The organism is Kitasatospora sp. NPDC059812 (assembly GCF_042732075.1).
Classification (GTDB): Bacteria; Actinomycetota; Actinomycetes; order Streptomycetales; family Streptomycetaceae; genus Kitasatospora.
This window is the reverse complement of record NZ_JBHWIO010000016.1, coordinates 54,951-107,680: the sequence shown is the minus strand read 5'-3', so window position 1 is coordinate 107,680 and position 52,730 is coordinate 54,951. Positions and strand designations below refer to the sequence as shown.

The following is a 52,730-nucleotide window of genomic DNA, read 5'->3' as shown; positions in this document are numbered from 1 at the left end:
GCCCCGGCGGTGGCCGCCCGCGCGGGTCGCCGGCCCGCGCGACCACACACCCCCCCGCGGGGCGCCCCCCCCGCCCCCCCCCGCCCCCCCCCCCGGACTCCCGGCGGTAGATCTGCGCCTGCGACCCTCCGAGGTGCACGGTGGCGGCCCTGGCCACGTCGGTGTTGCGCCACGGGATCGCCTCGGACACCAAGAAGTCGACCTTGGCCGCCGCGGGCCCGTACCGGAACCTGCCGAGTCGTCGCCGGTAGGCGGCGGGCAATCGGTCGCCCGCCACGGCCGAGAACTCCTTCGGCCCGGTGTCGAACATGACGACGCGCGAACCGCGCACCTGCGCCAGCTCGGTGATGCGCGCACCGGTGTGGATCAGCCCGCCGTGGCGCCGGATGTCCTCGGCCAGGCCGGCCGCGATCTCCGAGCTCCCGCCGCGCGGCACCGGCCACCCCGAACTGTGCGCCAGGTGGCCGAGGAAGACCGACACGGCCCCGCCGACGATGCTGGGGAGCCTGCCGACGGCGTGCGCGGCCACCCCGGCGAGGAGGGCGGCCGCCTCGTCGGTCGCGAACCGGCGCGTGGCGAGCGCCGTCCCGTGGACCAGGGACCGCCACGCGAGCATCGCCGGAGTCCGCAGGGACGCGGGGACGGAGCGGAAGTCGGAGAGGAAGAGCTCCCCGATCTCGGTGCTGCGGCCGATGAGCGGTGCCATCAGCCGCCGCCAGCCGGCGCCGTCACGGCCCAGTGCGTCGCAGGTCCGGTCGAGGTCGTGGTACGCCACGGCGGCTCGCCCGTCAGCCAGCGGATGGGCGTAGGACGCTTCCGCCTGGAGCAGGTCGACGCCGCGGGCCGACAGGTCGAACCGGCGGAAGAACGGCGAGACGGCGGCCATCGGATGGACGGCGGAGCAGATGTCGTGCCGTACGTCGCTGTCGAACAGCGCGTGCGTGCGCAGGCCGCCGCCGATCTCGTCCTGGCTCTCGTAGACGTCCACGTGCAGCCCGGCGCGGGCGAAGGTGACGGCCGCCGCCAGGCCGTTCGGCCCGCTGCCCACGACCGCGACGTCGCTGTTCCATTTCATGCTCGGCCCGCCTCGTTCGTGGTCGGTCCGCCGCGCGGGATTCCACGGGCGGGGCGGCCGCTCACCGGGAGCTGGTGCTACCGGCGGCCCTCCGCATCGAACATTCCTTCCAGCTCCTTCAGGACCGACGGCAGGTAGAAGCCGGTCTCGCCCTCCCATTTTCGCTTCCCGACGCTGTAGGCCGCGACGGTTTGGCTGACCGAGACGTTCGGGCGCTGCAGCAGGAGCTCCATGTTGCGTTCGACGACGGCATTTCCGGCCGGAAAGGCGGTGGCGAGCACGATCGGCTTGTCGGTGATCTGCAACGCCATGGTGGCGGGGGTGTTGCAGTTTCCCGCGGCGAGCCGCATGGCGAAATCGAGCGTCGCGGGAAAGACGGCGAAGGCGTCGACGCGTTCGCCGATCTCCACGTGCGCGGATTCCGGGAGGGAGGGGTCGGCGTAGTCGTCGGTCCACACGTCGCCGCCCACCAGTCGGCGCAGCGCGTCGAGCGTCACGAAACGCTGTGCGGACCTGGTCACCAGGAGGTCGCTCGTGATCCGGGGAAACGACTGGCGCAGCCAGTGCAGCCAGTACGGCGTGAGCGCGGCGTTGATGGATCCGGTCACGATGAACAGGATCCGCTTCTCGCCCAGATCGGGGATCTCCTGATTGCCGGCGCTTCCGGCGCTTCCGGCGTTTCCGGTGTTTCCAGCGCTTCCGCCGGTTCCGGTGCTTTCGGTGTTTTCGGGCATCTCGGTATTCCCCCGGTTCACAGGGCGAGTTCCGGCGAGATCATGATGGGCTTGATCCCGTCGGCACCCTCGGTCGGGACGGACGCCACGATCATGAACTGGTAGTCGCCCGACTCGCTGCTCTTCCTGCACGCGTCCCGCACGGCCCCGGCCATCAGGTTGTACCCGTCGCTGTTCAGCATCCACTCGAACATGGCCCCGTTCGAGGCGAGCGTGCGTACCTGCGACGCCATGTCGAACAGCGCCTTGGGAACCCGGCTCCCCGGGTTCCACAGCACGGCGAGCGGCTTCGCCTCGTTCCGCATGGCCAGGTCGGCCCACGTGGTCCAGCCGTCCGCGGGCGTCGCGCGCGTGCGGTAGAAGACGTACAGGTCCTCGATGCCGGGGTTCGGGGCGAAGAAGCGCCATTGCGGCAGGTCGGGGAAGAACGGCAGGCGCATCTTGATCGGCAGCTTGTCGTCGGGCAGGTTCTCGAAGACCGTCAGCACGACGTGCGTCACCAGGGCGGCCTTGACCAGGGACGCGACGGCCCTGCGCCACGCGCTCATGAGTTCTCCAGGATGATCGCCGCCGTCTGCTGCGCCAGGGCGGGCTTGGCGATGATGGACCGGTGGCTGCTCGCCGGCACGACGTGGAAGTCCGCGGCGACCCGCTCGCTGAGCTTGCGCTGCTGCTCGGTGTTGTTGGCGGCCGAGATGACGACGCGCCGCAGCGGCCCGGCGGCCACGAAGTCCTGCCCGGCGAGGGGCTCGTGCAGGTACTCCTGGCGAGCCGCCAGCAGCACCTGGGGGCTGGAGATCGAGGCCAGGTACGCCCGTTGGATGTCCGGGCGGTATTCGAGTTCCCGCTCGGTGGGGCTCGTCAGCCAGCGGGTGGTGCCCAGGGCCGAGCCGAGCAGCCGTCGCGCGGTGTCCTGGTTGTAGCGCGCCACCCGCCTCTTCGACCCGCGGTCCTCACCGAGGAGGACGGCGTCCGTCCCGTCGACGATGTGCAGGACGGTGGCGCGCTCGCGCACGTACGCGGACTCCGCCGCGACGTTCATGGCGGTGAGGGCGCCGATCGAGTGGCCGCACAGGACGACGTCGCCCTGCGGCGCGAGCTGTTGCAGGAGGAACTCGACCAACTGGGCCGGCCGCAGCCTGCTCTTCGAGCGCCAGTACCCGCTGCGGTGGTAGCGCAGCACCCGGAAGCGCCGGCTGAGCAGCCCGGCCACCCAGTCCCAGGATTCCAGCGGCGCGCCCAGGCCGCTTTCGAGGACCGCGACGGGGGCGGTGGGGCCGAGCTCCCCGCCATCGAGCGCGTACTCGATCGCGAGGCCGTCCGGGCCCTGGATCAGGGAGGTCCCCTTGAGTCCGCCGCGCCGGGTGTACTCCTCCTCCAGGCGGATGTACGAGAGGTAGGCGCTGACCACGGCGGCGGCCCCGAAGGTGGCGACCACCTGGCGTTCGAACCTCATCCCCGGCCCCCGTTCCTGGGGAGGCGGTCCACGGCGTAGAGGACCGCCGCGTGGGCCGAGCTGAATCCCCAGAAGAACCGCGGCAGGCCCATCGTCACGGCGATGCCCAGGTGGAAGAGCTTGACGCCGGCCAGGGCCCTGCGGGCGTCCGCCGGTGCCAGCAGGTAGACGATCGGGAACCCCGTCTCCCAGACGATGGTGAACCACGTCATCGAACTGCACAGCAGCGGGCTCTTCTTCAGCCACTTGGCGACCGCGCTGTCCCCGTACTGCTGGGTCTGCAGGACCTGTTCCAGCGCCTCGCCCGACCGCCAGGTACTGGAGATCGCCTTCGCCGCGCCGGCGGTCACGTAGGCGATGAAGGTCTGGGCGTTGACCGCGCGCAGGAAGAGGTCGTCGGACTTCTCGGCCTCGGGGACCAAGGCGGTGAGCACGCGGTAGCCGCAGATCAGGGCGGCCATGTGGTCCGCCCCGTCCCTGCCGAACGAGGTGCGGTACTTGCTCAGGCCGCTGGAGGCCAGCATCAGGCCGGCTCCGGTGATCTGCTGCGCCCGGCTCCTGCGGCCGGTCAGGGTCAGCGCTCCGCCGACGACGCCCATGGCCTTGATGGCGACGGCGCCGCCGCGGCTGTCGATCGCCTTGCGGAGAGCCTGCGGGACGACGCTGCGATCGCGTGTCGAACTCAGGCCCTGCAAAAGGCCGTTGGGTCCGTAGGCGGCTGTCCGGGTCAAGGCTTCGAGGCCGCTGATGATCTCGCCCACCGCGGCCGGGGCCAGCGTCCAGTAATGCGCGTCCTCGCGCGATATGGGGTGGGAAGGCTCGTTGACGATCTTAGTGAATGGCATTCACGCGTCCTCGTGCTCCGGTCGAGCGGGGCCGGAAAGGGGAACCGCTCGTACCCCTTTCCGGCCCGTCTGCTCACATGGGTGGTGTCACCGGTGGGTCAGTTGGTTCAGCAGCCGAGGCAGATCGTGCTGCCCGTCACGACGACCTCGCACACGGCGATGATGGTGGGGGTGGTCATCGCGGGAGCGTTGTGTGCGTTCACGAAACCCTCCTGCGCCTCCGCGAACGAAGCGTTGACGGCATCGGTCACGAACTCGACACGCGATTCGGTGGCGTTCACTCTTTCTCCTTTTGATGGTGGAGACAGCGGCCAACCCACAGAGGACCGACGTCCGCTGCCGGCCGCTGCCGTTCGACCATATGTCGTTTCGGTAACCACGGGAAGACCCTTGATGTGTTCATGGTGTGCACAATGCGAATCGGCGGCGGATAATTTCGAAGAAATTGACCAATTCCATTGTAGGTGGACATTCCTCGAATTCTGTGCAATGCCCCTTTTGTTGCGGAGTCCCCGGGTGTTCCTGTATTCGATCATTGATATCGCAGGTCAGGCCTTGATCGAGAATCCGGGCGGGTGGCGGATTCCGCCGAACAGTCCGTATGGCCTCGAATCACCCCATTTGACTTGACGGCCTCGGGTTCGGGTTCCGGTTCGGCCGGAGGGCGCATGTCGGGCCGCCCGGAGGGTGTATTTGGGTCGGCTTTGCAGGATTGGGACGCCTTGCTATGATCGGCCCAATGTTCAGAAAAGTGTGAAAATGAACGTTTCGATCATCCGAGAGAAGACGGCTCGTCGATTGAAAAACAAAACCGGCAAGGCGGCGGGCGCACCGCTGCTGCAACTCGTCGACGTCACACACGCGTACGGTGACAGCACCGTGCTCGACCGGGTCTCCCTCCGCATCCACCGTGGTGAGTGCGTTTCCCTGGTCGGGGAGAACGGATCCGGCAAGAGCACCCTGCTCCGCGTGGCGGCCGGACGGGAGAGACCGTCCGGAGGATCGGTCGTCTTCGACGGGGAAGAGATCCACGAGGATTCCCTGGACGTGCGCAAGCGGGTCGCGTCGGTGATGGATCCCGGTGCGTTCTACCCGGACCTCACCGTGCGGGAGCACCTGCGGCTCGTGGCGCTGTCGCACGGCATGGGCGCCGGAGCCGATGCCGCGGTCGACGGGGCGCTGGAGTCGCACCGCCTCACGGCGCAGTCCGAACAGTTCCCCTCGGCCCTGTCCTCCGGACAGACCCAGGCGCTGCTCCTCGCCGCCGCCTTCATCCGGCCGCACGACCTCCTCATCCTCGACGAGCCCGAACAGCGGCTCGACTCCCACGCCCGGACCGCCCTCGCCCGCCTGATCGCGGAGCACCGCGACCGCGGAGCGGCCGTCCTCATGGCCACCCACCACCGGGCCCTGAACGAGGTCGCGGACCAGATCGTCGAAGTCGGCTCGCGTTCGGGGCACTCGGGCCCGTCCGGGGCGGTGCAGGGGGAAGGATGAACGGTTTGAGCGACAGCGTGGCACCCGCGACCGGGACGAGGGCGCGGGTGCCCGACAGGTCGGGGGACTGCACCGCGGACACCCTGCTGTTCCTGCGCGAAGCCCGGAGCGGCACGCGCCAGGAGAAGCGCAGGAGCGCGTGGTTCATCGCCTACACGGTCCTCCTGGTGGGCGGCTGCTGGGGCGTCCCCGCCCTGCTCCAGTGGACGAGTTCGACCCGGGCGGCCGACCGGCCGCCCGTGCAGATCGGGGAACAGGCGTCCGCGACGCTCCTGGCGCTGATCCCGGCGGTGCTGATCCTCGCCCTGCTGCTCACCGGCCGGGGAGCGATGTGGCGCGGCCCGGTCCTGCTGGACCGGGCCACCACCGGCTTCCTGCTGCCCTCGGCCGTCGACCGGCGAGCCCTGCTCGCGCCGGGGCTGCGGTCCTCGGTGGCGCTGGCCTCCGTGGTGAGCGGCGTCGCCGGCGCGGTCGCGGGCTTCCTGCTGCAGGGCCTGGCCCCGCAGTCGTGGATCCTGCTGACCCTCGCGGGCTCCTGGACGGGCGTCTCGGTGGCGCTCACCACGAGCGCGGTCGGCGTCCTGGTCGAGCGGCACGACCAGTGGATGTCCCGGTACGGCCGCAGGGTCTTCGCCGCGGGGTGGCTCCTCGCCGCGGTCGCCGCCGCCGGCGTGTGGACGGCATGGACGCAGGGGCGGACGGGCTGGCTGCAAGGCCTCCTGCTCTGGTCGGGCCCGTGGGGGTGGGCGTCCCAACCGCTCCTGTGGGCGCTCGGCCTCGTGGGTACGGCGGGCGCCGTCGGCACGGTGCTGTCCGTCGGCACCCCGGTGCTCGCCCTCGCCCTCGCCTGGCGGGAACTGCCCGCGATCCCGCAAGCCGCCCTCAGACTGCGCGCGACGGTCGCCGCCCAGATCAGCACGTCCGTCCTCATGCTCGACCTCCGCCAGGCCCGCTCCGGAGTGCCGCGGCTCAAGGAGCGGAACAGCACCCCCCGGCTCCGCCTCCCCATGCCGCGGCACCGGCTGCTGCTGGTCCCGTGGCGCGACCTCACCTGCCTGCTGCGCAACCCCCGCCGCCTGGGGTGGGCCGTCGCCTGGAGCGGAATCGCCGTCGGACTGACCGCGGCGGCCCCCTCCTTCACCTCGACCGCACAGCAGATCGTCGTCGTGCTGTCCCTGGTCGCCGAATACCTGGCGGCCGCCCAACTCACCGAGCCGGCCCGGCTGGAGAGCGACGACCCGCGGCGCTCCACCAACCTGCCCTGGACGTTCAAGTCGCTCGCCCTCCAGCACTCGGCGGTGCCCGGCGGTCTCCTCCTCGCGCTCACCGGAGCCGGCGCACTGGCGTGCGCGCTCGCCGGCCGGGACACCGCAGGACTCCTCCCGCTCCTCGCCTCCGTACCCGCACTCACCGCAGCCGCGCTGGTCAGCTCCTACCGGGGCGTCGTGCCCATGCACCTGACGATCGGCGTCAACACCCCCATGGGCAACACCGGCCCCGGCCAGGTGGCGCTCTGGTACCTGCGCGGCCCGCTGGCGGTCGGCACCCTCCTGTTCCCGCTCGCCCGCTCCGCAGCCCAGGGCCACCCGTACGCCGCGGCACAACTCGCCTGGACCCTGGCCGTCACCGCAGCCGCCCTCTGGTGGGTCCGGCGCACCGCCCACCGCCTCCACACCCGATAGCCCCGGCCCCACACCAGGGGCCGGCCGCCGTTGCGGACGCATCGTCGGGCGGCCCCTCCGGAGGCGGGCGCCCGTGACGCCTCATACCTGAGAGCCAGGCCGAGAACGGCTCCGCGGCGGGAGGCCGGCCGGCGGGTCCGCTCCGTAGCGTGGTGACCGAATGCACCCCGGCCGAGGAAGGCACCGTGAGCGTCCGAATTGCTGAGAGCCCCTAGGAGGTGGTCGGTGCGCGGAGCGCTGCACACCGTGAGGAAGGATCTGTTCACCCCGGCCCCGCAGCCCATGCCGCCCATGAGCGGGCCGGGACTGCTGAGGTGGCTGCCGCACGGCGCGGTCGTCGCGGTGGCGGTCTTCGCGGCCGTCTCCGCTACCGAGGACATCCCGTTGCGGCCACTCGGGATGCTCCACGCCGCGCTCCTGGTACCGGCGCTGCGCCGGCCGCTGCCGGCCTGGTGGCTGTCGCTGGTGATGCTGCCGGTGTTCTCGTTGTACCCGCCCTTCGCGCCGTACACGGGATGGGCGTGGGCCGTGCAGGCTGGGCTGTCGTTCCTGGTCGCGCTGCGCAACCCGCCGCGGGTGACGGGCGAGACGGTGGCGCTGAGCACCGCGCTGCTGCTGGGACTGCAGCTGGCGGGCGGGCGGATCGGGCCCTGGTACTTCACGGTGATCGTGCTGGTGTTGTTCGCCCTCGTCGTGGCCGCCGCGACCGGGGTGCGCCGGACGAGGGAGGTCCGCGCCCGGCTCGCGGAGCAGGAGCGGGCCCTCGCGCAGGAGCGGGCGCACCGCACGGTCCTGGAGGAACGCGCCCGCATCGCGCGCGAGTTGCACGACGTGGTCGCCCACCACATGTCCGTCATCTCCATCCAGGCCGAGGCCGCCCCGTACCGGGTCGCGGACCCGCCCCGGGAACTGGTCGCGGCGCTGGCCGACATCCGCGCGGGCGCCCTGGAGGGACTGACCGAGCTGCGCCGCCTCCTCGGCGTGCTGCGCTCCGAGGACCGTCCCGGCGGGCGTGCTCCCGAGGCTCCGCAGCCCACCCTGGAAAGGCTCGACGACCTGCTCGCCGGGGTGCGCGCGGCCGGGCTCGACGTGCGGGCGGTGGTCTCCGGGACGCGCCGACCGCTGCCCGAGGGCGTGGAGCTGTCGGCCTACCGCATCGTGCAGGAGGCGCTCAGCAACACGCTGCGCCACGCCCCGGGCGCCGCGGCCCGCGTCGAGCTGACGTACACCGACGCCGCCCTGCGGCTGCGGATCCGCAACGGGCCCGGCACCGCGGCCGCCGAGCCCTCGCCGGGAGCCGGGCACGGCCTCCTGGGCATGCGCGAACGTGCCGTGATGCTCGGGGGGGAGTTCTCCGCCGGCACCACCCCCGACGGTGGCTACGAGGTCACCGCGCTGCTGCCGGTGCCCGCCGCCCCAGCCGTCCGGACAGACAGGGAACAGACCGCATGACGATCCGAGTGATGATCGCCGACGATCAGGCGATGGTTCGCGAGGCCTTCTCGGTGCTCCTCGGCGCCCAGCCCGGCATCGAGGTCATCGCGACCGCCGTGGACGGCCTGGACGCGGTGGCCAAGGCCGAGGAGCTCCGCCCCGACGTGATCGTGATGGACATCCGGATGCCCGGACTGAACGGCATCGAGGCCACCCGCCGGATCACCGGGCAGGCCGGCCTGTCGACCAGGATCCTCGTCCTGACCACCTTCGACCTCGACGAGTATGTGTACGAGGCGCTGCGGGCCGGCGCCGGCGGGTTCCTCCTCAAGGACGCCTCCGGGGTCCAACTGGCCGAGGCGGTACGCGTCGTGGCGGCCGGGGACGCGCTGCTGTCGCCCGGACTCACCAAGCGGCTCATCACGGAGTTCGCCCGGCTGGGCGGCTCGGCGAAACCGCCCGCCCAGGTGCGGATCGACGTCCTCACCAACCGCGAGACCGAGGTGCTCACGCTGGTCGCCCGGGGCCTGTCCAACGCGGAGATCGCCGCCGAACTCGTCGTCGCCGAGCAGACCGTCAAGACGCACATGGGCAGCATCCTGCAGAAGCTGCAGCTGCGGGACCGAACCCAGGCCGCAGTCCTCGCCTACGAGACGGGACTGGTCGTTCCCGGCCGCACCGATCTGTGATCCCGCGGTAGTGCGGCGGCACTGGCCCGGACGTCTCCCTCCGACCCCCTACCTGAGAGCTGCTCCGGAGAATGGCTCCGCGGTGTGAGGCCCGTGCGGGTGCCGGATTCCTAGCGTTCTTGTACGAGCCGGTCCTCGCCGCCCCCGTGTGCGGTTCCGAGGACCTCGCGGCTCCCGACAAGTTCCGCGGGCGGCGGCGACCGCCCCGCGCACCATCGCAGGAGTACAGCCATGACCACACCCCGAAGCCTCGCCGCCTCGCCCGCCCGGCCCGGCCGGCCCGTCCGGATCCTGCGGGCCGCCTCCGCCGTCCTGGCGTCGTTCCTCGCGTTCCTGACCGTCGCCATCGTGCTCGGCGCGTACGTCCCCTCGATACCCAAGGCGGGCGTGATCGGGCCGGTCCTGGGCGGGCAGTACCCGTTCCACACGGCCCTGCTGGCCCTCGTCGCCGCCGGCCTCGCCGCGCTGGCCTGGCGGGCCGGCCTGGTGCGCTGGGGACGCGTGGTCACCGGCGTCTCGACGCTGTGCACCGTGGGCGCCCTGGTCATCGGCGGCATCCAGTTCCAGGCCGCCAGGGAGGCCGGCGTCGACATCTCGCTGGGCCAGGTGTTCACCGAACTCTCCTACCCCGCGGCGAAGCCGGACGCGACCGAGACGTTCGCGAGCCCCGAGGGCGAGCCCCTGCGGGTGGACGCGTACCTGCCCGCGAAGGCCCCGGGCAAGCGGACCCCGGCTGTCGTGCTCGCCCACGCCGGCGGCTTCCACACCTTCGACAAGAACGACCTGCGCGGCACCGGCCGCTGGCTCGCCGACCACGGCGTCGCCGTCTTCGCCGTCGACTACCGCCTGGCCGGTCCCGACCGTCCCACCTGGGACAAGGCCCCGCAAGACCTCGTCTCCGCCATGGGCTGGGTGCAGCGCAACGCCGACGTGTACGGCGTCGACGGCGCGCGGATCTCGCTCGGCGGCATGTCGGCGGGCGGCACCCTGGCGATGAACACCGCCTACCGCCTCCAGAACGGCACCATCAAGGCCGCCGAGGGCGCCACCCCTGCGCCCCCGGCCTCCGTGATCGGCTTCTACCCCGGCACCGACGTCGCGCAGATGTGGGAGGACGACGTGGCCGGGACCCGCGAGGCGGCGCAGATGTACACCGGCGGCACCCCGCAGCAGTACCCGGACCGCTACCGCGAGGTGTCCCCGACGTCCGACGTCCGCCCCGGCCTGCCCCGCACCCTGCTCGTCGTCGGGGACCGCGACCGCAGCGCCCGCCCCGAGACCGTCACCGGCCTCGGCGACGCGCTGAGGAAGCAGGGCGTCGACGTGGAGGTGAAGGAACTGCCCTTCGCCGACCACGCGTTCGACGACGCGTACGGCAGTCTCACCTCCCAGACGAGCCGGCAGATCCTGCTCGACTTCCTCCTCGCGGACGCACGCTGACCCCGGGTCCCGGCCGGCCGTCGAGGCGGACAGGCAGCGCGCCACGGCTGCGGGAGACTCGCTAGTAGTGCGTGCTGTGGTTCCACCAGGCCTGGGTGCTATCGGTACCGCTTTCCCCCGCAGGGGCGGACTCCGCCACGGGGGTGGGCGTCGACACCGGGCCGGCTGGGCCTATCCGCCCTGGTCCAAGGGCAAGTCCGCCGGCCGGTGGGTCACGAGGTTGGTCACGTGACTGCTGCACCGTGACCGGAAAAGCAAAAAACCCCTGATAATCAGGGGTCTTAGCTGGTGTCCGAGGGGGGACTTGAACCCCCACGCCCGATAAAGGGCACTAGCACCTCAAGCTAGCGCGTCTGCCATTCCGCCACCCGGACCGGGTGTTGTCTTTGCGGCTTTCGTTCTCTTGTCGGCCGCGCTGACAGATGTAACTGTAGCAAAGATCGGCTTGGGGTCCCAAAACGGTTCGGGGCGGGGGTGCGGGGGTGGTGGCGGGGGCGTGACCAGGGGGTTTCGGGGGTGCGCAGGGGGTGGATCCGGGTCGGGGGCTGGGGGAGGATGGGCGTACGTGCTCGTACGCCCGGGTGCAGGTCCTGGGGGTGGCGCGCTGGTGCGTCGGTGCGGGCCAAAGACGAGGAGTGACCGTGAGCGAGCGGAGCGAGTCGGCGGGGCCGAGGGCGACGGCTGAGTCGGAGGTCGCCGGGATCTGTCGCGATCTGATCCGGATCGACACCAGCAACTACGGGGACGGCTCCGGCCCGGGGGAGCGCAAGGCGGCGGAGTACGTCGCCGAGCAGCTCGCCGAGTTCGGGGTGGAGCCGCAGATCTTCGAGTCGGCCAAGGGGCGGGCCTCGACGGTGGTGCGGATCGAGGGCGAGGACCGTTCCCGCCCGGGCCTGCTGATCCACGGCCACACCGACGTGGTGCCGGCCAACGCCGCGGACTGGACGTACGACCCGTTCGGGGGCGAGATCGCGGACGGCTGTGTGTGGGGGCGCGGCGCGGTCGACATGAAGGACATGGACGCGATGACCCTCGCCGTGGTCCGCGACCGGCTGCGCACCGGCCGCAAGCCCCCGCGCGACCTGGTGCTGGCGTTCGTCGCGGACGAGGAGGCCGGCGGCACGTACGGGGCGCGGTTCCTGGTGGACAAGCACCCGGAGCTGTTCGAGGGCGTGACCGAGGGCATCGGCGAGGTCGGCGGCTTCTCCTTCACGGTCAACGACCAGGTGCGGCTGTACCTGGTGGAGACGGCCGAGAAGGGCATGCACTGGATGCGCCTGACGGTCGAGGGCCGCGCCGGGCACGGCTCGATGGAGAACGACGACAACGCGATCACCGAGCTGTGCGAGGCGGTCGCCCGGCTCGGCCGGCACAAGTTCCCGCTGCGGATCACCAAGACCGTACGGGCGTTCCTGAACGAGCTGTCGGACGCTCTCGGGGTCGAGCTCGACCCGGAGAACATGGACGAGACCCTGCGGGTGCTCGGCGGCATCGCCAAGATGATCGGCACCACGCTGCGCAACACCGCCCAGCCGACCATGCTCGGCGCCGGGTACAAGGTGAACGTGATCCCCGGCCAGGCCACCGCACACGTGGACGGGCGCTTCCTGCCCGGCTACGAGGAGGAGTTCCTGGCGGAGCTGGACAGCGTGCTGGGCCCGCGCGTGAAGCGGGAGAGCCTGCACTCGGACAAGGCGATCGAGACCACCTTCGACGGCGCGCTGGTGGAGGCGATGCAGACGGCGCTGCGGGCGGAGGACCCGATCGCCCGCGCGGTGCCGTACTGCCTGTCGGGCGGGACGGACGCCAAGTCGTTCCAGGACCTCGGGATCCGCTGCTTCGGTTTCGCGCCGCTGCAGCTGCCGCCGGAGCTGGACTTCGCCGGGATGTTCCACGGCGTGGACGAGCGGGTGCCGGTGGACGGGCTGAAGTTCGGCGTCCGGGTGCTGGACCGGTTCCTCGACGCCTGCTGAGCGTTGCCTGCCGAGCGTTGTCTGTCGAGCGGCTTGGGCTGAGCTCCTTGGGCTGAGCACCTCGGGCGGACGGCCCGTTCCCGGAGTGCCGGGGGCGGGCCGTCCGCATTGTCCGAGCTAATGATTTGGGACAGGGCGAAGGAGATCAACAGAAACGATCCTGCATGGAAATGCGGATCGAGCGTGCGTGCGAGACGTCACCGTTGCGAGTGAATGGCAAATCTGTTCCGTACCCCGTTTGCCACACCCTCGTTCATCCCTGTGCAACCCGCCGAACGGGTTGCGTTGTCCATACAGGAGGAATGATGAAGGTCAAGAAGATCGCCGCTGTTGCCGCCGCCACCGGTGGCCTGGTGATCGCCGCCGCCGGTGTCGCGTCCGCTCACGGCGGTGCCGCCGCCGAGGGTGTGGCCGCCGGCTCCCCGGGTGTCGTCGCCGGCAACCAGGTGCAGATCCCGGTGCACGTCCCGGTCAACCTGTGCGGCAACACCGTCAGCGTGATCGGTGTGCTGAACCCGGCGTTCGGCAACCACTGCGCCAACTTCTGAGTCACGCTCCGAGCTGCTGAGGCTCGTTGAGCCGACTCATTCGACCCCCGGGTGGCGGACGCGCCGCCCGGGGGTCGCTTGCATGCGGGGTGCGAGTGCGGGGTGCGGAGAGGTGAACAAGGGGGCAATCGCTCGATCGGGTGAAGCTGGTTCGTTCGGCTCAACCTGCCCGCCGTTTTCTCGTTAACTCCTGTGCAGTCGAAGACCTTGCCGGATATCCGGATATACGGAAATTCCGACTTTCGGAAGGTATTTACGTCAAGGTCGTCACGTCGTTCTCGATACGTCAGGGGAAAAGATGAGGAATGTAGCCAAGAAGGGGATCCTCACGGTCGTGGCCACCGGCAGTGTCCTGGCCTCGACCGCCGGCTACGCCTACGCGGGTGCCGAGGCCCAGGGAGGTGCCGCCGGCTCGGCGGGCGTCGCCTCCGGGAACTCGGTGCAGGTGCCGGTCGAGGTGCCGATCAACGCCTGCGGCAACACCGTCGACGTGATCGGCGTGCTGAACCCGTCCTACGGCAACCGTTGTGCCAACGCCAGCGGCCACCCCGAGGCCGCGAAGCCGGGCGGCTCCCACGTGGGCTCCGGCTCCCACACCGGCTCCGGTTCCCACGCAGGCTCCGGGGCCAACGGCGGCACCGGCCGGGGCTCCTCCGCCTCGGGTGCGTCCGCCTCCGGCGTCGCCGCCAACTCGCCCGGCGTGGTCTCCGGCAACAGCATCCAGGCCCCCGTGCACGTCCCGGTCAACGCCTGCGGCAACTCCGTCGACGTGGTCGGCGTCGGGAACCCCGCCTTCGGCAACGACTGCGCCAACGTCGCGCAGCCCGCCCCGGCGCCGAAGCCGGCCGACGACTGCCCCGAGAAGCACAGCCCGTCCATCCCGCCGCAGGCCGGCGGCGAGGTCCCGGGCAACCCGCGCAACGGCGGCCCGTCCGCCACCCCCGAGGCCGGCGCACACTCGGCCCCCGCCGCGGCGCCGGTCGCGAGCGGCCAGGTCGCCCCGGTCGCGGCCCGCGCCGCCGCCCCGGCCGTCGCCTCCTCGCCGAGCGGCGCCGTCGGCAGCCAGCTGGCCTCCACCGGCGCCGGTGACGTCGAACTGCTCGGCGCCGCCGGCCTCGCTCTGCTGCTCGGTGGCGGCGTGCTCTACCGCCGCGCCCGCGCCGGCGCCCGCTGAGCCGTCGGTAGGCCACACCCCGCGGCGCCGCACCCCAGCGGCGCTGCCGGAGCACGACGCCGGAGCGTGACGCGCCCGCGGCCGCCTGGAGGTACGGGCGGCCGCGGGCAAGCGGAGGCCCGGGGTGAAAGCCCGTACGAAGGCCTGACGGTGACGTGAAGCCCCGGTCCGAAAGCCCGGCGTGAAATCCCCACCGAGACGGGAGCGTTCCCGGGCCCGGAGCTCCCCGACCCGGCCGCCTCCCGCCCGGGCCTTCCCCGCCCGGGCGCCCCGCCCGTCCACCCCCGCCGCGGCGGGTGGGCTCAGACGTGCTCGCCCGTCACCAGCTCCGGACCTGCCGGATGATCCGCCGCTTCAGCCGGACCGTCCGGCTCCCGTCGGGGAACAGCCGCAGCCGGTCGAGCTCCCAGTGCCCGTACTCGGCGTGCTCGGTGAGCAGTTGGCGTGCCGCGTTGCGCGTGGTGCCGCGCGGCATGCGCAGCGACTGGTACTCGTACTCCGGTTGCCGGACCGGCTTCGGTGGGGTCAAAACGCTCCTCCTGAGAATCACCTGCACGCAAGCCTACGACCTGCCTCGGACAGTCGGCCCGGGTATTTCCGGACGTCCTCCCGGACGTCCTCCCGGACGTCCTCCCGGACGTCCTCCCGGACGTCCTCCCGACCCGGCAGGACGCCCCGGACCGGCCGGGGCGCGCCAGCTCGCCTGACAGTGCATCAGTTCCGTTGTTCCTCCGGACGGGATACCCCGATCCCGGCGCGCGAAGCGGCACCCGATCGGCCCCGCGCGGCCCGGCTGCACGCCCTTCGCGCCGGGCATGCGCGGGGACAGAACCACGCGGATCGGACATCAGGGGGGAAGTTGCGGTGAAATCGCGGGTGTAGGTGACAACCGCTGTGCGTACCGACACCGCGGGGAGATAGCGTCTGCACCATGTCTGATGCCGCGCAGCCAACCATTGCCGAGGTACGCGCCGCCGCCGAGGCGGTCAAGGCCGCCATCGACCGTCATCTGGAAGCGGTGTCAAGCCCCAGCGCAGCGGATGATCCCGCTGTGTCCGCCGCCTACGAGCAGCTCGCGACGGCGGCCATCGCCTACGACCAGATCCTCTACGAGGTCTACGACGAGGTCACCCCCTTCGAGATCCCCGGGGACGAGGGTCCGGGCGGCTACCACGGCCCCGAACAGCCGGAGGCGATCAGCGTGCTGATCCGCCGCGACTACCACGTCGCCGACCCCAAGCGGCTGCGCGCCCAGGCCGAGCGGCTCGACGAGTCGCTGACCCCCGGCGGGGGCGGCACCAGCGGGGTGAACGCCGCGATCGGCGTGCTGTTCGGCGAGTACGAGCCGGACGAGATCGCCGCCCGCAGCGAGGAGTTCGGCCTGGAGGAGGCGGACTCGACGCTCTGGGTCGCGGCGGCGGAGCCGACCGAGCCGGGGGAGTGGCTGCCGGAACCCTTCGAGCACGCCGACCCGCAGATGCTGATCTGCCGGTTCGACGTGAGCGAGGTCTACGACGACGAGGACCCCGACGACTGAACCGTTCGTCGTGCAGACACCCGGAGGGCGGGCCCCACCTGTAGGGGGCCCGCCCTCCGCGCGTTCCGCCAACCGGTGCGCAGGACCTAGTACGCCGAGGCGGCGTTCTCGGCGAGGATCGCCCGCAGCCGGGTGGTGCGCGGCTGCGCCGGGCGCTCGGTGACGGCCTGGGCGAGCGCCGGGCCCGCCGCGTGCACCACGGACAGGTGCCGCTCGCCGCGGCCGAAGGCGGTGTAGACCCACTGCCGGGTGAGCGCCGGGCCGGCGTCCTCCGGGAGTACCACGACCGCGCCTGGCCAGCGGCGGCCGAGTGCCTGGTGGACGGTCAGCGCCCAGCCGTGCCGCAGCCGGCCGGCCTGGGCGGGCGGGACGGTCCGGCGCGAGCCGTCCGCGTACGCCAGGTGCAGGCCGGTGGCGTCGCCGTCCAGCACCCGGGCCGGGCGGGTGACGCCGGGGGCCGGGGAGTCGACCACCCGGTCGCCCGGGTCGAAGCCGCCGAACCGGCCGGGCCCCGGGTTGAGCCGGGCCTTCGCGGCGGCGTTCAGCGCCCGGGTGCCCGCCGGCCCGCCGTGGCCGGGGGTGAGCAGCACCACCTGCTCGGCGGGGATGCCGAGGGCGCGGGGAATGGAGTCGGTGAGCAGCTGGAGGGCGCGGTGGACGGCTTCGCCGCCGTCCTTCGCGGTCAGGATGACCACCTCCTTGTCCGGCGCCTCGACGGGCTGGAGCTCGCCGATGCCGACGCCGGAGACCAGCTCGCCGATCGGGCCGAAGTCCGGGGTGCGGGAGGCGACCGCCGGGCAGACCCTGGCGGCCAGCAGGTCGGCGAAGAACCGGCCGGGGCCGGCCGACCAGAGCTGGCCGGGGTCGCCGCTGAGCACCAGCCGGGTGCCGTCGGCGAGCGACTCCAGGACGGTGGCGGCCAGTTCGACGTCCAGCAGCGGGGCGTCGAGGACGACCAGGACGTCCAGGGCGAGCGTGCCGTCAGCGGCGCGGCCCGGCCCGGCGGCGCCGGAGAGCAGGTCGGCCAGGGTGATCACGGCGGCCGGGGTGTCGGTGAGCGCGGCGAAGGACTCCCGGCCCTGGTCGGTCCAGGTGGCGGCCCAGACCCGCAGCCCGAGGCCGCCGGCAGCGGCCAGCAGCGCGGCGGGTTCGGCGCGGGCGGCCTCGCCGCCGGTGTGCAGCACCAGGGCGCTGTCGGCGACGGCCTGGATCAGGGCGGTCGCGGAGGAGGACGGCGCGGCCTCGCCGGCAGCCGCCCACGCGGTCGGGCCGGGCGCGGCGGGGGCCTGCGGAGCGTCCTCCACCGTGGCCTCTGCTGTGGCCTCCACCGTGTCCTCCGCAGGGGCCGCGCCCGAGCCGGAGCCCGCCTCGGAGCCAGGGGCCGGCGAGGAGTCGGCCGCGGACTCGGCGTCCTCCGCCGTGTCCTCCTCCGCCGGATCCTCCGCCTCCTCCGCCACCGCGTCTTCCTCGCCCGGCTCCGGGTCCTCGCCCGGTACGAAGGTCGACATCAGCCGGACCAGCCCGTCCGCGAGGCTCTCCTCGGCCAGCGCGAGTCGCTCCAGGGCGAGCAGCGTCCGGGTCGGCGGCTCCTCGTCCTCGTCGCCGCCCGCCGCGTGCGCCTCGGGGCCGGTCAGCTCCTCCTGGAACGGCATCGCGCGCCCGTCCAGGACGGCGGCCTGGATCGCCGCGGCCGAGTCCGGCAGCCCGTGGCGGTCGAGCCCGGCCGCGATCTCGGCGACCTCGACGGCGGAGTGGCCGCGCAGCGCCGCCTGCTCCAGCAGCCACGGCACCAGCGCCTGAGCGCGGCGCGGGTCACCGGGGCCGGCGGCGGGGCCGAGCAGGCCGCGGGCGAAGCCGTCCGCGTGCTCGGGGCGGACGCCGGGCAGGGACAGTACGGCCCACGGGTCGGAGCGCAGCTGTTCGGCGGCGCCGTCGCCGAACTCGGCCACCGCGGCGGCCGCGAGATCGGCCGGGGCGCCCCCGGCGGTCAGCACCTCGGCGGTGTCCTTGAGCGCCTGCGCGCGCTGCTGGTCGGGCTGCGCGGAAGCCGGGGCCTTGGCGCCCTGGCCGTCCTTGACGTCCTTGGCGTGCTCGGGAGCCGCGGCGCGGCCCTCGCCCTCCGGCGGTGCGGCCTGCGGGCCGACGCTGCGGATCCGCTGCGCCAGCTCGGCGATCGCCGCCGCCTTCTCCGCCGGGCTCGCCGACTGTGCCGGGCTCGCCGTCTCCGCGGGGCTCGCCTTCTCCGCCGGGCTCACCGAGACTGCCGAGGTCTCCTCCGGAGCGCCGTTCTCCGTGTCACTCATCGTCCGCTCCAAGGGTCACTCCACTGCGTGTTTCAGCTGAACGAGGGGGGCTACAGCTCGCTCCACCCCTGGTCCGGGTAGCGGTGCACCGGTGACGAGATGTCGTCCAGCGCACCACGGATCTCACCCGGTAGCGTAAGCGCCTCCACTGACAGCGCCGCCTGCAGCTGTGCCACCGTACGGGCCCCGACCAGCGCGCTCGCCACTCCGGGCCGGTCCCGGACCCAGGCGAGGGCGACCGCGAGCGGGCTGCTGGCGAGGCCGTCGGCGGCCGTGGCGACGGCGTCGACGATCCGCCGCGAGCGCTCCCCGAGGTACGGCTGGACGAACCCGGACAGGTACGGCGAGGCGCCGCGCGAGTCCTGCGGGACGCCGTGCCGGTACTTGCCGGTGAGCACCCCGCGCCCGAGCGGCGAGGAGGCGAGCAGCCCGACCCCGGCGTCCGCCGCGGCGGGCAGCGCCTCGCGCTCGATGCCGCGCTGGAGCAGCGAGTACTCCAGCTGGGCCCCGGCCAGCGGGGTCCGCCCGTGGTGGGCGCGCTGCCAGGTGGCGGCCTTGGCGAGCTGCCAGCCGCTGAAGTCGCAGACCCCGACGTACCGGGCGCGCCCGGAGGAGACGGCGATGTCGAGGGCGCTGAGCGTCTCCTCGACGGGCGTCATGGGGTCGAAGGAGTGCACCTGCCACAGGTCGACGTAGTCGGTGCCGAGCCGGCGCAGCGAGGCGTCGAGGGCGGCGAGGAGGTGGCCGCGGGAGCCGTCGAAGCGGCGGGCGGACTCCGGCACGCTGCCGGCCTTGGTGGCGATGACGAGTTCGGAGCGGGGGACGAGGCTGTCGGTGAGCCGGGAGATCAGGTATTCGGCGCCGCCGTCGGCGTACACGTCGGCGGTGTCGAGCAGGGTCCCGCCGGCGTCGACGAACTCCTTGAGCTGCTCGGCGGCCTCGTGTTCGTCGGTGTCGCGGCCCCAGGTCATGGTGCCGAGGCCGAGCCGGGAGACCTGGAGACCGGTACGGCCGAGGTGACGCTTTTCCATCGGACGGGTCCTCCACTGGCCGGTGGCACCGGGCGCCCCGGTAGCCCTGAGAACGCGCAGGTGGGGAGAGCGCTCCCCACGTCGGCTGAGCGTAGCGGCCGGTGTCCGGGCAGGGGTGGCGACCCGCAGAACGATCACCGGGCCCGGGCGACGGCGGGTGTGACCCAGACCACCACTACCGGTCAGTAGCATGACCGGCGAGTGCGCGGCTACCCTCGCCACCAACCCTCACCGACTGGAAGGTTCGGCACATGCGACTCGGAATCAACCTCGGCTACTGGGGTCTCGGCATGGACGCCGACAACATCGCCGTGGCCCAGGAGGCGGACCGGCTCGGCTACTCGGTGTGCTGGGCGGCCGAGGCGTACGGCTCGGACGCCGCGACGGTGCTGAGCTTCGTCGCCGCGAAGACCGAGCGGATCGACGTCGGTTCGGCCATCTTCCAGATCCCCGCCCGCACCCCGGCGATGACCGCGATGACCGCGGCGACCCTGGACACCCTGTCCGGCGGCCGCTTCCGGCTCGGCCTCGGCGTCTCCGGCCCGCAGGTCTCCGAGGGCTGGTACGGGGTGAAGTTCGACAAGCCGCTCGCCCGCACCCGCGAGTACGTGGAGATCATCCGCAAGGCGATGTCCCGCGAGCGACTGGTCCACGAGGGCGCGCACTGGACGCTGCCGCTGCCCGGCGGCCCCGGCAAGCCGATCAAGCTCACCGTGCACCCGGTGCGCGAGCACATCCCGCTGTACATCGCCGCGATCGGCCCGAAGAACCTGGAGCAGACCGGCGAGATCGCCGACGGCTGGCTCGGCATCTTCTTCTCGCCCGAGCACGCCGCGCTCTCCCTCGACCCGCTGAAGGCCGGCCGCGCCAAGGCGGGGCAGAGCCTGGACGGCTTCGACCTGTGCCCGACCGTCACCATCGCGGTCGGCGAGGACATCAAGGCGGGCGTCGACTCCCAGCGCTCCTACGCCGCGCTGTACATCGGCGGCATGGGCAGCAAGGAGAAGAACTTCTACAACCAGCTCGCCCGGCGGATGGGCTACGAGCAGGCCGCCGACGAGATCCAGGAGAAGTACCTGGCCAAGGACTACGCGGGCGCCGCGGCCGCCGTCCCGCACGACCTGATCGACGCCACCTCGCTGATCGGCGACACCGCCCGGATCGCCGACCGGATGCAGGCCTACGCGGACGCGGGCGTCACCACGCTCACCCTGGCCCCGTCCGGCTTCACCCTGGACGAGCGGATCCAGGCGCTGCGCACCGGAGTCGAGGCCCTGGAACTGGCCGGGCTGGCGTAGCCGCCCGGGGCCGTCGAGCGGCACTACAGCCAGTCGTGCCGCTTGAACACCCGGTGCAGCACTATGCAGACCGCGACCATCAGCGACAGCACCGCCGGGTACCCCCAGGGCTGGCGCAGTTCGGGCATGTCCTCGAAGTTCATCCCGTAGACGCCCGCGATCATCGTCGGCACGGCGGCCAGCGCCGCCCAGGCCGAGATCTTCCGCATGTCGTTGTTCTGCTGCACGCTGACCTGCGCCAGGTTGGCGTTGAGGATGTCGGACAGCAGCCGGTCCATGCCCTCGACCTGGTCGGTCACCCGGGCCAGGTGGTCGGCGACGTCCCGCAGGTAGGGCAGGGTCTCCGGGCGGATGTACGGCTCGCCGCCGCGGGCCAGGCGCAGCGTCGGTTCCAGCAGCGGGCCGGTGGCGCGGCGGACGGTCATCACCTGGCGCTTGTAGCCGTAGATCCGGCCGGCGGTGTCGCGGCCGACCCGTCCGGGGGCGAAGACGTCCGCCTCCAGTTCGTCCAGGTCGGTCTGGAGCCCGGTGGCCACGTCCATGTAGCCGTCGACGATGGTGTCGCAGACCGAGTGCAGCACCGAGCTGGGCCCGTAGCGCAGCAGTTCGGGCTGCTTCTCCAGCCGGGCCCGCAGGCCGGAGAGCGGGGTGTCGGCGCCGTGTCGGACGGTCATCACGAAGTCCGCGCCGAGGAAGACCATCACCTCGCCGATGGTCACCGCGTGGGCGCCGGGGTGGTAGCCGAGCGTCTTGAGGGCGACGAACAGGGAGCCCTGGTACGGCTCGATCTTGGGGCGCTGGTGGGCGCTGACGGCGTCCTCGACGGCCAGCGGGTGCAGGGCGAACTCCCGTCCGACGTGGTTGAGTTCCTCGGCGGTGGGCTCGAACAGGCCTATCCAGACGAAGCCGCCGGGCCCGGCGGCGCGGGCGGCGGCGAGCGCGCCGGCGAGGTCGTCGGGGGCCTCGATCCGGTGGCCGTCGTGGTAGCTGGCGCAGTGGACGATCATCGGGCCATTGTGGCCCGGGGCGGGGTGCCCGGGGCGGAGCCGGGCCAGGACGGCGTCGCGGGCCGGTGCCGGCGGCGGCCTAGGAGGGCCCGCACCCCACCCGCGCTTTGCGCGCCCGCACCCCACGCGGCCGCGCACCCCGCACCCCGCACCCCGCGCCCGCACCTCGCACCGACACTCCACGCCCGCGCCCGGAGGCCGTAGGCTGAGCCCCATGCCCACCCTGCTGCTCGTCCGCCACGGCCGCTCGACCGCGAACACCGCCGGAATCCTGGCCGGTTGGACGCCCGGCGTGGACCTCGACGACACCGGGCGCGGGCAGGCCGCCGCGCTGGCCGGTCGGCTCGCGGGGATCCCGCTGGTGCAGGCCGTCAGCAGCCCGCTGGAGCGCTGTCGGCAGACGCTGGAGCCGCTGCTGGCGGCTCGGCCCGAGCTGGGCCCGCCCGCCGAGGACGAGCGGCTGGGCGAGTGCCACTACGGCGAGTGGACCGGCCGGCCGCTGGCCGAGCTGGCCAAGGAGCCGCTCTGGCGCACCGTGCAGGACCACGCGGCCGCCGCGGCCTTCCCCGGCGGGGAGTCGTTGCGCGAGCTGAGCCACCGGACGGTCGGCGCGGTCCGGGAGTGGAACGAGAAGATCGCCGCCGAGCACGGCGCGGACGCGGTCTGGCTGGCCTGCTCGCACGGGGACGTGATCAAGGCGGTGGTGGCCGACGCCCTGGGCCTGCACCTGGACCACTTCCAGCGGATCAGCGTCGAGCCCTGCTCGGTCACCGCGATCCGCTACACCCCGCAGCGGCCCTTCGTCCTGAGGATGGGCGACACCGGCGACCTCGCCTCGCTCGCGCCCAGGCCCGGCGCGGCCCCGGCCGCCCCGGTGGGCGACGCGGTGGTCGGCGGCACCACCTGAGGCGGTCGCTCCGCCTGACCCGCCTGACCCGCCTGACCCGCCTGACCCGCCTGGTACGACCCTGGACCGACCGGCGCCACCCGACCTGACCGGAGCCACCCGGCCCGGAGCCGCATGACGTGGGCGGGAGAGCCGTCGCACCCCGCCCCGCAGGGACCGGCGGCACCGGCTGAGCTGGCCGGTGCCACTGCGGCTCGGCTCCCCTGCGGGGGCCCGGAGGTCGTAGGGTGACTAACGAGCCCCGCCGCGTGGCGAGCCCGCGCGCGGGCCGCCGTACGGCAGCCCGAGCCATGACGTCCGAACGATCCCTGTGATCCCCACGACCGACACGATCCGGAGCGAGAGCGTGCCCCGTCAGGTCTTCTTCTACGACCAGCCCGAACGGTTCGTGGCCGGCACCGTCGGCCAGCCCGGCGCCCGGGCGTTCTACCTCCAGGCCAGTGCCCGGGGCCGGATCACCAGCGTCCTGTTGGAGAAGACCCAGGTGGCGGCGCTCGCCGAGCGGATCGAGGAGGTCCTGGACGAGGCGCTGCGGCGCAGCGGCGGCGACGTCTCCATCCCGGCCGCCGCCCCGCAGGACCTGCTCGACACCGCGCCGCTGGACCTGCCGCTGGAGCAGGAGTTCCGGGTCGGCACCATGGCCCTGGCCTGGGACAGCGTGGACGGCTGCCTGGTGGTCGAGGCGCAGGCGCTGATCGAGGCGGAGGAGGACGGCGAGGACGAGGACAGCGCCGCGGCGGTCTTCGAGGACGACGACAACGGTCCGGACATGCTGCGGGTGCGGCTGTCCGGCGCGATGGCCAGGGTGTTCGCCAAGCGGGCGCTGGACCTGGTCTCGGCCGGCCGCAAGCCCTGCCCGTTCTGCAACCTGCCGCTCGACCCGGAGGGCCACCTGTGCCCGCGCGCGAACGGCTACCGGCGCTGAACACCGAGACCCCGCCGCAGGCGGACCCGGCGGCCGCCGCTGCCCTCGCCGCCGACGTGCCCACTGCGCTGGAGCTGCTGCGCGAGGGCGAGTTGACGGTGCACGGGCGCCTCACCGAGGCGTCCAACGCCGCGCTGTACTGCACCGCCACGCACGGTTCGCTGAGCGCGCAGGCCGTCTACAAGCCGGTCGCCGGGGAGCGCCCGCTGTGGGACTTCCCGGACGGCACGCTGGCCGGCCGCGAGGTCGCCGCGTACGAGGTGTCGGCCGCGACCGGCTGGGCGCTGGTGCCGCCGACCGTGCTGCGCGACGGGCCGCACGGGCCCGGGATGGTGCAGCTGTGGGTCGAGCCGGATCCGCAGGCCGAGCCGCTGCTGGCCCTCCAGGACCCGCGCGGCCCGGAGCACGGCTGGCTGCCGATCGTGCGGGCCGAGGTCGGCGGGGGACGCACCGCGCTGCTGGTGCACCACGACGACCAGCGGCTGCGCCGGCTCGCCGTGCTGGACGCGGTGCTCAACAACGCCGACCGCAAGGGCGGCCACCTGATCCCGGCCGCCGACGGCCGGGTCTACGGCATCGACCACGGCGTCACCTTCAACACCGAGGGCAAGCTGCGCACCCTGCTCTGGGGCTGGGCCGGCGAGCCGCTGCCCGCCGAGGCGCTGGAGGTGCTGACCCGGCTCGCCGAGCGGCTGGACGGTGAGCTGGCCGCGCGCCTCGCCCCGCACCTGACCGCCGCCGAACTGGAGGCGACCCGCGCCCGGGTGGCCAGGCTGCGCCGCACCGGCCGGCACCCGCTGCCCTCCGAGGACTGGCCCTCGATCCCCTGGCCCCCGGTCTAGGACGTATCCCGCGGACCGGTTCGGGCCGGCTGATGGTCTGGACCTGTCCGCGAACCGGCAGCACACTGCTCCGATGGACGCGTTACGGACCACCCCCACCCCCCGTACCACGCCGGACCTGCCGCTGCACCGGCTCCAGGTCCCGCTGCCGCACCTGCTCCCGTTCGCCATCGGGAGCTTCGACACGATCGGCCCGCTGTCCCGGGCGGGCTTCCCGCACCGGCACTCGTTCTACGAGATCGTCCACGTCACCGGCGGCCGCGGCGCCCATGTCCTGGACCTGGTCCACCGGCCGCTGGCGCCACCGCAGTTGTGCGTGATCACGCCCGGCCAGGTGCACTACTGGTCGGACGCGGACGAACTCACCGGCCAGGTCGTCCTGTTCAACGAGGACTTCCTGCTCCGGAACCCGCAGGACCTTGCCGCGCTGCGCACCCTGGCCACCCGCCCCGCGCTCGGACTCGGCGAACAGGCCGGGCCGGTCGGCGCGTTGCTCGCCGACATGGAACACGAGTACCGCTCCAGGCAGCCCGGCTACCAGGGCGTGCTGCGGGCCAGTCTGCACATCCTGATCGTCCGGGCGCTGCGCGCCGCCCGGCCGGGGGAGCGGCCGTCGCCGCCCGGCCGGCCGACCGAAGTGGCCTCAGCCTTCACCCGGTTGATCGCCGGTCCGGGCGGGGTGCGGCACTCGGTGGCGTCCAGTGCGCAGGAACTCGGCGTCTCGCCGGGCCACTTGCAGACCCTGGTCAAGCAGGCCACCGGTCGCACCCCGGGCGGACTGATCCGCCGCCAGCAGACCCTGGAGGCCAAGCGGCTGCTGGCGTGCACAGATTTGACGATTCGTCAGGTGGCGAAGGAGGCGGGCTTCGCCGACCCGGCCTACTTCTGCCGCTTCTTCCGGCGGGAGACCGGGATGACGCCGGGGGAGTTCCGGGCCCGGGTCGACGGAAATCACCACGATCCCCGGATCGCGTCCATCGCGGCCGCCCCGGACGGCCCGTAACTTTGCTGGTGGCCACCGGTGGCCGGTCCGGCGCGCGCGGACGGGCGGCCGGTTCGGCCCTTGTCATGCCCCCACCATGGCAAGGGCCGCCCCCCCACATCCACCCCCCACCCGAAGGAGAGGGCGTATGCCCACGCCCGACGGCATGATCAGTCGCAAGACCGTCCTGAAGGCCGCTGCCGCGCTCGGCGCCGCCCCGCTGCTGGTCGGCGGCGGCGTCGCGCTGGCCCGTGAGCAGGCCGGCACCGGCCGGCCCCTCGGCCTCACCCCCGAGTGCCACGACGGCGACGACCCCACCATCGAGCAGACCGAGGGCCCCTACTTCAAGCCCAACTCCCCACTGCGCAGCTCCATGGTCAACGACGGCCCCGGCACCCGGCTGACCGTCAGCGGCTACGTCTTCGGCCGCGCCTGCCGACCGATCTCCGGCGTCCTGCTGGACTTCTGGCAGGCCGACGACAACGGCGCCTACGACAACGCCGGCTTCACCTTCCGCGGCCACCAGTTCACCGACGCGAACGGCGCCTTCAAGCTGGACACGATCGTCCCCGGCCTCTACCCGGGCCGCACCCGGCACCTCCACGTCAAGCTCCAGGCGCCCGGCCGCCCGGTGCTCACCACCCAGCTCTACTTCCCCGGCGAGCCGCGCAACAGCACGGACACCATCTACGACGCCCGGCTGCTGATGAACGTCCGCCAGAACGGCCCGGGCCGTGAGGGCAGTTACGACTTTGTCCTGGACGTGCCGCAGACCCCGGGCACGCCGAGCCCGACCCCCACCGCCACCCCGACCGGAACCCCCACCGGAACGCCCACGCCCCCGAGCGGCAGTTGGAAGCCGGGAGCCTCCTACAACGCGGGCGACCGCGTCACCTACTCCGGCGCCTCCTACCTCTGCCTCCAGGCGCACACCGCCATGGTGGGCTGGGAGCCGCCGAACGTGCCGGCCCTCTGGCAGCGGTCGTAGCGGCTCCGGCCGCGTTCCCCGGGGTGCCGGGCGCCCGGTCGGCGGCAGGGTCGACCGGGCGCTCAACCGTGTCCGAAAGCCTGCCCAACGCCTGCCCAACGCCTGCTCGACGCCTGCCCAACGCCCGCCCGAAGCCTGCCGCATTCCTGCCCGAAACAACGCCGGGCCCGTCAAGGTCCGCTCCTTATCAGTCGGGAAGCGGTCCGGCAACGACAGGAAGCGAATCCAGTCGATCTTGTGTACTGGTTAGGCTTTCAAATGTTCGCAAGGTTAAAGTCGGTTCCATGCATGCCTGGCCCGCCTCCGAGGTTCCCGCCCTGCCTGGTCAGGGGCTCCCCCTCCGTATCTTCGACACCGCAGCGGGCACGGTCCGCGAGGTCGTGCCGCAGGACGGCACTGCCCGGATCTACGTCTGCGGCATCACCCCCTACGACGCGACCCACATGGGCCACGCCGCCACCTACAACGCCTTCGACCTGGTGCAGCGCGTGTGGAAGGACGCCGGCCACGACGTCCTGTACGTCCAGAACGTCACCGACGTGGACGACCCGCTGCTGGCCCGGGCGGTCGAGACCGGTCAGGACTGGGTGGCCCTCGCCGAGCGCGAGACGGCCCTGTTCCGCGAGGACATGACCGCCCTGCGGCTGCTCCCGCCGGCCCACTACATCGGCGCCGTCGAGTCGATCCCGTGGATCGTCCCGCTGGTCCAGAAGCTGCTCGCCAGCGGCGCCGCCTACCAGGTGGACGGCGACATCTACTTCTCGGTCGAGTCCGACCCCCGCTTCGGCCAGGTCTCCGGCCTCGACCAGGAGGCCATGCGCCCGGTCTTCGCCGAGCGCGGCGGAGACCCGGACCGCCCGGGCAAGCGCCACCCACTGGACGCCCTGCTCTGGCTCGCCGCCCGCCCGGGCGAGCCCGCCTGGGAGACCGAACTCGGCCACGGCCGCCCCGGCTGGCACATCGAGTGCGTCGCCATCGCGCTGCAGTACCTCGGCATGTCCTTCGACATCCAGGGCGGCGGCAGCGACCTCTCCTTCCCGCACCACGAGATGGGCGCCTCGCACGCCCAGGTCGCCACCGGCGCCCACCCGTACGCCAAGGCGTACGTGCACGCCGGCATGGTCGGCCTGGACGGCCACAAGATGTCCAAGTCCCGCGGCAACCTGGTCTTCGTCTCGGCGCTGCGCCGCGAGGGCGTCGACCCGGCGGCGATCCGCCTGGCGCTGCTCGCGCACCACTACCGCGAGGACTGGGAGTGGACCAAGGCGACCCTGGACGAGGCCGTCGAGCGCCTCGCCCGCTGGCGGGCCGTGGTCTCCCGGCCGGACGGCCCGGCCGCCGAGCAGCTGCTCGACGAGGTCCGTACGGCGCTCGCGGACGACCTGGACGCGCCCGCCGCACTGGCCGCCGTCGACCGCTGGGCCGAGCGGCAGGAGGCCGGGGGCGGCACCGACATGGGTGCGCCCGGCCTGGTCAGCCGCACCGTGGACGCCCTGCTGGGCGTCGCGCTCTAGAGTCCTCCCTCAACACGCCGAAGGGGCGTCCGGACCAGGTGTCCTGACGCCCCTTCGGCGTTGTCCGGGGCGGGCCCGGGGCGGCGGCTACTCCTCGTCGCCGTCCTGGCTCTCCCGGGCCGCGCCCGGGGCCTCCGGCTCGGCCGGCCGCTCCGCCGTGGCGTGCCCGGCCACCGGCTTCTCGCCGGTCGGCCCGACGTTCTCCCGGCGGCGCAGGTAGCGCTCGAACTCGCGGGCGATCGCGTCGCCGGAGGCCTCCGGCAGCTCCGCGGTGTCCTGCGCCTCCTCCAACTGCTGGACGTACTCGGCCACCTCGCTGTCCTCGGCGGCCAGCTGGTCCACGCCCAGCTGCCAGGCCCGGGCGTCCTCGCCGAGCTCGCCCGGCGGGATGCGCAGGTCGAGCAGGTCCTCCAGCTTGTTGACCAGGGCCAGCGTCGCCTTGGGGTTCGGCGGCTGCGCGACGTAGTGCGGCACGGCCGCCCAGAGCGTCACGGCCGGGACCCCGGCGTGCGTGCAGGCCTCCTGGAGCACCCCGACGATGCCGGTCGGGCCCTCGTAGCGGCTCTCCTCCAGGTCCAGCCGGCGGGCCAGCTCCGGGTCGGAGGTGACGCCGCTGACCGGCACCGGGCGGCTGTGCGGGGTGTCGCCGAGCAGCGCGCCCAGGATCACCACCAGCTCGATGCCGAGCTCGTGCGCGAAGCCGAGCAGCTCGTTGCAGAACGAGCGCCAGCGCATGCTCGGCTCGATGCCGCGCACCAGGACGACGTCCCGGGTGGTCGGCTCGGTCACCCGGATCACCGAGAGCCTGGTGGTCGGCCAGGTGATCCGGCGGATGCCGCCGTCCAGCCAGACCGTGGGCCGGTTGACCTGGAAGTCGTAGTAGTCCTCCGCGTCCAGGGCGGCGATCACCTTGCCGCCCCAGGTGTCGTCCAGATGTGCCAGAGCCGCGGAGGCGGCGTCGCCCGCGTCGTTCCAGCCCTCGAAAGCGCAGACCATCACCGGGTCGATCAACTCGGGAACATCTTCCAGCTCGATCACCCAGCGTCTCCCTCCGGTCGGCGGTCGAACCTGCGCCGCCTCGGCTGGCCTGCCGGGGCGCCGACGGGTCGGCTGCCGACTGTCGAACCTCTCGTCACCCATGGAACGCCTCGCCCCATGGTCCCTACCTGCCCAGCCTACGGGCTTTGATGCGCACCGCGGCCGGGCACCGGGACAGTCTGGGGGAGCGTGCCGCCCCGATCCAGCGGATATCCGGACCGCCTCGGCTGACGGGGCGTCAGGTGGCTCGGAGCGGGCGCGGACGGTGTCCGGACGGCGACGCGGCGCGACGACGAGCCCTTCCCGCGCACACCCTTCCCGTACGCACCCTTTCCGCGCACGCCGGTCCCGCACTCGCCGCCGGAACCCCTCAGGCGTCCACCCACCCGCGCCGGTACGCCGCCCAGTGCTCCGGGGTGGCGGCGAAGTCCACGTACAGCGCGACGCCGAAGTTCCGCCGCCCCGGGTCCTGGCGGCCCAGGCCCAGCCGGACGCCCCGGACGGCGGCCGGCACGGTCTCGGCGTCACCCCGATGGCCGTGCCGGTCGTCCCAGAAGAACGGCAGGCCGATCAGCAGGTCCACCCCGGCCGGGGTGGCCTCCAGCGCCAGTTCGGTCTGCAGGGCGACGTAGCCGCCGTACAGCGGCTCGGTCGGCATGCTGGTGTCGTACGCCATCACGGCGACCTGGTCGACCCGGCGGGCGGTCTCGGTGAAGTACGCCTGGTCCCACCACTTGCCGTGGTCGGTGAGCAGGATCCCGGCGGTGTGCAGGCCGGGCACCGGGTCGAGCTGCGGGACCGCCACCGAGAGCGCCGCGCCGCGCCCGGCCGTGACCGGGCGGACCTGGTCGAGCAGGGCCAGCCAGCCGGCGCTGCCGGGCCGGATCGGCTCCATGTCGAAGTGCACGCCGTCGAAGCCGAGGTCCAGGACCTGCCGGGCGGAGGCGGTGACCCGGTCCCGGGTGGGGGCGTCCTCCAGGTCCAGGGCGTCCTTCTCCGGCTTGACCTCGTCGCCCAGCCAGCTCTGCACCCGGACGTCCGGCAGCGCCCGGTGCACCGCGTCGGTGAACCAGCGGCCCCGGGGGTGGACGGCGGGCGGCAGCGAGCCGTCGTGTTCCAGCGGGCCGGTGTGTACGTACAGGTCGCGGACGCCGGTGCCGGCCAGTTGCCGCACCAGCGCGGCGACGTCGGCCTCGCCCTTGCGGCCGTCCACCCAGGCGTGGCCGAGCCAGAGCGCGTCCCGGCCGCGGGTGCGGGCCTCGGCGGACGGGTCGCCGGTGTAGTGCAAGCGGATCGCGACGAAGGCGGAGCCGAGCGCGGCCGCCGGTACGGCCGCCGCGAGGCCCAGTGCCAGCAGCGCCCGGCGCCACCAGGACCAGCTTCGCCAGCGCTTGCGCAACGCCCGGAACGGGGCCGCCAGGGCCCCCGTGACGCGTCGCGCGACGGTCGGGAATCGGCCCACGCGGTTGCTCCCCCCTTGCGGTCGAACGCTCAGGATACGGAATGCGACCGCAGGCCGGGGCGCGGGCCGGATACCCTGGCCACGTGCGGGCCCGAGTAAGCGGGCCCGCAAAGCCGACAGCCGTCGCACCAGGGAGAAGCCCCATGGCCACTGCAGCCAATCCGTCCATCACTCAGCAGAGCCGCGCGAACGCGTTGCGTGAAGCGCTCGCCACCCGGGTGGTGGTCGCCGACGGTGCGATGGGCACCATGCTCCAGGCACAGGATCCGACGCTGGAGGACTTCCAGAACCTGGAGGGCTGCAACGAGGTCCTCAACGCCACCCGGCCCGACATCGTGCGCTCCGTCCACGAGGCCTACTTCGGGGTCGGCGTGGACTGCGTCGAGACCAACACCTTCGGCGCCAACTTCTCCGCACTCGGCGAGTACGAGATCGCGGAGCGCATCTTCGAGCTGTCCGAGTCGGGCGCCCGGATCGCCCGCGAGGTGGCCGACGCCCACGCCGCCGACGGCCGCACCCGCTGGGTGCTCGGCTCGATCGGCCCCGGCACCAAGCTGCCCACCCTCGGCCACGCCCCGTACGAGACGCTGCGCGACGGCTTCCAGCAGAACGCGGCCGGCCTGATCGCCGGAGGCGCCGACGCGCTGCTGGTCGAGACCAGCCAGGACCTGCTGCAGACCAAGGCCGCCATCCTGGGCTCCAAGCGCGCCCTCGCCGAGGCCGGGCTGGACCTGCCGGTGCTGGTGCAGGTGACCGTGGAGACCACCGGCACCATGCTGCTCGGCTCCGAGATCGGCGCGGCGCTGACGGCCCTGGAGCCGCTCGGCGTCGACTACATCGGCCTCAACTGCGCCACCGGCCCGGCCGAGATGAGCGAGCACCTGCGCTACCTGGCCAAGAACGCGCGGATCGGCCTGTCCTGCATGCCGAACGCGGGCCTGCCGGTGCTCGGCAAGGACGGCGCCCACTACCCGCTCTCCCCGTCCGAACTGGCCGACGCGCACGACGTGTTCACCCGTGAGTACGGCCTCTCGCTGGTCGGCGGCTGCTGCGGCACCACGCCCGAGCACCTGCGCCAGGTGGTCGAGCGGGTGCAGGGCCGGCCGGTCACCCCGCGCACCCCGCAGCCGGAGTCCTCGGCGTCCTCGCTGTACCAGGCGGTGCCGTTCCGCCAGGACACCTCGTACCTGGCGATCGGCGAGCGCACCAACGCCAACGGCTCGAAGAAGTTCCGCGAGGCGATGCTGGCCGGCGACTGGCAGGCCTGCGTGGAGATCGCCCGTGAGCAGATCCGGGACGGCTCGCACCTGCTGGACCTGTGCGTGGACTACGTCGGCCGCGACGGCGTCGCCGACATGAAGGAGATCGCCGGCCGGCTGGCCACCGCCTCCACCCTGCCGATCGTGCTGGACTCCACCGAGCCGCAGGTGCTGCGGGCCGGCCTGGAGGCGCTCGGCGGCCGCGCGGTGCTCAACTCGGTCAACTACGAGGACGGCAACGCCCCGGACTCGCGCTTCGGCCGGATCGCCTCGCTGGCCCGCGAGCACGGCGCCGGCCTGATCGCGCTGACCATCGATGAGGAGGGCCAGGCCCGCACCGCCGACAAGAAGGTCGAGATCGCCGAGCGGCTGATCACCGAGCTGACCGCCGACTACGGCGTCGACGAGGGCTCGATCCTGGTGGACTGCCTCACCTTCACCCTGGCCACCGGCCAGGAGGAGTCCCGCCGGGACGGCATCGAGACCATCGAGGCGATCCGCGAGCTCAAGCGCCGCCGCCCGGCCGTGCAGACCACGCTGGGCCTGTCCAACATCTCCTTCGGCCTCAACCCGGCCGCCCGGGTGGTGCTGAACTCGGTCTTCCTGCACGAGTGCGTGGAGGCCGGCCTGGACTCGGCGATCGTGCACGCCTCCAAGATCCTGCCGATCTCCCGGATCCCCGAGGACCAGCGCGAGGCCGCCCTCGACCTGGTCTACGACCGCCGCCGGGACGGCTACGACCCGCTGCAGCACCTGCTGGAGCTGTTCGACGGCGTCTCCTCGGCCTCGGTCAAGGCGTCCAAGGCGGAGGAGCTGGCCGCGCTGCCGCTGGACGAGCGCCTGCAGCGCCGGATCATCGACGGCGAGCGCAAGGGCCTGGAGGCCGACCTGGACGAGGCGCTGGCCGGGCGGCCCGCGCTGGAGATCATCAACGACACCCTGCTGTCCGGCATGAAGGTGGTCGGCGAGCTGTTCGGCTCCGGCCAGATGCAGCTGCCCTTCGTGCTCCAGTCCGCCGAGGTGATGAAGACCGCGGTGGCCCACCTGGAGCCGTTCATGGAGAAGTCCGACAGCGAGGGCAAGGGCACCATCGTGCTGGCCACCGTCAAGGGCGACGTCCACGACATCGGCAAGAACCTGGTGGACATCATCCTGTCCAACAACGGCTACAACGTGGTCAACCTGGGCATCAAGCAGCCGGTCTCGGCGATCCTGGACGCCGCGCAGGAGCACAAGGCGGACGTCATCGGGATGTCCGGCCTGCTGGTGAAGTCCACCGTGATCATGAAGGAGAACCTGGAGGAGCTCAACCAGCGCAAGCTGGCCGCGAGTTACCCGGTGATCCTGGGCGGCGCCGCGCTCACCCGGGCCTACGTCGAGCAGGACCTGCACGAGATCTACGAGGGCGAGGTCCGCTACGCCCGGGACGCCTTCGAGGGGTTGCGGCTGATGGACGCGCTGATCGCGGTCAAGCGCGGCGTGCCCGGCGCGAGCCTGCCGGAGCTCAAGCAGCGCCGGCACGCCCGGGTCGAGGTGGTGGAGGAGCCGGAGGTCAACCTCGGCCAGATCCGCTCGGACGTCACCGTCGACAACACCGTGCCGACCCCGCCGTTCTGGGGCGACCGGATCGTCAAGGGCATCCCGTTCGCCGACTACGCCTCCTGGCTGGACGAGGACGCGCTGTTCAAGGGCCAGTGGGGCCTGAAGGCGGCCCGCAGCGGCGAGGGGCCCTCGTACGAGGAGCTGGTGGAGACCGAGGGCCGGCCGCGGCTGCGGATGTGGCTGGACCGGCTGCAGACCGAGGGCTGGCTGGAGGCGGCCGTGGTCTACGGCTACTACCCGGCCAACTCCAAGGGCGACGACCTGATCGTCTTCCACGAGGACGGCACCGAGCGCACCCGCTTCACCTTCCCCCGCCAGCGGCGCGGGCGCCGGCTCTGCCTGGCCGACTTCTTCCGCCCGGAGGAGACCGGCGTGCGGGACGTGGTCGGCCTCCAGGTGGTCACCATGGGCAACCGGATCTCGGAGGCGGCGAACGAGCTGTTCGCCGACAACTCCTACCGCGACTACCTGGAGCTGCACGGCCTGTCGGTGCAACTGGCCGAGGCGCTGGCCGAGTTCTGGCACGCCCGGGTCCGCTACGAGCTGGGCTTCTCCGGCGAGGACCCGCAGGACGTCAAGGACATGTTCGCGCTCAAGTACCGGGGCGCCCGCTTCTCGCTCGGCTACGGGGCCTGCCCGGAGCTGGAGGACCGCGCCAAGATCGCCGAGCTGCTGAAGCCCGAGCGGATCGGCGTGGTGCTCTCCGAGGAGTTCCAGCTGCACCCGGAGCAGTCCACCGACGCGATCGTCATCCACCACCCGGAGGCGAAGTACTTCAACGCCCGGTAACCCGGGCGCCTCGTTCCGTTCGCTCTTTTCGGGCGAACCGGGCGTATCCTGGATGATCCTGAACGGGCCGGTCCGCTCACCAGCGGGCCGGCCCGTGCCATCCCCGGGGGGTGCTCGAACGCGCCCGGGGGGTACCGACGGAAGGACTCCCGCCATGACCACCTCCACCGCCGCCCGGATCCTCGACCACGGGGACGGCCGCGGCTTGCAGGCGGTGCTGCTGGACATGGACGGGACGCTGGTGGACACCGAGGACTTCTGGTGGCAGGCCGAGGTCACCCTGTTCGCCGAGCTGGGCCACGCGCTGACCGACGAGGACCGGGCCCAGGTGGTCGGCGGTCCGATGACGCGGGTGATCGACTACCTGGTCGGCACCACCGGGGTGGACCTCGCCCCGGCGGACCTGACGGTGCTGATCAACCAGCGCTTCGTCGACCTGCTGGCGGGCGGCGTGCCGCTCATGCCGGGCGCCGAACGCCTCCTCAACACCCTGGCCGCGCACGGGATTCCGGCCGTCCTGGTGACCGCCTCGCACCGGCACGTGGTGGACATCGTGCTGCGCTCGCTGGGCTCCCACCACTTCGCCTTCACGGTCGCGGGGGACGAGGTGCCGCGCACCAAGCCGCACCCGGACCCGTACCTGGAGGCGGCCCGGCGGCTGGGCGCGGACCCGGCCCGCTGCGTGGTGGTCGAGGACGCGCCGACCGGGGTGCGGGCGGCCGAGGCGGCGGGCTGCCCGGTCGTCGCGGTGCCCTCGGTGGCGCCGATCGAGCCGGCCCCGGGGCGGCTGGTGCGCTCCTCGCTGGAGCAGGTCGATCTTGAACTGCTGCGCTCGCTGGTCGCTTCGCGGGTGTGATTGTCATCTCATTGCGAGGGTGCTCTACTCGCCGGTAAGCGGCCGGATCCAGCCACCGCCGACGGCCGCCCGGGGAGAAAAAGGGCATTGCCTGACAACTCGTCGGGTGTTTCGCGATGCCCTCAACCACCGTGTCCCAAACGTCATCTGCACGGGTATCGGTCGTGCGTGTTCGATATGGCACGCTACTTCAGTTCGTTCCCCTCCCTCGCGCCCTGCCACCGCCGACGACGGGCAACCCCGTCCCGCCCGCGGTCGTACGGGCGCCAGGCCCGCGCACGCCTTCCGCACCGGGAGCGCCCTCGACGCGGGCCGCCGGCCCCGGTCGGACCGCACCCAGAAGGACGCGCCCCGTGAAGACTTCAGCTGAACGCCTGGCAGCACTCGGCTGCGCCGGTCTTGTCGCCGTGACGGCGGCAGGCTGCGGATCGGTCACCGACGCCGTCAAGGGGGACGGCGGCAAGGCGATCGTCATGGGCACCACCCAGCTCACCGGTGTGCTGGACCCGGCCGCCGCCTACGACTCCGGCTCCTGGCTGCTGCTGCGCAACACCTTCCAGTCGCTGCTCACCTTCCCGGCGGCCTCCAGCGCCCCCTCCCCGGACGCCGCGCAGTCCTGCGAGTTCACCGCGGGCGACGCCACCCAGTACCACTGCACCATGCGGACCGGCCTGAAGTTCTCCAACGGCCACCCGCTGACCGCGGCCGACGTGGTGTTCTCGATCGAGCGCACCAAGAAGATCAACGACCAGAACGGCGCGGCCCCCCTGCTCTCCTCGATCAGGAGCGTCGAGGCCAAGGGCGACACCGAGGTGGTCTTCCACCTCTCCACGCCCGACGCCACCCTGCCGGCCAAGCTGGCCGGCCCGGCCGGCGCCATCCTCGACCACCAGGCCTACCCGGCCGACAAGGTCGTCCCCAACGACAAGCTGATCGGCTCCGGCCCGTACCGCTTCGAGACGGTCGAGGTCATGGGCGGCAACGGCGACACCGCCAAGCAGCTGGGCAAGGTCGTCCTGGTGCCCAACGACAAGTACAGCGGCGAGGCCAAGCTCCGGAACAGCAAGTTCACCATCCGGTACTTCGACAAGCCCGCCGACCTGAAGGCCGCGCTGGACAAGGGCGACGTCGACCTCACCGACAACAGCCTGGACCCGAACACCGCCGCCCAGATGCACTCCGACCAGCAGGGCGGCAAGACCGACCTCCAGGTCGTCGAGGGCGACAGCAACGACACCCGCTCGCTGGTCTTCAACACCAAGGACCCGGTCGCCGGCAACGTCGCCGTCCGCCAGGCCGCCGCCCAGCTGCTCGACCGCAAGTCGCTCGCCCGCGACGTCTTCGCCCGGACCGTCCAGCCGCTGTACGCGATGGTCCCGGCCGGCGTCACCGGCCACACCACGGCCTTCTTCGACCGCTACGGCGACCAGGACAGCGGCAAGGCCAAGAAGATCCTCACCGACGCCAAGGTCCAGCTCCCGGTCAAGCTCACCCTCACCTGGTCGCGCTCGCGGGCCGGCAGCGCCGAGCCCGAGACCCTGAAGAAGCAGCTGGAGGCCGGCGGCCTGTTCCAGGTGACCGTCCAGACGGAGCCGGACTGGGACAAGTACCGGGCCGGCTGGTCCGAGGGCCGCTACCAGGCGTACCTCATCGGCTGGTTCGCCGACTACCCGGACCCGGACAACTACATCGCCCCGCTGCTCATCGACGGCGGCGCGTACCACCACGGCTGGGACGACCCGCGGATCAGCCAGAAGCTGGTGCCGGACGGCCTCAAGCAGGCCGACCGCAGCGCCGCGGTGGCCGGCTACGCCCAGATCCAGCAGATCGTCGCCGAGAACGCGCCGCTCATCCCGCTGTACCAGAACAAGGGCTTCTTCGCGTCGCGTTCGTACATCACCGGCGTCGAGTCGACCATCGACACCACCGGCGTGTTCCGCTTCTGGGAGATCAGCCGCAGCGCCGGCAAGTAGGCGACCGGACGACACCCCTCAACACGGCGGCCCGCCCGCCTTCCCCCTGGGTGCACGGGGAAGGCGGGCGGGCCGTCGGCACGTTCGGCCGGACAGGGCCTACAGGGCGCCCGGGCGCACCAGCCCGCTCTCGTACGCGTACACCGCCGCCTGCACCCGGTCGCGCAGCTGGAGCTTGGTCAGCACATGGCCGACGTGCGTCTTCACGGTGGTCTCGCTGACGAACAGTTCGGCCGCGATCTCCGCGTTCGAGAGCCCGCGTGCCACCAGCTTCAGCACCTCCAGCTCACGCTCGGTCAGCGCGCTCAGCGCCTGCGGCGGCGCCTCCTCGCCCGAGGGCAGCTTGGTGGCGTACATGTCCAGCAGCCGGCGGGTGATGCTCGGCGCCAGCATCGCCGCGCCGTCCGCCACCACCCGGATCGCCTGCACCAGTTCCTCCGCCGGGACGTCCTTCAGCAGGAAGCCGCTGGCGCCCGCACGCAGCGCCTCCACCACGTACTCGTCCAGGTCGAAGGTGGTCAGCACCAGCACCTTGGCCGGGCCGTCCCGACCGGGGCCGGCGATCCTGCGGGTCGCCTCGACGCCGTCCATCCTGGGCATCCGGATGTCCATCAGCACCACGTCGGGCTGCAGCGCCCGCACCTGGTCCAGCGCCTGCTGACCGTCGCCGGCCTCACCGACCACGACCAGGTCGGACTCGGCCTCCAGGATCATCCGGAAACCGGTGCGCAGCAGCGGCTGGTCGTCGACCAGCAGCACTCGGATCGTCACTAGGACTCCTTGCTCATCTGATCCCCCGTGGGATCGTCTTCGTCAGACGTACGCGACAGCGGCAGCGGGTACGGCGGGGGAGTGCCGCCGAACTCCGGGCAACTGGCCTGGTGGTCGCACCAGTCGCAGAGGCGGTTGCGGGTCGCCGGGAACTCCCCGGTGGCCACCGCGTGGGTGATCCGCTCCCAGAGCGCCCGCAGCTTGCGCTCCACCGCGAGCAGGTCGGCCTCGTCCGGGTCGTAGCTGACCACGTCCCCGCCCCCGCCGAGGTAGACCAGCTGGAGCCGCTTGGGGACGACGCCCTTCCAGCGCCACACCACGAGCGCGTAGAACTTCATCTGGAACATCGCCTTGCCCTCGAAGTCCCGCGAGGGCGCCCGGCCGGTCTTGTAGTCCACCAGCCGGACCTCGCCGCTCGGGGCGACGTCCACCCGGTCGATGTAGCCGCGCAGCAGCAGCCCCGACTCCAGGGCCGTCTCCACGTACAGCTCGCGCTCCACCGGGTGCAGCCGGGTCGGGTCCTCCAGCCGGAACCACTGGCCGACCAGCTTCTCGGCGTCCGCCAGCCAGCGGGCGAGCGCCGCGCCGTCCGGATCGTCCGGGAACAGCGAGCCCAGCTCCGGGCGCTCGCCCAGCAGCCGCTCCCACTGCGGGCGCAGCAGGCCCAGCGCCCGCTCCGGTGTCCGCTCGGTCGCGGGGCTGTCGAAGAGCCGCTCCAGCACCGCGTGCACCAGCGTGCCCCTGGTCGCCGCCGCGCTCGGCGGCTCGGGCAGCCGGTCGATCACCCGCAGCCGGTACAGCAGGGGACAGGTCAGGAAGTCCCCCGCCCGGGACGGGGACAGGCCGGTCGGGGGCGCCGCCGGGCGCGCCGGGGCCCCGGCGGCGCTGGTGGTGTCGGTCTGCTGCATGCCTCCGACCCTATTGCCCTTCGCTGTCATCCTGCTGCCACGGTGCTGCCACACCGCGCGGCACAGTGGGTATGAAGCCTGACAGAGGGCCGCACGCCACCGGAGGGCCGCGATCACGTAGCGTGGGCGCACCGGGGCACGACGGGGCAGACGACCGAAGGGATCACGGTGAGCGACAGCAGGGGGCAGCAGACCTCCGACCAGCCACCGCAGGACGACGGCGGCCGCCCGGCAGGGCGACCGCCGAGGCCGCCCGAGCGCGGCAGCGGCCTCCTGGTGGGCCGCCCCTTCGGCGTGCCCATCTACGTGACCCCCTCCTGGTTCGTCATCGCCGCGCTGATCACCTGGGTGTTCGGCGGCCAGCTCGGCGACGTCCTGCCGGACCTCGGCGCCGCCCGCTACCTGCTCGCGTTCTTCTTCGCGGTCGCCTTCTACGCCTCCGTCCTGGTGCACGAGCTCGCTCACACCCTGGTCGCGCTGCGCTACAGGCTCGGTGTACGGCGGATCCAGCTGCAGTTCTTCGGCGGCGTCTCCGAGATCGAGAACGAGGCCGAGAGCCCGTGGCGCGAGTTCTGGCTGGCCTTCGTCGGCCCGCTGCTCTCGCTGGTGCTCGGCGGCGTGTTCTACCTCGCGATGCAGGCCGTGGAGCTCTCCACGGTGCCCGGGGTGCTGCTCACCGGGCTGATGGTCTCCAACCTGGTGGTCGCCGCGTTCAACCTGCTGCCCGGCCTGCCGCTGGACGGCGGCCGGATGCTGCGCGCGGTCGTCTGGGCGATCAGCGGCAAGGCGATGACCGGCACGGTCGCCGCCGCCTGGGTCGGCCGGGCGCTGGCCGTCGTGGTGCTGATCGGCCTGCCGCTGTTCAGCGCCGCCCGCGGGATCGAGCGCACCACGACCGACACCCTGGTGGACGCGGTGCTGGCCGCCGTCCTCGCCGCGATCATCTGGAACGGCGCCACCGGGAGCCTGCGCAACGCCCGGCTCAAGGAGGTGCTGCCCGGCCTGCGGCTGCGCGAGCTCGCCCGCCGGACCGTCGAGGTCACCGCCGACACCCCGCTCGGCGAGGCGCTGCGCCGGGCCCGCGAGGCCCAGGCCGGCGCGGTCGTGGTGGTGGACGGCCGGGGCGACCCGATCGGCATCGTCCGCGAGTCCGCCGTCCGCGCGGTGCCCGAGCACCGCCGCCCGTGGGTCGCCGTCGGCCCGCTCGCCCGCGACCTCGAACCCGGCCTGCGGCTGGACGCCGACCTCGGCGGCGAGGACCTGCTGCGCGCCGTCCAGGCGACCCCGGCCGGGGAGTACCTGGTGGTCGAGGCGGACGGCCGGGTGTTCGGCGTCGCCGCGCTCACCGACATCGAGCAGCGCCTCACCGCCGCCGTCGCCGGCCGGTGATCACTCTGGTCGGGCGGACCGTCCGCTTCCCTTAGGATTGACCGCATGTCCGAACCGACCGGTGCCACCCGCCGACGCGGGCCCTTCCAGGTCGGGGACCAGGTCCAGCTGACCGACCCCAAGGGCCGCCACTACACGTTCACGCTCCAGGCCGGGAACCAGTTCCACACCCACAAGGGTGCGTTCCCGCACGACGAGCTGATCGGCGCCCCCGAGGGCACGGTCGTGCGCACCACGGGGAACGTCCCGTACCTCGCGCTGCGCCCCCTGCTCCCCGACTACGTCCTGTCCATGCCGCGCGGCGCCGCCGTGATCTACCCCAAGGACGCGGGGCAGATCCTGGCCATGGCCGACATCTTCGCCGGCGCCCGCGTCGTCGAGGCCGGTGTCGGCTCGGGCGCGCTCTCCACCTACCTGCTGCGCGCCGTCGGCGACACCGGCATGCTGGCCTCGTACGAGCGCCGGCAGGACTTCGCCGACATCGCCAAGGGCAACGTCGAGCGCTACTTCGGCGGGCCGCACCCGGCGTGGAAGCTCACCGTCGGCGACCTCCAGGACAACCTGGTCGAGGCCGACGTCGACCGCGTCATCCTCGACATGCTCGCCCCCTGGGAGTGCCTGGACGTCGCCTCCAAGGCGCTCGTCCCCGGCGGCCTGATCTGCTGCTACGTGGCCACCACCACGCAGATGTCCAAGACCGTCGAGGCACTGCGCGACCACGGCACCTTCACCGAGCCGCAGGCCTGGGAGACCATGGTCCGCACCTGGCACCTGGAGGGCCTGGCCGTCCGCCCGGACCACCGGATGATCGGCCACACCGGCTTCCTGCTCACCGCCCGCCGCCTCGCCGACGGCGTCGAGCCGCCGCTGCGCCGCCGCCGCCCGGCCAAGGGCGCGTACGGCGAGGACTACGACAACGGGGGCTCGGAGTCGACTCTGCGGGAGCGCGCCGCGGCCCGTGCCGCGGCCCGCGCCGTCGAGACCGAGCAGCCCGACCTGGGCTGACCGGGATCGCTTCCCAGGGGTGGTACGAGCCTGCTCGTGCCACCCCTCGGCATTTCGGCCGCCGGCGTGTGGGACGATGCTCGCGCACGCAGACCAGCTCCTGGGAGCACTGGAGGGGACGCCTGGTGGAGACCGCGGTCGGGACGACGGCTGGACAGCAGACACCGCGGGGCCGCACCGGGCCCGGGCACGCGCGCACCGCCCCCTGGCACTGGGCCCTGGCCCTGGCCGGCTGCGGCGCGGTGGTGGCCTCGGCCCTCGCCGCCGGCCCCGCGACCGGCACCCCGGTGCCCCTGCACGGCACTCCCAAGGCCCTCGGGGCGAGCGCCGCCCCCGACCCGGCCAAGGCCCAACTTCCGCTCGACTGCGGCCCGTTCCCGGTCGCGACGGCCATCAGCATGCCAGCCGACCTGGGCGACGGGCGGCCCGGCACGGTCGTCGCCGCGCACTGCGCGGCCGAGAACGGCACGCCGCCGGACGCCGTCTACCTGCTCGGCTTCGGCCCGGGCGAGCGCCCGGTGGTGCTGGCCACGCTCCTCTCCGAGCGCGAGAACCTCACCCTCGGCCGGCTCGCGCTGCGCTCCGACGGCGCCATCACCGGTCACGCGCAGGGGTATTCGAGCGACGAGGTGCCGCGCTTCCGCCCTGACATCTCACTCGACCTCACCTGGATGCGCAAGGGCGGCGGCTGGGAACGCTCCCAGACCGCCGCCCCGGTCAGCCAGACCTGAGGGGGAGGACGCGTCAGTCCGCGTCCGGCCCGTACACCTCGACCCGGTCGGTGACCCGGCGCACGTGGATGCAGTCGCCGGGGCACTCCTTCGCCGAGTCCACCACGTCCTGAAGGATCGTCAGCGGCACCGGGGCGGTCTGCCCGGGCTGCTGGCGCAGCTCGTCGTCCGGCCCCTTCACGTAGGCGAGGCCGTCGATGTCCAGCTCGAAGACCTCGGGTGCGTACTGCACGCAGATGCCGTCGCCGGTGCACAGATCCTGGTCGATCCACACCTCCAGCTGTTCGGCCGCCGTGGCCGTCTGCTCGGTTACCGACATGGTCCCCTGCCGTTTCTGTCCCGGGTCGCCCCTTTTCCGGGGGCAATCCCGCCATTCGTACAACGATCGGACCCAGGTGCCCGGTCGCGATCGGATATCACTTCGCTCGACGATACATCTGGCCCGCTTTGGGTGGTGAGCGGTGGGTATCCCCTTAGCAGAGGGGAAGCACGCTGGGGCGAAGATCGGACACGCCCGTTCCATCTTTCTTGATCTAGGGGTTTACGGACCCCTGGTCCCAGGTAGGGTCTGGAAGCGTCCAGCTCCCCGGAGGAGGTGAGGACCGTGGCAGCCCACGATGACGACTACAACCGCAGCACCGGCAGGCCCGCTCGTGGTTCCGACGAGGCCGCTCAGGTCTCGTTCCTTGAGCAGGAAATCGCTGTGCTGCGCCGCAAGCTCGCCGACTCGCCGCGCAATTCGAGGATCCTCGAAGAGCGGATCGTCGAGCTCCAGACCAACCTGGCCGGAGTGTCCGCCCAGAACGAACGGCTCGCCTCCACCCTGCGAGAGGCCCGCGACCAGATCGTGGCCCTCAAGGAGGAAGTGGACCGGCTGGCACAGCCCCCGGCCGGGTTCGGCACCTTCCTCGAGGCCAACGAGGACGGCACCGCCGACATCTTCACCGGGGGGCGCAAGCTCCGCGTGAACGTCAGCCCCAACGTCGCCCTCGACGAACTGCGGCGTGGCCAGGAGGTGATGCTCAACGAGGCCCTCAACATCGTGGACGCGATGGCCTTCGAGCGCATCGGCGAGATCGTCACCCTCAAGGAGATCCTCGAGGACGGCGAACGCGCCCTGGTCGTCGGCCACACCGACGAGGAGCGGGTGGTGCGCCTCGCCGAACCGCTGCGCGAGCTCACCATCCGGGCGGGGGACGCCCTGCTGCTGGAGCCCCGCTCCGGCTACGTGTACGAGGTCGTGCCGAAGTCCGAGGTCGAGGAGCTGGTCCTCGAAGAGGTCCCGGACATCGACTACCGCCAGATCGGCGGACTGAGCAACCAGATCGAGCTGATCCGGGACGCGGTCGAGCTGCCCTACCTGCATGCCGACCTCTTCAAGGAGTACGAGCTGCGCCCGCCCAAGGGCGTGCTGCTCTACGGCCCGCCCGGCTGCGGCAAGACGCTGATCGCCAAGGCGGTCGCCAACTCGCTGGCCAAGAAGGTCGCCGAGGTCACCGGACGCCCCCAGGGGAAGAGCTACTTCCTCAACATCAAGGGCCCCGAACTGCTCAACAAGTACGTGGGCGAGACCGAGCGGCAGATCCGCCTGGTCTTCCAGCGGGCCCGGGAGAAGGCGAGCGAGGGCACGCCCGTCATCGTCTTCTTCGACGAGATGGAGTCGCTGTTCCGCACCCGCGGTTCCGGCGTCAGCTCGGACGTGGAGAACACCATCGTCCCGCAGCTGCTCGCCGAGATCGACGGTGTGGAGGGCCTGGAGAACGTCATCGTCATCGGCGCCTCGAACCGCGAGGACATGATCGACCCGGCGATCCTGCGGCCCGGCCGCCTGGACGTCAAGATCAAGATCGAGCGCCCGGACGCCGAGGCCGCGAGGGACATCTTCTCCAAGTACCTCAAGGAGTCGCTGCCGTTCCACCCGGACGACCTCAAGGAGCACGACGGCTCCCTGGGCACCACGGTGGCCGCGATGATCCAGTCGGTCGTGGAGCGGATGTACTCCGAGACCGAGGAGAACCGCTTCCTGGAGGTCACCTACGCCAACGGTGACAAGGAGGTCCTGTACTTCAAGGACTTCAACTCCGGCGCGATGATCCAGAACATCGTCGACCGCGCGAAGAAGATGGCCATCAAGGACTTCCTCGACCACGGTCAGCGCGGTCTGCGCGTCTCCCACCTGCTCGCCGCCTGCGTGGACGAGTTCAAGGAGAACGAGGACCTCCCGAACACCACCAACCCGGACGACTGGGCCCGCATCTCCGGCAAGAAGGGCGAGCGGATCGTCTTCATCCGCACGCTGGTCACCGGCAAGCAGGGCGCCGAGTCCGGCCGCTCGATCGACACTGTCGCCAACACGGGGCAGTACCTGTAAGCACACGGTGAGACCGGGCCGCCCGGCGGTCCCCGGAACAGCACGCACCCCGTCCGGCTGTGGCGCCTCGCGGCCCCGCAGCCGGACGGCGCGTCTCGGGGTCCGCCCGTCGGTGCCGGGTTCTAGGCTCGACCCACCGATCGCGGGCAGAACGCCGGCGCCGGTGTTGTTCAGCGGTACGTCGGCGTGCTCCGCCCGTGGGGGGCGGCGCACCGGGCAAGGAGGGCCGCATGACCGTACGGCGCGTGATGGGCATCGAGACCGAGTACGGGATCTCCGTGCCCGGGCACCCCAACGCCAACGCCATGCTCACCTCGTCCCAGATCGTCAACGCGTACGCGGCGGCGATGCACCGGGCGCGGCGGGCCCGCTGGGACTTCGAGGAGGAGAACCCGCTGCGTGACGCCCGGGGCTTCGACCTGGCGCGCGAGGTGGCGGACGCCAGCCAGCTGACCGACGAGGACATCGGCCTGGCCAACGTCATCCTCACCAACGGGGCCCGGTTCTACGTGGACCACGCGCACCCCGAGTACAGCTCGCCAGAGGTCACCAACCCGCGCGACGCCGTGCTCTGGGACAAGGCCGGCGAGCGGATCATGGCCGCCGCCGCGCAACGCGCGCTGGAACTGCCCAACGGGCAGAACATCCACCTGTACAAGAACAACACCGACAACAAGGGCGCCTCCTACGGCACCCACGAGAACTACCTGATGAAGCGGGCGACGCCGTTCGCCGACATCGTCCGCCACCTCACCCCGTTCTTCGTCTCCCGCCAGGTGGTCACCGGCGCCGGCCGGGTCGGCATCGGCCAGGACGGTTCGACGCACGGCTTCCAGATCAGCCAGCGGGCCGACTACTTCGAGGTCGAGGTCGGCCTGGAGACCACGCTCAAGCGCCCGATCATCAACACCCGGGACGAACCGCACGCCGACGCGGAGAAGTACCGCCGGCTGCACGTGATCATCGGGGACGCCAACCTCTCCGAGATCTCCACCTACCTCAAACTGGGCACCACCTCACTGGTCCTGTCGATGATCGAGGACTCCTTCATCGCCTCCGACCTCGCCGTCGACCAGCCGGTGCGCACCCTGCACCGGGTCTCCCATGACCCCACGCTCAAGCACCTGATCACCCTGCGCAACGGGCGCAAACTCACCGCCGTCCAGCTCCAGCTGGAGTACTTCGAGCTGGCCCGCAAGTACGTCGAGGACCGCTACGGCACCGACGCGGACGAGCAGACACTGGACGTGCTGGCCCGCTGGGAGGACGTCCTCGGCCGGCTGGAGCGCGATCCGATGTCGCTCTCCCGGCAACTGGACTGGATCGCCAAGCGGGAGATCCTGGAGGGCTACCGCAGCCGGGACGCCCTGGGGTGGGAGAATCCGCGGCTGCACCTGGTCGACCTCCAGTACAGCGACGTACGGCCCGACAAGGGCCTCTACAACCGGCTGGTGGCCCGCGGCCGCTTCGAGCGGCTGGTGACCGAGGCGGAGGTCGAGCGGGCCGTCTCCAAGCCCCCGGAGGACACCCGGGCGTACTTCCGCGGGCGCTGCCTCGAGCAGTACGCCGACCACGTCGCCGCGGCCTCCTGGGACTCGGTGATCTTCGACCTGCCGGGCCGGGACTCGTTGCAGCGGGTGCCCACGCTGGAGCCGCTGCGGGGCACCCGCAACCACGTCAAGGAGCTGCTGGACCGCTGTCGCACCGCGGAGGACCTGCTGCGGGTCCTCTCCGGCGGGTAACTTTTCGATCACCATGGGTGAACGTCCGCCGAATGGGAATCATCCGGGGTGGCAGCGGGTGTTGGACAGGAAGCGCCACCGGCAAACCGGGAGCGGCAGTCGCACCTTGTGTATAGGGTCGGTGCAGCAAGCAACGACCAAACCGTGCCAGAAGAATCGAGCGGGGTGAGGGAAATGGCGAGCAAGGACACCGGCGGCGGCCAGCAGCGGGCGAACCGCTCCTCCGAGGAGGTCGAGGAGCAGGCCGCGGAAACCCAGAATTCCGACGACCTCAAGGAGCGCCAGGAAAAGCTGAGCGACGACGTCGACGCGGTGCTGGACGAAATCGACGAGGTCCTCGAGTCGAATGCGGAGGATTTCGTCCGCGGATTCGTGCAGAAGGGCGGGCAATAGCCCGTCCCCGGTATTCGGGAATTCACGGTCGAGACCGTCGAGGGCGGTCGGGCGGCGAGGGCCGCCCGGCCGTCCGGCACCGGCCCCCTGCGCGCGTGGACAGTGATCTCCGGGCGGGTAGGGTGCGGGCAACGCGAGCTTCAAGCTACCTGGAAGGAATCGTGTGGAAGCCAACACTCGTGGCACCGGGCGTCTACCGGCTGCCTTCCTGACCCCGGGGTCCTCCTCCTTCGTGGACTTCCTCGCCGAGCACCGGCCGGAGCTGATCCCCGGCCACCGCGGGCTCCCCGCGGGGGCCGTGATCGAGGCCCCGCACGGGACCACCATCGTGGCCGCGGTGTTCGACGGCGGCGTGGTGATCGCCGGTGACCGCCGGGCGACGATGGGCAACGTGATCGCCCAGCGCGACATGGAGAAGGTGTTCCCGGCCGACGAGTACAGCGCGGTCGGCATCGCCGGCACCGCCGGCCTCGCCATCGAGATGGTCCGGCTGTTCCAACTGGAGCTGGAGCACTACGAGAAGATCGAGGGCGCGGTGCTCTCGCTGGAGGGCAAGGCCAACCGGCTCACCGCCATGATCCGGGGCAACCTGGGCATGGCGATGCAGGGCCTGGCGGTCGTCCCGCTGTTCGCCGGCTACGACCTGGACCTCGGCCGCGGCCGGATCTTCAACTACGACGTCACCGGCGGGCGTTCCGAGGAGCGCGGCTTCGCCGCCACCGGCTCGGGCTCGGTCTTCGCCCGCGGCTCGATGAAGAAGCTCTACCGCGACGGCCTGACGGCCGACCAGGCCGCCACACTGGTCGTCCAGGCGCTGTACGACGCGGCCGACGACGACTCCGCCACCGGCGGCCCCGACCTCGCCCGCAAGATCTTCCCGATCGTCTCGCTGATCACCGAAGAAGGCTTCCGCCGGCTCACCGACGCGGAGGTCACCGAGATCGCGGTCGCGATCACCGACGAGCGCCGCTCGCACCCCAACGGCCCGCAGGCCCCGCTGCTCTAGCCATCACCTCTCAGGAAAGGGACGACCGCCGGTGTCGACACCGTTCTACGTCTCGCCCCAGCAGGCCATGGCGGACCGCGCGGAGTACGCCCGCAAGGGCATCGCGCGCGGCCGCAGCGTGGTCGTGCTCACCTACGCCGACGGCATCGTCTTCGTCGCGGAGAACACCTCCAGAGCGCTTCACAAGGTCTCCGAGATCTACGACAAGATCGCCTTCGCGGCGGTCGGCCGCTACAACGAGTTCGAGAACCTGCGCATCGGCGGCGTCCGCTACGCCGACCTGCGCGGCTACTCCTACGACCGGGCCGACGTCACCGCCCGGGGCCTGGCCAACGTCTACGCCCAGACGCTCGGCACCATCTTCTCCTCGGTCGGCGAGAAGCCCTACGAGGTCGAGCTGATCGTGGCCGAGGTCGGCCGCACCGCGGACGAGGACCAGATCTACCGCCTCACCCCGGACGGCTCGATCGTCGACGAGAAGAACTACGTCGTGGTCGGCGGCAACGCCGACTCGATCGGCAACTACCTGGGCCAGCGCCACCAGGCCGGGATGGGCCTCACCGAGGTGGTCCGGGCCGCCGTGGACTCGCTCGCCCGCGACCCCAACGGCGGCAGCCCGCGCGCCCTCACCCCGGAGCAGCTGGAGGTGGCCGTCCTCGACCGCCAGCGGTTCCAGCAGCGCAAGTTCAAGCGCATCCTGGGCAACCAGCTCGCCCGGCTGCTCGACGGCGACCAGTCCGCCGAGTCGGACGACGAGGACAACCCGGCGGACACCGCGCCGGAGTAGCAGTGCCTGCGGAGTCCCGTACGGCGGCCGGAAGGAGGCCGTACGGGACTCCGGTGCCCCTGCGGCGGCCCAGTCGTCGTGGAGGCGGTTTCGGACAGCTCCGACACAGAATGGAGTGCTCATGGACCGCCGGATTTTCGGGCTGGAGAACGAGTACGGCGTGACCTGCACGTTCCGCGGGCAGCGCAGGCTGTCGCCGGACGAGGTGGCGCGGTACTTGTTCCGCCGGGTCGTCTCCTGGGGCCGCAGCAGCAACGTCTTCCTGCGCAACGGCGCCCGGCTGTACCTCGACGTCGGCTCCCACCCCGAGTACGCCACCCCCGAGTGCGACGACGTGACCGAGCTGGTGACGCACGACAAGGCGGGCGAGCGGATCCTCGAAGGACTCCTGGTCGACGCCGAGCGGCGGCTGCACGAGGAGGGCATCGCGGGGGACGTCTACCTGTTCAAGAACAACACCGACTCGGCCGGCAACTCCTACGGCTGCCACGAGAACTACCTGGTGGCCCGGCACGGCGAGTTCTCCCGGCTGGCCGACGTGCTGATCCCCTTCCTGGTGACCCGCCAGCTGATCTGCGGCGCCGGCAAGGTGCTGCAGACCCCGCGCGGCGCGGTCTACTGCGTCAGCCAGCGCGCCGAGCACATCTGGGAGGGCGTCAGCTCCGCCACCACCCGCTCCCGCCCGATCATCAACACCCGCGACGAGCCGCACGCGGACGCCGAGCGCTACCGCCGGCTGCACGTGATCGTCGGCGACTCCAACATGTCGGAGACCACGACGCTGCTCAAGGTCGGCGCCACCGACCTGGTGCTGCGGCTGATCGAGGCCGGCGTGGTGATGCGCGACCTCACCCTGGAGAACCCGATCCGGGCGATCCGCGAGGTCAGCCACGACCTCACCGGCACCCACCAGGTGCGGCTCGCCAACGGGCGCGAGGCCAGCGCGCTGGACATCCAGGAGGAGTACTACACCAAGGCGCTGGAGTTCGCCGACCGCAAGGGCATCAACACCGGCACCATCGGCCAGGTGCTCGAACTGTGGGGCCGGACCCTGGAGGCCGTCCGCACCGAGAACCTGGACCAGGTGGCCACCGAGATCGACTGGATCATGAAGTACAAGCTCATCGAGCGCTACCGCGAGAAGCACCAGATGAGCATGTCCAACCCGCGGGTGGCCCAGATCGACCTGGCGTACCACGACATCCACCGCCGGCGCGGCCTGTTCTACCTGCTCCAGGGCAAGGGCCAGGCGAAGCGGGTGACCACCGACCTCAAGACCTTCGAGGCCAAGTCCATCCCGCCGCAGACCACCCGGGCCCGGCTGCGCGGGGACTTCATCCGCCGGGCGCAGGAGCAGCGCCGGGACTTCACGGTGGACTGGGTGCACCTGAAGCTGAACGACCAGGCGCAGCGCACGGTGCTCTGCAAGGACCCGTTCCGCTCGGTGGACGAGCGGGTGGAGAAGCTGATCGCCGGGATGTGACCCCCGCAGGGGATCCCAGGTTTGTGATCAAGGCGGTGTCCGGCCCCGGTGGTGTCTACCGGGGCCGGACACCGTCCGGGCATACGCTGTCCGTCGAAGTCAGGAGAGCCGACCTCGATCGACAGTTAGGACCACCGTGCGCCGCACCGCCGGTTTGCTACTCACCCTGCCCCTGCTGCTGGCGGTCGCCTGCAGCAGTTCGCCCAAGGCGGCCGGCCCGGCGACTCCGTCCGCGGCGAGCGCGCCTCCGACGGTGCCCGCGCCGGTCGGCGAGGCGTCGCCGATGCCCACGCTCTCGGAGGGCGGTTTCGGCAGCAAGGCCACCATCACCCTCCCGGAGGGCCAGCCCGGCGGCCAGTTCGTGGTGAACACCGTCAGCGAGGGCGAGCGGTCGACGGTCAACAAGGGCGACTGGGTGACGGTCAACTACACGGCGAAGGACTGGACCACCGGCAAGGACCTGCCCAGCTCGTACGACCCGAGCGGGAAGCCGCAGCTCTACCAGGCCGGCAGCGGACAGCTCGTGCCGGCGCTGGACCAGAGCGTGATCGGCAAGAAGGTCGGCAGCCGGCTGCTGGTGGTCGCCCCGCCGGCGGCGGCCTTCGGCGAGCAGGGCAGCACCCAGCTCGGCGTCAACAAGGGCGACACCGTGGTGTTCGTCCTGGACATCATGGAGAGCCTGCCGCAGGACTCCACGCTGACCGGCGCCATGACCCCGCCGCCGGCGACGATGCCGCAGGTCAAGGACAACGGCAAGGCCCCGGTGGCGATCACCGTGCCGGCCGGGCAGGCCGCGCCCACCGACCTGGAGCAGGCGGTGCTGATCAAGGGCGAGGGCAAGCAGGTCAAGAGCGGGCAGACCCTGGTGGTGCAGTACACCGGGGTGCTCTGGAACAACGGCCAGCAGTTCGACTCCTCCTGGACGCACGGGGGCGCGCAGGCGGTGCAGATCGGCACCGGCAGCGTGATCGAGGGCTGGGACAAGGCGCTGGTCGGCCAGACCGTCGGCAGCCGGATCCTGCTCGTGGTGCCGCCCGCGCTCGGCTACAAGGACCAGGCGCAGGGCTCGGTGCCGCCCAACTCGACGCTGGTCTTCGTGATCGACATCCTGGAAGCTGTTTAGGGAAGCCAGGGAAGCGGTTTAGGGCGGACACGCTCTAGGAAGTCCCCCCGGGGATTCCGTACGCTTGGGCGGACGCTCGTACAACGAAGCGTCCGCCCTCATCCTGAGCTGTCATACTGCCCTCGCACTGTGGCAGGCGCCGCCCGGCGTCGAGGTCCGGGGCGGACGGTGCGACGGCAGACCGGCAGTCAGCACGCCGGTCGCAGACCTGGAAGACCTCGTGGCGAGATGGATGGGGAGTCATGACTGAGAAGACGCCGAGCCCGGGCGGGGCCGACACCGCGGCGAACGACAGCTCCGCGGGTGACCCGGCCGCCTCGCGTCCCGGCGGCCCGCTCCCGGGGGACGGCGAGTCGATCGTCGTCCCGCCGTCGATCCTGAAGCAGCAGGCCGGCTGGGCGCAGCCCGGCGAGCAGCCGCGGGCCTCGGGCGGGACCAAGACGGACGACACCCCGCAGATCTTCGCCTCCACCGTGCGTCGGGGCGACACCTCGGAGGCCGGGTACGACGAGAACCCGCCCGGGGTGGGCCGGCTGGGCGTGATCCTCGGCACGGTGCTGACCTTGCTGCTGGCCGGCAGCGCCGTGACGCTGTACCTGGTGAACAAGGACGGCAAGTCGGACACCGCCGCCAAGCCGGACGCCGCCAAGAGCGCGCCGCCCACGCCGACCGCCGACCCGGTGCCGCCGATCAAGGACAGCGCCAAGGTGCTGCCCACCGTCACCGGTGACTTCGGCAAGAAGGCCGAGATCCAGGTGCCGGGCGAGGCCTCCGACGGCTCCTTCGTGGTGAAGGTGCTGACCGAGGGCACCGGCCCCAAGGTGGACAAGAACTCCTGGACCTCGGTGGACTACACCGCCAAGGACTGGACCACCGGCAAGGACATCCCGAGCTCGTACGACAACAACGGCAAGCCGCAGATCTTCCAGGCCGGCACCGACGCGCTGATCCCGGCGCTGGACCAGGCCGTGGTCGGGAAGAAGGCCGGCAGCCGGGTCCTCGTGGTGGCCCCGCCGGCCGCCGCGTTCGGATCCCAGGGCAAGGCCGACATGTCGATCGGGGCGAAGGACGACCTGGTCTTCGTGATCGACATCCGCAACGCCAACGCGCCCGACTCCGTGGTGAGCGGCACCGTCACGCCGCCGCCCGCGGACTTCCCGCAGGTCAAGGACAACGGCAAGAAGCCGGCCGAGATCACCCCGGTGGCCGGCGCGAAGGACCCGACCGAGCTGAAGTCGCACGTCCTGATCAAGGGCACCGGGCCGGCGGTGGAGAAGGGCGAGAAGGTCGTCGTCCAGTACACCGGCGCGCTGTTCAAGGACGGCAAGATGTTCGACTCCTCGCTCAGCAAGGGCCAGGCGTTCTCCTTCCCGGTCGGCGGTGGCCAGGTCATCCAGGGCTGGGACCAGGGGCTGGTGGGCCAGACCGTCGGCAGTCGGGTGGAACTGGTGATCCCGGCCGCGCTGGCGTACGGCGACAAGGGCCAGGGCGACATCCCGCCGGGCGCACCGCTGGTCTTCGTGGTGGACATCCTGGACGCCGGTCAGGGCTGATCCACTTTCGGGTGACAATGGTGTGCGTGTGACCTTCAGGTCCGGCCGCGTGGCCGGACCACCCCGGGCGGTGGGCGCCCGTACCGTGGTCCGGGAACGGACCGGGGGTGCGGGCGCCCGCCGCTTGGTCGTGACTGCAATGCGAAACGTGAGAAGAGGGACTGTGAGCGTCAACCTCAACGAGAAGCCCGAGATCGACTTCCCGATCGGCGACGCCCCGGCGGACCTGCAGATCCGCGACATCGTCGTCGGTGACGGCGATGAGGCCAAGTCGGGCCAGGTCGTCAAGGTCCGCTACGTCGGCGTGACCTTCGAGACCGGTGAGGAGTTCGACTCCAGCTGGAACCGGGGCACCGCCCCGTTCTCGTTCCCGCTGGGCGCCGGCCGCGTCATCAAGGGCTGGGACCGCGGTGTCGCAGGCATGAAGGTCGGCGGCCGCCGCGAGCTGACCATCCCGTCGCACCTGGCCTACGGCAACCAGTCGCCGACCCCGCTCATCCCGGCGGGCTCGACCCTGATCTTCGTGGTCGACCTGATCGGCGTCTGAGTCGTTCCACACCGTGGGGGGGGCGCGCAGGCGGGGGGCGGGGGCGGGGAGGGGGGGGCGC

Annotated in this window: 46 protein-coding genes and 1 tRNA gene; 31 read left to right on the top strand and 16 right to left on the bottom strand. The window is 72.0% G+C overall.

Annotated features, from left to right (window positions below):
• From ACFV6D_RS11630 to ACFV6D_RS11605, 6 genes are all read right to left on the bottom strand, one after another.
• The coding region (locus tag ACFV6D_RS11630) for a phytoene desaturase family protein (protein WP_380559374.1) at positions 1-1,075 on the bottom strand (1,075 nt) is incomplete at its 3' end.
• Positions 1,076-1,152: 77 nt separating this feature from the next.
• Positions 1,153-1,809, bottom strand: coding sequence for a flavoprotein (locus ACFV6D_RS11625; protein ID WP_380559372.1), 657 nt, complete (start codon positions 1,807-1,809; stop codon positions 1,153-1,155).
• 17 nt (positions 1,810-1,826) lie between these two features.
• Positions 1,827-2,357 (bottom strand): hypothetical protein, encoded by a 531-nt coding sequence (locus tag ACFV6D_RS11620; RefSeq protein ID WP_063346942.1) that lies wholly within the window; start codon positions 2,355-2,357, stop codon positions 1,827-1,829.
• A complete protein-coding gene (locus tag ACFV6D_RS11615) occupies positions 2,354-3,265 on the bottom strand; it encodes an alpha/beta hydrolase (protein WP_363377198.1) in 912 nt (303 codons plus the stop codon). The genes ACFV6D_RS11620 and ACFV6D_RS11615 overlap by 4 nt, the downstream gene beginning before the upstream one ends.
• Complete coding sequence (locus ACFV6D_RS11610; RefSeq protein ID WP_380559370.1) at positions 3,262-4,110, bottom strand: hypothetical protein; 849 nt, start codon at positions 4,108-4,110, stop codon at positions 3,262-3,264. The genes ACFV6D_RS11615 and ACFV6D_RS11610 overlap by 4 nt, the downstream gene beginning before the upstream one ends.
• A gap of 107 nt (positions 4,111-4,217) precedes the next feature.
• Entirely contained in the window at positions 4,218-4,391 is a 174-nt protein-coding gene (locus tag ACFV6D_RS11605; RefSeq protein ID WP_159398383.1) for a cypemycin family RiPP, read from the bottom strand.
• A 517-nt stretch (positions 4,392-4,908) separates the two neighbouring features.
• Between ACFV6D_RS11605 and ACFV6D_RS11600 the strand changes: the two genes are divergently transcribed.
• From ACFV6D_RS11600 to ACFV6D_RS11580, 5 genes are all read left to right on the top strand, one after another.
• Positions 4,909-5,607: an ATP-binding cassette domain-containing protein gene (locus tag ACFV6D_RS11600; protein ID WP_380342717.1), complete on the top strand. Its 699-nt coding sequence runs from the start codon at positions 4,909-4,911 to the stop codon at positions 5,605-5,607.
• Positions 5,608-5,612: 5 nt separating this feature from the next.
• Entirely contained in the window at positions 5,613-7,289 is a 1,677-nt protein-coding gene (locus ACFV6D_RS11595; RefSeq protein WP_380559368.1) for a DUF6297 family protein, read from the top strand.
• A gap of 246 nt (positions 7,290-7,535) precedes the next feature.
• Complete coding sequence (locus ACFV6D_RS11590; protein WP_380559366.1) at positions 7,536-8,741, top strand: sensor histidine kinase; 1,206 nt, start codon at positions 7,536-7,538, stop codon at positions 8,739-8,741.
• Complete coding sequence (locus tag ACFV6D_RS11585; protein WP_363377203.1) at positions 8,738-9,412, top strand: response regulator transcription factor; 675 nt, start codon at positions 8,738-8,740, stop codon at positions 9,410-9,412. The genes ACFV6D_RS11590 and ACFV6D_RS11585 overlap by 4 nt, the downstream gene beginning before the upstream one ends.
• A 231-nt stretch (positions 9,413-9,643) precedes the next feature.
• Positions 9,644-10,852 carry an alpha/beta hydrolase gene (locus ACFV6D_RS11580; RefSeq protein ID WP_380559364.1) on the top strand — a complete coding sequence of 403 codons (1,209 nt, stop codon included), beginning with the start codon at positions 9,644-9,646 and terminating at the stop codon, positions 10,850-10,852.
• Positions 10,853-11,138: 286 nt separating this feature from the next.
• Here the strand turns inward: ACFV6D_RS11580 and ACFV6D_RS11575 are convergent.
• Positions 11,139-11,226 (bottom strand) — tRNA-Leu (locus tag ACFV6D_RS11575).
• 267 nt (positions 11,227-11,493) lie between these two features.
• Here ACFV6D_RS11575 and ACFV6D_RS11570 point away from each other — a divergent pair.
• From ACFV6D_RS11570 to ACFV6D_RS11560, 3 genes are all read left to right on the top strand, one after another.
• Positions 11,494-12,825: a M20/M25/M40 family metallo-hydrolase gene (locus tag ACFV6D_RS11570; RefSeq protein WP_063346934.1), complete on the top strand. Its 1,332-nt coding sequence runs from the start codon at positions 11,494-11,496 to the stop codon at positions 12,823-12,825.
• A gap of 305 nt (positions 12,826-13,130) precedes the next feature.
• Positions 13,131-13,373 carry a chaplin gene (locus ACFV6D_RS11565; RefSeq protein ID WP_063346933.1) on the top strand — a complete coding sequence of 81 codons (243 nt, stop codon included), beginning with the start codon at positions 13,131-13,133 and terminating at the stop codon, positions 13,371-13,373.
• 298 nt (positions 13,374-13,671) lie between these two features.
• On the top strand, positions 13,672-14,547 hold the full coding sequence (locus ACFV6D_RS11560; RefSeq protein ID WP_380559362.1) for a chaplin: 876 nt from the start codon (positions 13,672-13,674) through the stop codon (positions 14,545-14,547).
• A 319-nt stretch (positions 14,548-14,866) separates the two neighbouring features.
• On the opposite strand, the gene ACFV6D_RS11555 is transcribed toward ACFV6D_RS11560, so the two are convergent.
• Positions 14,867-15,076 (bottom strand): DUF5703 family protein, encoded by a 210-nt coding sequence (locus tag ACFV6D_RS11555; protein ID WP_033350848.1) that lies wholly within the window; start codon positions 15,074-15,076, stop codon positions 14,867-14,869.
• 402 nt (positions 15,077-15,478) lie between these two features.
• On the opposite strand from ACFV6D_RS11555, the gene ACFV6D_RS11550 reads away from it, so the two are divergent.
• Positions 15,479-16,084, top strand: a complete 606-nt coding sequence (locus ACFV6D_RS11550) for a hypothetical protein (protein ID WP_063346931.1) — start codon at positions 15,479-15,481, stop codon at positions 16,082-16,084.
• An 86-nt stretch (positions 16,085-16,170) separates the two neighbouring features.
• Here the strand turns inward: ACFV6D_RS11550 and ACFV6D_RS11545 are convergent, their stop codons facing one another.
• Both ACFV6D_RS11545 and ACFV6D_RS11540 read right to left on the bottom strand, forming a co-directional pair.
• Complete coding sequence (locus tag ACFV6D_RS11545) at positions 16,171-18,387, bottom strand: helix-hairpin-helix domain-containing protein (RefSeq protein ID WP_380428707.1); 2,217 nt, start codon at positions 18,385-18,387, stop codon at positions 16,171-16,173.
• Between the two features lie 50 nt (positions 18,388-18,437).
• Positions 18,438-19,418, bottom strand: a complete 981-nt coding sequence (locus tag ACFV6D_RS11540) for an aldo/keto reductase (RefSeq protein WP_380428705.1) — start codon at positions 19,416-19,418, stop codon at positions 18,438-18,440.
• 251 nt (positions 19,419-19,669) lie between these two features.
• On the opposite strand from ACFV6D_RS11540, the gene ACFV6D_RS11535 reads away from it, so the two are divergent.
• Positions 19,670-20,716 (top strand): LLM class F420-dependent oxidoreductase, encoded by a 1,047-nt coding sequence (locus ACFV6D_RS11535; protein ID WP_063346928.1) that lies wholly within the window; start codon positions 19,670-19,672, stop codon positions 20,714-20,716.
• A gap of 23 nt (positions 20,717-20,739) precedes the next feature.
• On the opposite strand, the gene ACFV6D_RS11530 is transcribed toward ACFV6D_RS11535, so the two are convergent.
• Positions 20,740-21,723 (bottom strand): magnesium and cobalt transport protein CorA, encoded by a 984-nt coding sequence (locus tag ACFV6D_RS11530; RefSeq protein WP_380428703.1) that lies wholly within the window; start codon positions 21,721-21,723, stop codon positions 20,740-20,742.
• 214 nt (positions 21,724-21,937) lie between these two features.
• Here ACFV6D_RS11530 and ACFV6D_RS11525 point away from each other — a divergent pair, with 214 nt between their 5' ends.
• The 6 genes from ACFV6D_RS11525 to mshC all read left to right on the top strand — a co-directional run bounded on the left by ACFV6D_RS11525 (position 21,938) and on the right by mshC (position 27,881).
• Entirely contained in the window at positions 21,938-22,630 is a 693-nt protein-coding gene (locus tag ACFV6D_RS11525) for a histidine phosphatase family protein (RefSeq protein ID WP_380428701.1), read from the top strand.
• Between the two features lie 346 nt (positions 22,631-22,976).
• Positions 22,977-23,555, top strand: a complete 579-nt coding sequence (locus ACFV6D_RS11520; RefSeq protein ID WP_063350992.1) for a DUF3090 domain-containing protein — start codon at positions 22,977-22,979, stop codon at positions 23,553-23,555.
• A 56-nt stretch (positions 23,556-23,611) separates the two neighbouring features.
• A complete protein-coding gene (locus ACFV6D_RS11515; protein ID WP_380428709.1) occupies positions 23,612-24,397 on the top strand; it encodes an SCO1664 family protein in 786 nt (261 codons plus the stop codon).
• Positions 24,398-24,470: 73 nt separating this feature from the next.
• The gene (locus tag ACFV6D_RS11510; RefSeq protein ID WP_107452830.1) at positions 24,471-25,400 is read left to right on the top strand and encodes an AraC family transcriptional regulator; all 930 of its coding nucleotides are present in this window, start codon (positions 24,471-24,473) and stop codon (positions 25,398-25,400) included.
• 127 nt (positions 25,401-25,527) lie between these two features.
• Positions 25,528-26,367, top strand: a complete 840-nt coding sequence (locus ACFV6D_RS11505; RefSeq protein WP_063346925.1) for a carbohydrate-binding protein — start codon at positions 25,528-25,530, stop codon at positions 26,365-26,367.
• Positions 26,368-26,651: 284 nt separating this feature from the next.
• Positions 26,652-27,881 (top strand): cysteine--1-D-myo-inosityl 2-amino-2-deoxy-alpha-D-glucopyranoside ligase, encoded by a 1,230-nt coding sequence (mshC, locus tag ACFV6D_RS11500; RefSeq protein ID WP_380428699.1) that lies wholly within the window; start codon positions 26,652-26,654, stop codon positions 27,879-27,881.
• A gap of 87 nt (positions 27,882-27,968) precedes the next feature.
• Here mshC and ACFV6D_RS11495 read toward each other — a convergent pair whose 3' ends face one another.
• Positions 27,969-28,919 carry a PAC2 family protein gene (locus tag ACFV6D_RS11495; RefSeq protein ID WP_063346923.1) on the bottom strand — a complete coding sequence of 317 codons (951 nt, stop codon included), beginning with the start codon at positions 28,917-28,919 and terminating at the stop codon, positions 27,969-27,971.
• 370 nt (positions 28,920-29,289) lie between these two features.
• Complete coding sequence (locus tag ACFV6D_RS11490; protein WP_380342754.1) at positions 29,290-30,381, bottom strand: glycoside hydrolase family 18 protein; 1,092 nt, start codon at positions 30,379-30,381, stop codon at positions 29,290-29,292.
• 143 nt (positions 30,382-30,524) lie between these two features.
• Here ACFV6D_RS11490 and metH point away from each other — a divergent pair, with 143 nt between their 5' ends.
• The 3 genes from metH (at position 30,525) to ACFV6D_RS11475 (ending at position 36,860) form a co-directional block, all read left to right on the top strand.
• Positions 30,525-34,031 carry a methionine synthase gene (gene metH, locus ACFV6D_RS11485; protein WP_380559360.1) on the top strand — a complete coding sequence of 1,169 codons (3,507 nt, stop codon included), beginning with the start codon at positions 30,525-30,527 and terminating at the stop codon, positions 34,029-34,031.
• 154 nt (positions 34,032-34,185) lie between these two features.
• Entirely contained in the window at positions 34,186-34,887 is a 702-nt protein-coding gene (locus ACFV6D_RS11480; protein ID WP_363583916.1) for an HAD family phosphatase, read from the top strand.
• 353 nt (positions 34,888-35,240) lie between these two features.
• The gene (locus tag ACFV6D_RS11475; RefSeq protein ID WP_380342759.1) at positions 35,241-36,860 is read left to right on the top strand and encodes an ABC transporter substrate-binding protein; all 1,620 of its coding nucleotides are present in this window, start codon (positions 35,241-35,243) and stop codon (positions 36,858-36,860) included.
• Positions 36,861-36,959: 99 nt separating this feature from the next.
• Here ACFV6D_RS11475 and ACFV6D_RS11470 read toward each other — a convergent pair whose 3' ends face one another.
• The gene (locus ACFV6D_RS11470; RefSeq protein WP_063346919.1) at positions 36,960-37,631 is read right to left on the bottom strand and encodes a response regulator transcription factor; all 672 of its coding nucleotides are present in this window, start codon (positions 37,629-37,631) and stop codon (positions 36,960-36,962) included.
• A complete protein-coding gene (locus ACFV6D_RS11465; RefSeq protein WP_063346918.1) occupies positions 37,631-38,539 on the bottom strand; it encodes a RecB family exonuclease in 909 nt (302 codons plus the stop codon). Before ACFV6D_RS11465 ends, ACFV6D_RS11470 begins: the two co-directional genes overlap by 1 nt.
• 168 nt (positions 38,540-38,707) lie before the next feature.
• On the opposite strand from ACFV6D_RS11465, the gene ACFV6D_RS11460 reads away from it, so the two are divergent.
• The 3 genes from ACFV6D_RS11460 to ACFV6D_RS11450 all read left to right on the top strand — a co-directional run bounded on the left by ACFV6D_RS11460 (position 38,708) and on the right by ACFV6D_RS11450 (position 41,664).
• Positions 38,708-39,928, top strand: a complete 1,221-nt coding sequence (locus ACFV6D_RS11460; protein ID WP_063346917.1) for a site-2 protease family protein — start codon at positions 38,708-38,710, stop codon at positions 39,926-39,928.
• A gap of 45 nt (positions 39,929-39,973) precedes the next feature.
• Positions 39,974-40,933: a tRNA (adenine-N1)-methyltransferase gene (locus tag ACFV6D_RS11455; RefSeq protein ID WP_063346916.1), complete on the top strand. Its 960-nt coding sequence runs from the start codon at positions 39,974-39,976 to the stop codon at positions 40,931-40,933.
• A gap of 125 nt (positions 40,934-41,058) precedes the next feature.
• Positions 41,059-41,664, top strand: coding sequence for a hypothetical protein (locus ACFV6D_RS11450; RefSeq protein WP_079135481.1), 606 nt, complete (start codon positions 41,059-41,061; stop codon positions 41,662-41,664).
• A 13-nt stretch (positions 41,665-41,677) separates the two neighbouring features.
• Here ACFV6D_RS11450 and ACFV6D_RS11445 read toward each other — a convergent pair whose 3' ends face one another.
• Entirely contained in the window at positions 41,678-41,983 is a 306-nt protein-coding gene (locus ACFV6D_RS11445; protein WP_063346915.1) for a ferredoxin, read from the bottom strand.
• Positions 41,984-42,268: 285 nt separating this feature from the next.
• Here ACFV6D_RS11445 and arc point away from each other — a divergent pair, with 285 nt between their 5' ends.
• The 9 genes from arc to ACFV6D_RS11400 all read left to right on the top strand — a co-directional run bounded on the left by arc (position 42,269) and on the right by ACFV6D_RS11400 (position 52,669).
• The gene (gene arc, locus ACFV6D_RS11440; RefSeq protein ID WP_063346914.1) at positions 42,269-44,035 is read left to right on the top strand and encodes a proteasome ATPase; all 1,767 of its coding nucleotides are present in this window, start codon (positions 42,269-42,271) and stop codon (positions 44,033-44,035) included.
• Between the two features lie 230 nt (positions 44,036-44,265).
• Positions 44,266-45,777 (top strand): depupylase/deamidase Dop, encoded by a 1,512-nt coding sequence (gene dop / locus ACFV6D_RS11435; protein ID WP_380559358.1) that lies wholly within the window; start codon positions 44,266-44,268, stop codon positions 45,775-45,777.
• 174 nt (positions 45,778-45,951) lie between these two features.
• Positions 45,952-46,170 (top strand): ubiquitin-like protein Pup, encoded by a 219-nt coding sequence (locus tag ACFV6D_RS11430; RefSeq protein WP_031069167.1) that lies wholly within the window; start codon positions 45,952-45,954, stop codon positions 46,168-46,170.
• Positions 46,171-46,333: 163 nt separating this feature from the next.
• Entirely contained in the window at positions 46,334-47,176 is an 843-nt protein-coding gene (prcB, locus tag ACFV6D_RS11425) for a proteasome subunit beta (RefSeq protein ID WP_380342771.1), read from the top strand.
• A gap of 31 nt (positions 47,177-47,207) precedes the next feature.
• On the top strand, positions 47,208-47,963 hold the full coding sequence (prcA, locus tag ACFV6D_RS11420) for a proteasome subunit alpha (RefSeq protein WP_063346912.1): 756 nt from the start codon (positions 47,208-47,210) through the stop codon (positions 47,961-47,963).
• 121 nt (positions 47,964-48,084) lie between these two features.
• Positions 48,085-49,446: a Pup--protein ligase gene (gene pafA, locus ACFV6D_RS11415; protein ID WP_063346911.1), complete on the top strand. Its 1,362-nt coding sequence runs from the start codon at positions 48,085-48,087 to the stop codon at positions 49,444-49,446.
• 136 nt (positions 49,447-49,582) lie between these two features.
• Entirely contained in the window at positions 49,583-50,569 is a 987-nt protein-coding gene (locus ACFV6D_RS11410) for an FKBP-type peptidyl-prolyl cis-trans isomerase (RefSeq protein ID WP_380342776.1), read from the top strand.
• A gap of 242 nt (positions 50,570-50,811) precedes the next feature.
• Positions 50,812-52,122 (top strand): FKBP-type peptidyl-prolyl cis-trans isomerase, encoded by a 1,311-nt coding sequence (locus ACFV6D_RS11405; protein ID WP_079135480.1) that lies wholly within the window; start codon positions 50,812-50,814, stop codon positions 52,120-52,122.
• A gap of 163 nt (positions 52,123-52,285) precedes the next feature.
• Positions 52,286-52,669 (top strand): FKBP-type peptidyl-prolyl cis-trans isomerase, encoded by a 384-nt coding sequence (locus ACFV6D_RS11400; RefSeq protein WP_063346909.1) that lies wholly within the window; start codon positions 52,286-52,288, stop codon positions 52,667-52,669.
• Positions 52,670-52,730 lie beyond the last annotated feature (61 nt).

Coding starts and splice junctions, on each gene's coding strand:
- ACFV6D_RS11525 (WP_380428701.1), top strand. CDS start 21,938: ATGCCCACCCTGCTGCTCGTCCGCCACGGCCGCTCGACCGCGAACACC.
- ACFV6D_RS11560 (WP_380559362.1), top strand. CDS start 13,672: ATGAGGAATGTAGCCAAGAAGGGGATCCTCACGGTCGTGGCCACCGGC.
- ACFV6D_RS11535 (WP_063346928.1), top strand. CDS start 19,670: ATGCGACTCGGAATCAACCTCGGCTACTGGGGTCTCGGCATGGACGCC.
- ACFV6D_RS11565 (WP_063346933.1), top strand. CDS start 13,131: ATGAAGGTCAAGAAGATCGCCGCTGTTGCCGCCGCCACCGGTGGCCTG.
- ACFV6D_RS11445 (WP_063346915.1), bottom strand. CDS start 41,983: ATGTCGGTAACCGAGCAGACGGCCACGGCGGCCGAACAGCTGGAGGTG.
- ACFV6D_RS11550 (WP_063346931.1), top strand. CDS start 15,479: ATGTCTGATGCCGCGCAGCCAACCATTGCCGAGGTACGCGCCGCCGCC.
- ACFV6D_RS11540 (WP_380428705.1), bottom strand. CDS start 19,418: ATGGAAAAGCGTCACCTCGGCCGTACCGGTCTCCAGGTCTCCCGGCTC.
- ACFV6D_RS11530 (WP_380428703.1), bottom strand. CDS start 21,723: ATGATCGTCCACTGCGCCAGCTACCACGACGGCCACCGGATCGAGGCC.
- ACFV6D_RS11620 (WP_063346942.1), bottom strand. CDS start 2,357: ATGAGCGCGTGGCGCAGGGCCGTCGCGTCCCTGGTCAAGGCCGCCCTG.
- ACFV6D_RS11610 (WP_380559370.1), bottom strand. CDS start 4,110: ATGCCATTCACTAAGATCGTCAACGAGCCTTCCCACCCCATATCGCGC.
- ACFV6D_RS11480 (WP_363583916.1), top strand. CDS start 34,186: ATGACCACCTCCACCGCCGCCCGGATCCTCGACCACGGGGACGGCCGC.
- mshC (WP_380428699.1), top strand. CDS start 26,652: ATGCATGCCTGGCCCGCCTCCGAGGTTCCCGCCCTGCCTGGTCAGGGG.
- ACFV6D_RS11625 (WP_380559372.1), bottom strand. CDS start 1,809: ATGCCCGAAAACACCGAAAGCACCGGAACCGGCGGAAGCGCTGGAAAC.
- ACFV6D_RS11580 (WP_380559364.1), top strand. CDS start 9,644: ATGACCACACCCCGAAGCCTCGCCGCCTCGCCCGCCCGGCCCGGCCGG.
- pafA (WP_063346911.1), top strand. CDS start 48,085: ATGGACCGCCGGATTTTCGGGCTGGAGAACGAGTACGGCGTGACCTGC.
- dop (WP_380559358.1), top strand. CDS start 44,266: ATGACCGTACGGCGCGTGATGGGCATCGAGACCGAGTACGGGATCTCC.
- ACFV6D_RS11430 (WP_031069167.1), top strand. CDS start 45,952: ATGGCGAGCAAGGACACCGGCGGCGGCCAGCAGCGGGCGAACCGCTCC.
- ACFV6D_RS11545 (WP_380428707.1), bottom strand. CDS start 18,387: ATGAGTGACACGGAGAACGGCGCTCCGGAGGAGACCTCGGCAGTCTCG.
- ACFV6D_RS11465 (WP_063346918.1), bottom strand. CDS start 38,539: ATGCAGCAGACCGACACCACCAGCGCCGCCGGGGCCCCGGCGCGCCCG.
- ACFV6D_RS11615 (WP_363377198.1), bottom strand. CDS start 3,265: ATGAGGTTCGAACGCCAGGTGGTCGCCACCTTCGGGGCCGCCGCCGTG.
- metH (WP_380559360.1), top strand. CDS start 30,525: ATGGCCACTGCAGCCAATCCGTCCATCACTCAGCAGAGCCGCGCGAAC.
- ACFV6D_RS11455 (WP_063346916.1), top strand. CDS start 39,974: ATGTCCGAACCGACCGGTGCCACCCGCCGACGCGGGCCCTTCCAGGTC.
- ACFV6D_RS11585 (WP_363377203.1), top strand. CDS start 8,738: ATGACGATCCGAGTGATGATCGCCGACGATCAGGCGATGGTTCGCGAG.
- ACFV6D_RS11505 (WP_063346925.1), top strand. CDS start 25,528: ATGCCCACGCCCGACGGCATGATCAGTCGCAAGACCGTCCTGAAGGCC.
- ACFV6D_RS11405 (WP_079135480.1), top strand. CDS start 50,812: ATGACTGAGAAGACGCCGAGCCCGGGCGGGGCCGACACCGCGGCGAAC.
- ACFV6D_RS11510 (WP_107452830.1), top strand. CDS start 24,471: ATGGACGCGTTACGGACCACCCCCACCCCCCGTACCACGCCGGACCTG.